The sequence below is a fragment of the Opitutus sp. GAS368 genome, from assembly GCF_900104925.1.
Classification (GTDB): Bacteria; Verrucomicrobiota; Verrucomicrobiia; order Opitutales; family Opitutaceae; genus Lacunisphaera.
In genome coordinates this window covers 3580881-3638198 of the sequence record NZ_LT629735.1, presented here as the reverse complement: position 1 = coordinate 3638198, position 57318 = coordinate 3580881, and the positions used below count along the sequence as shown (strand labels likewise).

Annotated in this window: 52 protein-coding genes and 1 tRNA gene (2 of these 53 running past the window's edge); 24 read left to right on the top strand and 29 right to left on the bottom strand. The window is 64.9% G+C overall.

All coding sequences use genetic code 11. The features are described from left to right. From lpxI to BLU29_RS15450, 3 genes are all read left to right on the top strand, one after another. Positions 1-640: the 3' portion of a UDP-2,3-diacylglucosamine diphosphatase LpxI gene (lpxI, locus tag BLU29_RS15460; RefSeq protein WP_091059783.1), read on the top strand. Its footprint begins 194 nt before the window's first position; only the last 640 of its 834 coding nucleotides appear in the window; its start codon lies beyond the left edge, outside the window; the stop codon is at positions 638-640. 123 nt (positions 641-763) lie between these two features. After that, on the top strand, positions 764-1234 hold the full coding sequence (locus tag BLU29_RS15455) for a bifunctional nuclease family protein (RefSeq protein WP_091059781.1): 471 nt from the start codon (positions 764-766) through the stop codon (positions 1232-1234). Positions 1235-1523: 289 nt separating this feature from the next. Next, positions 1524-2672 carry a tRNA-dihydrouridine synthase family protein gene (locus BLU29_RS15450; RefSeq protein ID WP_091059778.1) on the top strand — a complete coding sequence of 383 codons (1149 nt, stop codon included), beginning with the start codon at positions 1524-1526 and terminating at the stop codon, positions 2670-2672. A gap of 145 nt (positions 2673-2817) precedes the next feature. On the opposite strand, the gene plsY is transcribed toward BLU29_RS15450, so the two are convergent. From plsY to sppA, 13 genes are all read right to left on the bottom strand, one after another. Then, complete coding sequence (gene plsY / locus BLU29_RS15445; RefSeq protein WP_197677731.1) at positions 2818-3438, bottom strand: glycerol-3-phosphate 1-O-acyltransferase PlsY; 621 nt, start codon at positions 3436-3438, stop codon at positions 2818-2820. A gap of 140 nt (positions 3439-3578) precedes the next feature. Next, entirely contained in the window at positions 3579-3848 is a 270-nt protein-coding gene (locus BLU29_RS15440) for a hypothetical protein (protein WP_091059777.1), read from the bottom strand. 39 nt (positions 3849-3887) lie between these two features. Continuing rightward, positions 3888-4451, bottom strand: a complete 564-nt coding sequence (locus tag BLU29_RS18205) for a hypothetical protein (RefSeq protein ID WP_157693930.1) — start codon at positions 4449-4451, stop codon at positions 3888-3890. Next, positions 4409-4642: a hypothetical protein gene (locus tag BLU29_RS15435; RefSeq protein ID WP_091059774.1), complete on the bottom strand. Its 234-nt coding sequence runs from the start codon at positions 4640-4642 to the stop codon at positions 4409-4411. Before BLU29_RS15435 ends, BLU29_RS18205 begins: the two co-directional genes overlap by 43 nt. Before the next feature lie 16 nt (positions 4643-4658). Then, positions 4659-5177: a DUF4304 domain-containing protein gene (locus BLU29_RS15430; RefSeq protein ID WP_091059773.1), complete on the bottom strand. Its 519-nt coding sequence runs from the start codon at positions 5175-5177 to the stop codon at positions 4659-4661. An 82-nt stretch (positions 5178-5259) separates the two neighbouring features. Continuing rightward, complete coding sequence (locus BLU29_RS15425) at positions 5260-5589, bottom strand: hypothetical protein (RefSeq protein WP_157693929.1); 330 nt, start codon at positions 5587-5589, stop codon at positions 5260-5262. Between the two features lie 64 nt (positions 5590-5653). Then, a complete protein-coding gene (locus BLU29_RS15420) occupies positions 5654-6073 on the bottom strand; it encodes a hypothetical protein (RefSeq protein WP_091059767.1) in 420 nt (139 codons plus the stop codon). Between the two features lie 12 nt (positions 6074-6085). Continuing rightward, the gene (locus tag BLU29_RS15415) at positions 6086-6502 is read right to left on the bottom strand and encodes a hypothetical protein (RefSeq protein WP_091059766.1); all 417 of its coding nucleotides are present in this window, start codon (positions 6500-6502) and stop codon (positions 6086-6088) included. 61 nt (positions 6503-6563) lie between these two features. Beyond that, the gene (locus BLU29_RS18200) at positions 6564-6851 is read right to left on the bottom strand and encodes a hypothetical protein (RefSeq protein WP_157693928.1); all 288 of its coding nucleotides are present in this window, start codon (positions 6849-6851) and stop codon (positions 6564-6566) included. Between the two features lie 81 nt (positions 6852-6932). Next, positions 6933-7223: a hypothetical protein gene (locus tag BLU29_RS15410; RefSeq protein ID WP_091059763.1), complete on the bottom strand. Its 291-nt coding sequence runs from the start codon at positions 7221-7223 to the stop codon at positions 6933-6935. 233 nt (positions 7224-7456) lie between these two features. Beyond that, positions 7457-7903, bottom strand: coding sequence for a hypothetical protein (locus BLU29_RS15405; protein WP_091059762.1), 447 nt, complete (start codon positions 7901-7903; stop codon positions 7457-7459). Between the two features lie 1571 nt (positions 7904-9474). Then, entirely contained in the window at positions 9475-10011 is a 537-nt protein-coding gene (sufT, locus tag BLU29_RS15395; protein WP_091059757.1) for a putative Fe-S cluster assembly protein SufT, read from the bottom strand. A gap of 246 nt (positions 10012-10257) precedes the next feature. Then, positions 10258-12105: a signal peptide peptidase SppA gene (gene sppA, locus BLU29_RS15390; protein ID WP_091059755.1), complete on the bottom strand. Its 1848-nt coding sequence runs from the start codon at positions 12103-12105 to the stop codon at positions 10258-10260. 182 nt (positions 12106-12287) lie between these two features. On the opposite strand from sppA, the gene BLU29_RS15385 reads away from it, so the two are divergent. The 5 genes from BLU29_RS15385 (at position 12288) to rrtA (ending at position 17595) form a co-directional block, all read left to right on the top strand. Further along, positions 12288-13784, top strand: coding sequence for a nicotinate-nucleotide adenylyltransferase (locus tag BLU29_RS15385; protein ID WP_091059752.1), 1497 nt, complete (start codon positions 12288-12290; stop codon positions 13782-13784). A gap of 136 nt (positions 13785-13920) precedes the next feature. Further along, positions 13921-14772, top strand: coding sequence for a diaminopimelate epimerase (gene dapF / locus BLU29_RS15380; RefSeq protein ID WP_091059749.1), 852 nt, complete (start codon positions 13921-13923; stop codon positions 14770-14772). A gap of 103 nt (positions 14773-14875) precedes the next feature. Further along, on the top strand, positions 14876-15481 hold the full coding sequence (locus tag BLU29_RS15375) for a hypothetical protein (RefSeq protein WP_091059748.1): 606 nt from the start codon (positions 14876-14878) through the stop codon (positions 15479-15481). Beyond that, a complete protein-coding gene (locus BLU29_RS15370) occupies positions 15471-16913 on the top strand; it encodes a matrixin family metalloprotease (protein ID WP_091059745.1) in 1443 nt (480 codons plus the stop codon). Before BLU29_RS15375 ends, BLU29_RS15370 begins: the two co-directional genes overlap by 11 nt. A 10-nt stretch (positions 16914-16923) precedes the next feature. Continuing rightward, positions 16924-17595 carry a rhombosortase gene (rrtA, locus tag BLU29_RS15365; RefSeq protein WP_091059743.1) on the top strand — a complete coding sequence of 224 codons (672 nt, stop codon included), beginning with the start codon at positions 16924-16926 and terminating at the stop codon, positions 17593-17595. Between the two features lie 445 nt (positions 17596-18040). Here the strand turns inward: rrtA and BLU29_RS15360 are convergent, their stop codons facing one another. Further along, on the bottom strand, positions 18041-18661 hold the full coding sequence (locus BLU29_RS15360) for a thioredoxin family protein (RefSeq protein ID WP_091059740.1): 621 nt from the start codon (positions 18659-18661) through the stop codon (positions 18041-18043). 104 nt (positions 18662-18765) lie between these two features. On the opposite strand from BLU29_RS15360, the gene BLU29_RS15355 reads away from it, so the two are divergent. The 6 genes from BLU29_RS15355 to dtd all read left to right on the top strand — a co-directional run bounded on the left by BLU29_RS15355 (position 18766) and on the right by dtd (position 25420). Continuing rightward, entirely contained in the window at positions 18766-20250 is a 1485-nt protein-coding gene (locus BLU29_RS15355; protein ID WP_091059737.1) for a hypothetical protein, read from the top strand. Further along, entirely contained in the window at positions 20247-21857 is a 1611-nt protein-coding gene (locus BLU29_RS15350; RefSeq protein WP_091059735.1) for an exosortase/archaeosortase family protein, read from the top strand. Before BLU29_RS15355 ends, BLU29_RS15350 begins: the two co-directional genes overlap by 4 nt. 176 nt (positions 21858-22033) lie before the next feature. Continuing rightward, on the top strand, positions 22034-22708 hold the full coding sequence (locus BLU29_RS15345; RefSeq protein WP_091059732.1) for a sigma-70 family RNA polymerase sigma factor: 675 nt from the start codon (positions 22034-22036) through the stop codon (positions 22706-22708). Further along, positions 22705-23517, top strand: coding sequence for an anti-sigma factor (locus tag BLU29_RS15340; RefSeq protein WP_091059730.1), 813 nt, complete (start codon positions 22705-22707; stop codon positions 23515-23517). The genes BLU29_RS15345 and BLU29_RS15340 overlap by 4 nt, the downstream gene beginning before the upstream one ends. Positions 23518-23700: 183 nt before the next feature. Further along, positions 23701-24888, top strand: a complete 1188-nt coding sequence (gene fabV, locus BLU29_RS15335) for an enoyl-ACP reductase FabV (protein ID WP_091059728.1) — start codon at positions 23701-23703, stop codon at positions 24886-24888. Between the two features lie 79 nt (positions 24889-24967). Further along, on the top strand, positions 24968-25420 hold the full coding sequence (dtd, locus tag BLU29_RS15330; RefSeq protein ID WP_091059725.1) for a D-aminoacyl-tRNA deacylase: 453 nt from the start codon (positions 24968-24970) through the stop codon (positions 25418-25420). Between the two features lie 112 nt (positions 25421-25532). Here dtd and BLU29_RS15325 read toward each other — a convergent pair whose 3' ends face one another. The 9 genes from BLU29_RS15325 to ilvE form a co-directional block, all read right to left on the bottom strand. After that, a complete protein-coding gene (locus BLU29_RS15325; protein ID WP_091059723.1) occupies positions 25533-26642 on the bottom strand; it encodes an adenylyltransferase/cytidyltransferase family protein in 1110 nt (369 codons plus the stop codon). 149 nt (positions 26643-26791) lie between these two features. Next, positions 26792-27493, bottom strand: coding sequence for an SDR family NAD(P)-dependent oxidoreductase (locus tag BLU29_RS15320; RefSeq protein WP_091059721.1), 702 nt, complete (start codon positions 27491-27493; stop codon positions 26792-26794). Positions 27494-27573: 80 nt separating this feature from the next. Beyond that, positions 27574-27972 (bottom strand): biopolymer transporter ExbD, encoded by a 399-nt coding sequence (locus BLU29_RS15315; RefSeq protein ID WP_091059718.1) that lies wholly within the window; start codon positions 27970-27972, stop codon positions 27574-27576. Then, on the bottom strand, positions 27969-28532 hold the full coding sequence (locus BLU29_RS15310; RefSeq protein ID WP_091059716.1) for a MotA/TolQ/ExbB proton channel family protein: 564 nt from the start codon (positions 28530-28532) through the stop codon (positions 27969-27971). Before BLU29_RS15310 ends, BLU29_RS15315 begins: the two co-directional genes overlap by 4 nt. A gap of 193 nt (positions 28533-28725) precedes the next feature. Next, positions 28726-30525, bottom strand: a complete 1800-nt coding sequence (locus tag BLU29_RS15305; protein WP_091059713.1) for a hypothetical protein — start codon at positions 30523-30525, stop codon at positions 28726-28728. A 60-nt stretch (positions 30526-30585) separates the two neighbouring features. Then, complete coding sequence (locus tag BLU29_RS15300; protein WP_091059711.1) at positions 30586-33126, bottom strand: ATP-dependent Clp protease ATP-binding subunit; 2541 nt, start codon at positions 33124-33126, stop codon at positions 30586-30588. A 21-nt stretch (positions 33127-33147) separates the two neighbouring features. Beyond that, a complete protein-coding gene (locus BLU29_RS15295; RefSeq protein ID WP_091059708.1) occupies positions 33148-34230 on the bottom strand; it encodes a protein arginine kinase in 1083 nt (360 codons plus the stop codon). Next, positions 34220-34735 carry a UvrB/UvrC motif-containing protein gene (locus tag BLU29_RS15290; RefSeq protein WP_091059706.1) on the bottom strand — a complete coding sequence of 172 codons (516 nt, stop codon included), beginning with the start codon at positions 34733-34735 and terminating at the stop codon, positions 34220-34222. The genes BLU29_RS15295 and BLU29_RS15290 overlap by 11 nt, the downstream gene beginning before the upstream one ends. Positions 34736-34923: 188 nt before the next feature. Further along, the gene (ilvE, locus tag BLU29_RS15285; RefSeq protein ID WP_091059703.1) at positions 34924-35790 is read right to left on the bottom strand and encodes a branched-chain-amino-acid transaminase; all 867 of its coding nucleotides are present in this window, start codon (positions 35788-35790) and stop codon (positions 34924-34926) included. A gap of 115 nt (positions 35791-35905) precedes the next feature. Here ilvE and BLU29_RS15280 point away from each other — a divergent pair, with 115 nt between their 5' ends. The 4 genes from BLU29_RS15280 to glnS all read left to right on the top strand — a co-directional run bounded on the left by BLU29_RS15280 (position 35906) and on the right by glnS (position 42543). Further along, complete coding sequence (locus BLU29_RS15280; RefSeq protein ID WP_091061196.1) at positions 35906-36670, top strand: type II secretion system protein; 765 nt, start codon at positions 35906-35908, stop codon at positions 36668-36670. A 123-nt stretch (positions 36671-36793) separates the two neighbouring features. Next, positions 36794-38515, top strand: a complete 1722-nt coding sequence (locus BLU29_RS15275; RefSeq protein ID WP_091059701.1) for a putative manganese-dependent inorganic diphosphatase — start codon at positions 36794-36796, stop codon at positions 38513-38515. Positions 38516-38702: 187 nt separating this feature from the next. Further along, on the top strand, positions 38703-40481 hold the full coding sequence (locus BLU29_RS15270; protein ID WP_091059699.1) for a hypothetical protein: 1779 nt from the start codon (positions 38703-38705) through the stop codon (positions 40479-40481). A 238-nt stretch (positions 40482-40719) separates the two neighbouring features. Further along, on the top strand, positions 40720-42543 hold the full coding sequence (gene glnS, locus BLU29_RS15265; RefSeq protein ID WP_091059697.1) for a glutamine--tRNA ligase: 1824 nt from the start codon (positions 40720-40722) through the stop codon (positions 42541-42543). Between the two features lie 179 nt (positions 42544-42722). Here glnS and BLU29_RS15260 read toward each other — a convergent pair whose 3' ends face one another. After that, a complete protein-coding gene (locus tag BLU29_RS15260; protein WP_091059695.1) occupies positions 42723-42914 on the bottom strand; it encodes a hypothetical protein in 192 nt (63 codons plus the stop codon). A gap of 258 nt (positions 42915-43172) precedes the next feature. Continuing rightward, entirely contained in the window at positions 43173-44567 is a 1395-nt protein-coding gene (locus BLU29_RS15255; protein WP_091059692.1) for a glutamate--tRNA ligase family protein, read from the bottom strand. 246 nt (positions 44568-44813) lie between these two features. Between BLU29_RS15255 and BLU29_RS15250 the strand changes: the two genes are divergently transcribed. Further along, complete coding sequence (locus tag BLU29_RS15250) at positions 44814-45566, top strand: M14 family metallocarboxypeptidase (RefSeq protein ID WP_091059691.1); 753 nt, start codon at positions 44814-44816, stop codon at positions 45564-45566. 46 nt (positions 45567-45612) lie between these two features. On the opposite strand, the gene BLU29_RS15245 is transcribed toward BLU29_RS15250, so the two are convergent. After that, a complete protein-coding gene (locus BLU29_RS15245; RefSeq protein ID WP_091059688.1) occupies positions 45613-46452 on the bottom strand; it encodes a pseudouridine synthase in 840 nt (279 codons plus the stop codon). 210 nt (positions 46453-46662) lie between these two features. Here BLU29_RS15245 and raiA point away from each other — a divergent pair, with 210 nt between their 5' ends. From raiA to hutI, 5 genes are all read left to right on the top strand, one after another. After that, a complete protein-coding gene (raiA, locus tag BLU29_RS15240; RefSeq protein ID WP_091059685.1) occupies positions 46663-47040 on the top strand; it encodes a ribosome-associated translation inhibitor RaiA in 378 nt (125 codons plus the stop codon). Between the two features lie 206 nt (positions 47041-47246). Further along, positions 47247-48785, top strand: coding sequence for a histidine ammonia-lyase (gene hutH, locus BLU29_RS15235; RefSeq protein WP_091059682.1), 1539 nt, complete (start codon positions 47247-47249; stop codon positions 48783-48785). A 114-nt stretch (positions 48786-48899) separates the two neighbouring features. Next, positions 48900-50600, top strand: a complete 1701-nt coding sequence (gene hutU, locus BLU29_RS15230) for a urocanate hydratase (protein WP_091059679.1) — start codon at positions 48900-48902, stop codon at positions 50598-50600. Between the two features lie 177 nt (positions 50601-50777). Beyond that, positions 50778-51656 (top strand): formimidoylglutamase, encoded by an 879-nt coding sequence (locus BLU29_RS15225; RefSeq protein ID WP_091059676.1) that lies wholly within the window; start codon positions 50778-50780, stop codon positions 51654-51656. A gap of 141 nt (positions 51657-51797) precedes the next feature. Next, positions 51798-53003, top strand: a complete 1206-nt coding sequence (gene hutI / locus BLU29_RS15220; RefSeq protein ID WP_091059674.1) for an imidazolonepropionase — start codon at positions 51798-51800, stop codon at positions 53001-53003. A 114-nt stretch (positions 53004-53117) separates the two neighbouring features. Here the strand turns inward: hutI and BLU29_RS15215 are convergent. The 3 genes from BLU29_RS15215 to secD form a co-directional block, all read right to left on the bottom strand. Then, positions 53118-53194, bottom strand: a tRNA-Arg gene (locus BLU29_RS15215). Positions 53195-53323: 129 nt separating this feature from the next. Beyond that, a complete protein-coding gene (recJ, locus tag BLU29_RS15210) occupies positions 53324-55042 on the bottom strand; it encodes a single-stranded-DNA-specific exonuclease RecJ (protein ID WP_091059671.1) in 1719 nt (572 codons plus the stop codon). Between the two features lie 71 nt (positions 55043-55113). Then, positions 55114-57318: the 3' portion of a protein translocase subunit SecD gene (gene secD, locus BLU29_RS15205; protein ID WP_091059668.1), read on the bottom strand. Its footprint extends 342 nt past the window's final position; the window shows 2205 of its 2547 coding nt (coding positions 343-2547); the start codon falls outside the window, past its right edge — the gene reads right to left on this strand; the stop codon is at positions 55114-55116.

Below are 57318 nucleotides of genomic sequence, written 5' to 3'. Positions count from 1 at the left end.
CGTCGGCCAGGTTGGCAAGATGCTCGACACCCTGAAAGCCTTCGGTGCCGGCTATGCCCTCATGGCCGGCCAGGTGAAGCCCAAGAAACTCTTCCACGGCCTCGTGCCCGACCTCAAGGCGGCCTCCATCCTGTTTTCCCTCAAGCGCCGCAATGCCGAGACCATCTTCGGCGCCATCGCCGCCGAGATCGAGAAACTCGGCGTCACGCTGCTCGATGCCCGCGCCTTCATCGACGATCAGCTCGCCACCGCGGGCGCCATGACCGGCAAGCTCGGCATCGACGACGAATACGTTCAGCACGGCATCCACATCGCCCGAGAGATGGCCCGCCTCGACATCGGCCAGGGCTGCGTCGTCCGCAAGGGCACGGTCCTTGCCGTCGAGGCCTTTGAAGGCACTGACGAAATGTTGCGTCGCGCCGGCACCTTCAAGACCGACGAGACCCTCTTCGTGAAGACCGTGAAGGCCAGGCAGGACTTCCGCTTCGACGTGCCGGTCTTCGGCCTGCGCACCCTCGAGACCATGCACGCCGCCGGCCTCCACGCCGCCGCGCTTGAGGCCGGCAAGGTCATCGTCCTGGAAAAGCCCGCCGTGCTCGCGCAGGCCAGGGCCTGGGGCATCGCCTTACATGGCTTTTAGCCTTGCTGTAGCGGCGCTCTATGAGCGCCGTGTTTGGCGCCGGCGGTCATAGACCGCCGCTACAGACAGACGGCGCATTACCCCCTGACTTGCACTTTTCCCCGCCACCAGCACCTTTCCCGCATGCCCGCTGACATTGTCGAAGTCTCCATCAAAGGCCTGATGCCCACGGCCAACGGCTGCGCCGTGTTCCTCGGGAACGAGGACAAGACCTTCGTCATCTACGTGGACCCGAGCGTCGGCAGCGCCATCTCGATGACGATCAACGGCGTCAAGAAGGAGCGCCCGCTCACCCACGACCTCATCGGCCACCTGCTCCTGGGCTTCGAGATCGGCCTCGAGCGCATCATCATCAACGACGTCAACGACGGCACCTACTTCGCCCGCATCATCCTGCACATGCAGAACGAGCTCGGCCGCAAGTTCCTCGAACTCGACGCGCGCCCCAGCGACTCCATCGTCCTCGCCCTCCAGCAGAAGCGCCCGATTTTCGTCGCCCGCAAGGTCTTCGACCTCGTGGAGGACATGTCCGAAATCCTCGAGCGCGTCCTCAAGCAGCAGAAAGAAGAGCCCAAGGACGAGGGAGACCAGTGAGGCATTTAAGCTCCCCCATTGTTTGTCTCGTTCTCGTAATCTTAATCGTTCTCACCTATCAGGGGCCGAGAGAACGATTAAGAGTATGAGAACGAGAACGATTTTCTGATCCAAGCCCAACCCGAACCTCCTGCCTTGCCTCTGCGTCCTCCTGTAAGAAAATCGCCTGGGTATTTATCCGCGCCGATCCGTGAAATCTGTGGTCAATAATACCTCTCGCCCCTCGCCTCTGGCCTCTCGCCTGCCTGCAGGCATCCTCGCCGGCCAGCCGCTCACCGCGCTGGCGCCGATGCAGGACGTCACCGATCTGCCCTTCATGCGCGTCGCCGCGCATTACGGCGCGCCGGACTATTTCTTTACCGAGTTCTTCCGCGTCCACGGTCAGTCGCGCCCTGAGAAACACATCCTTCGCTCCATCGTCGAGAACAAGACCGGCCGCCCTGTCTTCGCCCAGCTGATCGGCGAGCATGTGCCGGACATGGTCCGCACCGTGAAGGAGCTGCTCCAGTATCCGATCGCCGGCATCGACCTCAACATGGGTTGCCCGGCGCCCAAGATCTACAAGAAGAACGTCGGCGGCGGCCTCCTGCGCGACCCGGCCAAGATCAACGATCTGATCGGCGCCCTGCGCGACGCCGTGCCCGGCCTGTTCACCGTCAAGATGCGCATCGGCTTCGACTCGACTGAAAACTACGAGCGCGTCCTCGGCCTCATCAACAAGCACGGCGTTGATCTGCTCAGTGTCCACGGCCGCACCGTGAAGGAAGGCTACCGCAGTGACGTCCACTACGACTTCATCGGCACCGCCGTCCGCACCGTGCGCTGTCCCGTGCTGGCGAACGGCAACGTGACCTCCGCCGATAAGGCCGCCGCCGTGCTCGCCGAGACGGGCGCCGCCGGCGTCATGATCGGCCGCCACGCCATCCGCAACCCGTGGATCTTCCGGCAATGCCGCGAACGGCTCGAGGTGGAGCGCGGTCTCCGGACGCGCTTAACTGGAGGGTCGGCCTCCCAGCCGACCGCAATTGATCCGGCAGGGCGGGTTGTCCCTAACCCGCCACCGTCCTCCGTCCTCTGCCCTCCGTCCTCTGTCCTCTGTGCTCCGTCCTCCGTCTTCGCCCCCACCCTCGCTGACGTCCGCGAATACATCACCCGCCTCTACCGCGAGACCCAGACCCCGGACATCCCCGAGAAGGCGCACGTCGCCAAGATGAAGAAATACCTGAACTTCGTCGGCCAGAGCGTGGATGCCGAGGGCAGGTTCCTGCACGAGATGCGCCGCGCCATGACCGAGGCCGAGCTCTTCGCCGTCTGTGACACCCACCTACTGACCGAACCGGCCAAGCTGTTCGCGACGGAACCCTACCCCGGCATCATCGCCCGCCCGAACTGCGAGACCCCCGTGGAGAGCTGCTCGCTCGACACGGTGACGGCCTGAGCCAGCGAGAATCTTCGGAGGGCTCGGCTCCTGCTGAGCCGCGACCCAGCAGGGCCGGGCGATCACACCATACGCGACCTGACCCGTTTTGTTCGGCTCTCCTTTTTTGCTTCGGCGATTGCACCCGCAGGAAAATCTATGTCCTCTACTTTCTGCCGATACGCGGTTCTGTTCCGCTCATCAATCTCTTCAAATTGGAGCGATGTCTGATGATGACATAGAGGGAGCCGACGACGGAAAAGCCGATGATCGCTGGCGGTGCTCCGCAGAAATAAGAGACGAACGGTGCCGCAGCAGATGCGCTAGTCGATGCCAGAGAGACAGTCTTCGAGGCGGCTAAAACAATAATCCATACCGCAAATATTATGCCTGCTGCCAGAGGATTGAGAGCCAGGAATGTTCCCAGCCCTGTTGCCGCGCTTTTACCGCCCGTAAATTTTAGAAAGATAGAGCGACTGTGACCGACGACAGGCATGAGTGCTATCACGACTGGTATCGTGTAAGGAGGCAGACCGAGGCTCGACCATAGTGATGGTTCCAACGTCATCGCCCACCAGACGGGAAGATATCCCTTGGCGATATCAACCATGAATACAACGAGTGCTTCTTTCTTGCCGACGCTGCGAAGGACATTGGTCGCTCCAGTCGAGCCACTGCCGACGGTGCGAATATCTATGCCTTTGGTCAGCCCCATCCAGTAGCCGGTAGGAATGGAACCAGCCAAATATGCCAAAAGAATCAGCCCGACAGCCCAAAGAATCGTCACCGGATTATCTCCTTCCTCTAAGGCACTTACCTTTCGGTCGTGCGGTAATCCTTATCGGTTTCATTTTCGTTGGGGAGAATTTTTGCGCTTAACTATGAATACGCCAAACTCCATGGTAATACTGCAGCGCAACGTTGAGTTCAGTCAAGCGGACCGGAGGCTCGAGGCGGCTGTGCTGATTGGTTAGGCGCTTTCTTGTTCTTACGGGAACGGCAATCTTTGATTCCTTGTCTCACCGCGGCGAATCCAGTGCCAATCACGAGGATTCCCAAAATAATCCTGTCTGTGGCTTTAGCCGAATCGCTTAGCTCTTGCCCCAACAAACCACGCACATTCTCCGGATATTTGATGGTCATGAACGCCATCATCAGCGCCAACAGAAAGGCTACGTAGTTCACGATCGTCTTCACGGGTGGCTCCTTAAAGTATTTCCTTGCCGAACGTTTTGATCAGCCACCCGTCGGCCGGGTTGGCTGCGCCGATTGGTTCGGCTCCGGAAAGCTTCTGCGTTGTTCGTAGGCGATCTTAACGACGCCATCATCAGCCGGGAACAAGATCACATAGACCTCCAATGTTTCGTTCCCTCGCGTCCCTGTTGAAAAAAAGAATTTCGGATTTGCACTTTCGGATGCGGACTCGGGACGCAGTGATGTCTTCCACCGATCATTCCCGAGCACTTGTGCCAATCGAAGTTGTAGAAGGGAAAGTGTGGCTGGAAGGTTCGCCGGCTCCATTTTCCGCATAAAATATCCAAAGAAGACCCGGACTCCTTTGTCCCCGTATGAGCCGGTGGATGAAGTCAAATTCGGTGCATACGGACTACCAACATCAGCCACAGCCGTCGCGACATAGTCGGTCTCGCCACCCAGTTTAATTGGCGCGGAACTCGCGAACAGCCAGCCTGGCCCAAGAAGCAAAATAGCGATTAAAGTGTTCTTCATATGGATGCCTGTCGTCGATTTGCCGAAAGTTACGATGAACCGCCGAGGCTTGGCGAGGAAGGTTTCGCCCACGGCATCAGATGGCCAAAGACCGAAGCGAACTTCGGATCGTATGCACCGAAGACAAGCGTGAGAGAGCCCGCGTCGTCGTAGAGAAACCCTTGGTCGGAGAAGCCCGCGTGGTAGGCGTATGGCTGATCGAACACGGTCTCCGTTTTGCAGGCGGAGCAGCGCATCGAGAAACGCTTGGGTGTGGCGTTCATCTTTCTTTGCCCAACGTTACGATGAACCACCTCGGCTTGGCGAGAGTGGCTCTGTCGAGTGGTTCGGCTCTCTCACTTGTGCGCAGCCCCCCTGATTTAGGGAATGCCGAAGAGCTACGGTCGTTTTTGGGGAGTCGCTTGCTCGCGCACGTAGCTTCTCGGCCGAGTCATGGCGCGAAAACCATGCAACAGCAGAAGCCGGGATCATATCCGCCAACCGTTCAATTCGCTCTGCGGCGCTGGGTCGCTCGCCACTGAAGTCGGCAAGATCGCCATAAACCTCGACCTCGTCTCCCTGCGGAATGCGCTCGCCAAAATGGCAGTCGTAAAAACTCGGCTTTGCTCCCGTGAAGAGCGCCTTAACCGATACGCCAACATTGAAATAATATAGCTCGCTCCACTGCGAGGTCTGGACGTTCAGAACGCAAAAAACTTCTTCGCAGTCTCGCACCCAGGTCGCGCCAAGCTTCTTGAACTGCTGCGCTCGCAGCGCCGGGCTTAGTGCCGCGAGGAGAGCTTTCTTGTAGATAGCCATGTTTTGCCGAACGCTTCGGGTCAGCCACGAAGGGAAGCGTCAGCTCCCCGGAGTTGGCTGTGAGGACTGGTTGGGTTCGTCTTCATTCTTCGAAAATCTTCGATTCGCACTTCCAGCATCTTCCGGTGCTAATTGCCTTCTCGCCAAGCTCGCCCATTAGGCGCGCTCCGCAATGAGAGCATACGAGCCCCTTCATCCAGATCCGCAGGAGACTGTAAACAATCATCACTGGAAAGAGGCCGAATCCGACTGGGTAGAAAGTATGAGAGAAAATGCGCGCGGCGAGAGAATCCTGAGGAGCAACCGCGTCACCAACCAACACACCGAACAGCAGAGTGAAGAACACGAGGGCATTCCAGCGCCCTTCTTTGCGATAGTCTGCAATACGCCGTTGTAGGTCGTCTCGTGTCATCGTTCTTGCCCAACGTTGAGGTCAGCCACATGGGCCATCGGCACTCGTTGGCTGTGGCGATTGGTTAGCCATTTTTTGGCTCTATGTCGAAGTGTGGCTTCTGCTTGCGCCACCGGAAGCCCCAATAGAGGGCGACGGGCAAGGACACTACCGTGAGCAACAAGGCGAAGAGCAAAGTATCGCGACTGGATGCCTGAGGATACTCTCTTCCAACCGTGAGTGACCCTCCAACGACAAAACTCGCCCAGGCTGCTCCCTGGGCGAAAAACATCAAGCGCCAGGCCATGATATGCCGGCGAGAAACGAGCCACGCGAGATAGAGCAGCGCGCATCCAAACAACGTGACATATCCTCGCGACAGATAGCTCTGGTGATACGTGACCGTGTAACCACTGTTCGAGGTAACGAATGACGAAATGCCCGAGACCGCGGAAAGCAAACAAAGGGCTCCGCCAACATTCAGGGAGACGATGAGTGATTTCATTTCTTGCTAACGTTACGATGAACCACCTCGGCTTGGCGAGAGTGGTTCCGTCGGGTGGTTCGGCTCGCCGGCAAAGCACCAGTAAAGCACCACAAAGAATACACCCGCCAGAAAAAGCGGAATCTCGGATGCCGCAAAAACACGCACGGCGGGCTCACCTGATCCGATACTAGCGCGGGTGTTTAGTCTTTGGCTAAACACCAACACCTGAACGCCGACCCAAAGCAATGGACCCAGGGCCACGAATTTTTGCCAGCGTCGATCAACGGCGCTGGTGTTCATCATCCACAAATAATACACGGCGGCCGCCAAATTGAAAACCATCGCAACGCCGTCTCTGCCGGACTGAAGGCCACTCCAAAGCACCTGCGCAATGAACGTAATGAAAAACAGATTGGCCAACCAACGGGTAATACTGCGCGGATTCATGTTCAAGCCGAACGTTTCAGCTCAGCCACGACGGCTCGGCGGGGTTGGCTGTGACGGTTGGTTAGGCATTTTTCAGTTTCTCGACTTCTATCTTGAGCCTCGGCCGACCAAGAGTCTCCCAGATGCTGACGCCGAGAATCAGCGCAAACACGACTACAACAGCCAAGCGGGATAGAAACGGCCCATTACTGGGCACAATGTAGTTGGCAAGAAGGCCGGAAAAAAGAACCGGAAGAAAGACCGCAGCAAACCGCACAGTGCGTAGCCTCGGTGTCCGATGAATCGCCTCGGACTCAAGGCGCTTTCTTTCTTCTTTCGGAATGTCCCGGTAGTTTACGTGTGTTGTCATGGGGTAGTGTCTTTGCCTAACGTTAAGATGAACCACCGAGGCTTGGCGAGAGTGGTTCCGTCGGGTGGTTGGGCTCGTTCTTCATTTCGATTTCGTGATGCGGATCTCATCCACTGACATGCTCGCGACCCCGGGTAGTTTCTCGTCGCATCGATCAATACGGCCAGCAACTTCGAGCGCTCCGCATCTAATGGTGACAGACGCCTTGCTCGCGAAACACTTCTTTAGAGCCGCAGCACTGGTCTTGTCCGACGCGAGCACCTGCGCGCTCAACGAAGAAAAACCGTTCTGGCCGTAAGGATCCTCATCCGAAGCGACGGCGCGTATCGTTACTTCACCCAGAATGACCAACTTTTCGGTAGCTTCGCTCATTTTCTTTTGCCCAACGTTAGCGGTGAGCCGCGCGCGGGCGAGCGCGCTGTGAACCTGAAATTAGGCGAAATGTGGAGCGAAGGTAATTCATGAGAATTACGGTCCCTTTCCGCGCATTGGCTCTGGCGGCTTGTTCGGCGCTTCTCTCATGGGACAACCAGTGGGAGCAGGCCGATAATAAAGATGAGCAGGCCGTAGCATGGTGATGGGCTTCATATTTCTTGCCTAACGTTTCAGTGAACCGCGCTTGGCGGCGGTTCTGGAGAGTGGTTCGGCTCCTTTGTGCCAAAACGCTCGTCCGGGCCAGCGAGCAGGATCAAATCTTTCAACAGACACACAGTCTTGTCGCCCGCTAGAAACCGGACACCGGCCATCTGCAGGCCTCCCGCGACTTCCTCCGCTTGAATCACAACGACCGGGATGTCTTTTTTCACTGCGCGATTATGCCAAATTGCGCAGCGGGGCAGACCAACGTCCACTGGCTTCGATGGAGTCGGACCATCGACGAGGAACACCGCACGTCCCGCATCGATATCAGCCTGAGTGGCGGGCCGGCCGGTCACAACGTCAACGCTTTTCCAATCGCGGATATCAAATGGACCGAACGGCACCTTCTTTTGTGCTGCGCCTGCAAGCCCGACCAACGCAACCAGCATGAGAATGGATAGTGCGATTCGCATGAGTCTTGCCGAACGTTGTATATGCCGACGCGTGTCGGCTGATTCAAATGGGGATGGCGTTGCAGTGGAGCGGGATCACAAAAGCGATCTCCGCGAAATAACCGACATGAGACGCTTCGTCGCCATTTGATTCAGCCGATCGGCATATTCAAAGTCACGACTCGTTCCACCGGGCGTGGTTAAAGAAAGCGGGGCCCCAGAAATGGCATCATCCCCGATGAAAACGTCAGAAAGTGAACCAAGCCGGGTCGCTCGAAAAACATTCATCATGTTCCAGAAGTTTCGCCATCGGTCGCTGGCCCGTAACACGACGAATGGACAATCCCTAGGATGGCTTCCACCGACCTTGGGGCAACAAGAATTCTCCGACGCACTCCGGCTGACTATTAAGACTCGCCTGTCAGCCTGACGGTAATCCGTCTCGATCTGGCGCGCGCTCCAACACACCCCGCCCTGCCGGGCACCCCACTCCAGAGGGGATTCCCTTGCGCCTTGGCTTGGGTCCCCTCTGGAGAGGGGTGGCGCACTGCGCCGGGGTGTGTCAGGCTAGCTTGCGAACCTCAGTAAAGATCCCCGGGGCAAGCCCCGGGGCATTCGGAAAATGGAGGCGGGGCTATTAGCCCCGCGAGGCATGCATCGCGTGACCGCAACCCGCGGGACTGATAGTCCCGCCTCCATCCAAGCCGGAGCAAGCTCCGGGGTATTGAACCCACAGGGAATAAACATCCGATGGGTTTGGTTTCTGCGCCTTTTGAGCCTTTTGTGGCCACCTCCTGAATCTGTGCCATCCGTGGCATTCGTGGTAAATATCGTGTCTCCCCCTTTGGGTATTGTGAGTCCCCTTTCGGGTATGGCGCTCCCCGGCTTGGGTATCGCGTCTCCCTCTTTGGGTATTGCGTGTCCCGCGTCGGGTATCGCGTTACCCGGTTCGGGTATCGAGTAACCCGCTTTGGGTTGTGTGTCTCCCCCCTTGGGTATCGCGTGACCTTCGTCGGGAGACGCGTCTCCCGCTTCGGGTTGCTCGTCTCCCGCTTCGGGTCGAGCGTGACTTTCTTCGGGTATGGCGTTCCCCTCTTGGGGTATCGCGTGACCTTCTTTGGGAGACGCGTCTCCCAAAGGTCAGCACGCCTTCCCGAAAGGTCGGAAGACGATACCCGAGCCTTCCTGGGCGAGAAGAAGCTCACCCGACGCATCCTGAACGGTCTTTCCTGCATCGGAATCATGGCGCGGCATGTTGCCGCAGCCGTAACCCGGGAGGAATTGAGAGATTTGGAGGCGGGGCTATCAGTCCCGCGGGTTCGCAGTTTCGCTACCTATGCCTCGCGGGACTGATAGTCCCGCCTCCAGTGAATGCCTGACTTCGCACCGTCGCAGTTCCGGTGGTAGGGCGCACCGGCCAGGTGCGCCGAGACTTGGTTGGCCCACGCACGGCGGAGCGGGCCGCTCCGCCCTACCCTTTTGCGGCCACGCTATTGCTTAAACCGCTGTAGCGCCTCGCGGGCGGGGTCGCCCGCGCTCCAGTTGGAGGGCAATCCTCCTGTTGGAGCCACGGCGACCTCGCCGTGGAATTGCTATTCCAGCCCCAGCACCTTGCGACCGGTGTCGGAGATCATCTGCGGGGTCCACTGCGGGTCCCACACAATGTGCACCTTGGCGGACTCGACGTCCGGCAGCTGCGCGATCTTCGCCCGCGCATCCTCGGCAATGACCGGGCCCATGCCGCAACCGGGCGCCGTCAGCGTCATCTTCACCTCGAGGATGTGTTTGCCCGCCGGTGTCTTGTCGACGGCGAGGTCATAGACGAGGCCAAGATCGACGATGTTGACCGGAATCTCCGGATCGAAACAGGTCTTGAGCGCGTCCCACACCGCTTGCTCGCTGAATTCCGTGGCCGTGGCGGCGGCCTGTTCGGACTTGGCGGTGTAGCCGCCGATGGCGCCGGTGTCCGCCACGGCGATCTGGAACAGGCCCAGGTCGGTGCGCACCGTGACGTTGCCGCCGAGCGTCTGCGTGATGAAGACGTTCGTGCCGGTCTTGAGTGTGACCTTGTCGCCCGCCGGGATGACGGTCGCGGGGCAGTCCTTGGTGAGAGTGTAGTCCTGAGCCATGGTTTGAACAATGTGGGTCGCGCCCTTGGGCGCAACTGTTGCGTTCGGAGCAGGCCGCCATCAACACACCCCGGCGCGTTGCGCCACCCCTCTCCAGAGGGGATTTGCGAAAACGCCGGCTTGGATCCCTCTGGAGAGGGGTGCGGCATGATGTAGGGGCGTCCCTTGTGGACGCCCAGGGCGGCGACAAGCGCCGCCCCTACAGGCAGCCCGCGGGACTGATAGTCCCGCCTCCATGAGGGAAAATCAATTCAGGCGCAGCTCGAAGGGCAGCCGGGCATAGAGCCCGCGCGGGTCGTTCAGCCGGCTGAGCGACTTCACCTCGGCGGTCATCTCGCGGACAAACTGTCCGACCGGCCCGCTGAAGGACTCCTCGTGGCGGCGGCCCTCAAGCGCCTCGGTGAATTGCTCGGCGAACTGCTTCTTGTGCGGATACTCCGTCACGCGGAAATTCTCCCCGAGCCCGGCCTTGGTGGCGGTGTATTTGACCGCATCGGCCAGGCCGCCGATCTCGTCGACGAGCTTGAGCTTTAGCGCCTCGCGGCCGGACCAGACGCGACCCTGGGCGATTTCCTCGACCACCTTGCGGTCGAGCTTGCGGGCATCGCTGACCTTGCCGATGAACTGGTCGTAGACCCAGTCCACGGAGGACTGGAAGATGGCGAGCTCGGCCTCGGTCTTGGGCCGGATGACGGTGGCGGCATCGGCGAAGCGGCCGGTTTTCACCGTGTCGAAGGTCAGCCCGAGCTTGTCGGTGGCCAGGCCCTGGAAGTTGACGAACATGCCGAAGACGCCGATCGAGCCGGTGATGGTGGCCGGCTCGGCGAAGACCCGGTCGGAGGCGGTGGAGATCCAGTAGCCGCCCGAGGCCGCGACGGTGCCCATCGAAACGATGACGGGCTTGTCCTTATGGATGAGCCGCAACTCGCGCAGGATGGCCTCGGAGGCCGTGACGCTGCCGCCCGGACTGTTCACGCGGAGCACGACGGCGCTGATGCTGTCGTCCTGGCGGATCTGCCGGAGCATGCGGGCGGTTTTTTCCCCGTAAAGATAGCCGTCGTCGTTGCCCGTGCCGTCCACGATCTCGCCCTCGGCGTAGACGATGGCGATCTTGCCGTTGCCGCCCGCGCCGAGCTCGATCCGGCCCTCGCCCGACCGCTTGGCGGCCACGCCCCCCGTCGAGACGAGGCGCGCATAATCCTTGATCGCGATCTGCTTGAACGGCTGGCTGCTGCCCTTCCGGCCGGTCGCGGCCTTCAATTCATCGAGCATCTCGTCGAGGTAGGCGGTGCGGTCCACGAGCTTGAGCTTCTTGGCGTCGTCGGCCCGGATCAGGCCCTTCTCGTCGACCGCCTTCTGCAGGGCGCCGGCGGGGAGCTTGCGCGCCGTCTCGATGCTGGCGGTCAGGGTGCCCCACACGTCGTCGAGCAGCTTCTGGATCTGCTCGCGGTTTTCAGGGCTCATCTGCTTGAGGAGGTAGGGTTCGACGGCGCTCTTGTATTTGCCGACGCGCGTGACCTGCACGCCGATGCCGAACTTCTCAAACGCCCCGGTGAAGAACATCGGCTGCGAGGCCAGGCCGGGCATCTCGATGGCACCGTAGGGGTCGAGCACAAGGTCATCCGCCACCGAGGCCACGTAATACTCGCGCGTGCCGGCGAAATCGAGGTGGGCCTTCACGGGCTTGCCCGCGGCCTTGAACGACTCGATCGCCTCGCGCACTTCCTTCAGCGCGGCAAACCCGGAACCGTAGCCCTCGGACCGGAAGGAACCGGTCAGGTAAAGGCCCTTGATGGCGTCGTCCTTCGCCGCGGCCTGGAGGGCGCGGGTGACCTCACGCAGCTGCAGGTGGCGGGGGGCCCGGCTGCCGAAGGCCTCCATGAACTGGTCGAGGCCCTCGACCTGCGACGGTGCGTCCTGGATGTTCGCCGCCAGGTCGAACACAAGGTAGGAGCCGTTTTGCACCGCCACCGGTTTCTTCTCGCCGAGGGCCGCCAGAAAACCGATCAGGAGAAAGAAGCATAATAAACCACCGATGAGGAAAACGACCATGGCCGACAGGGTGGCAAAGAAAGAAGTGAAGAAGTTCTTCATGGGGGCGAACCTAGGCAAGCCCCCCGCTTCCGCCAGCGAAAAGCGACCGGCCGGTCGCGGGGCAAACCGGCATAAGATCGTGATAAATAATCCGCCCGGGAGCTTAATTTTCCCTGCTAGCATCCGATTGTGACATACCTAGCCTTCCCTTGGGCGGGCAAACCCGCCTATATAGTCCGACCATGAGTGAGAAAAAGGAACTGCTCACGACCAACCGCAAGGCGCTGACCATCAATCTCGATGGCACGCGCTACGGCACCATCGCGGAGATCGGCGCCGGGCAGGAGGTCTCCCGCATCTTCTTCCAGGTCGGCGGCGCCTCCGGCGCCATCGCCAAGACCATGTCGGCCTACGACATGACCTTCAGCGACGCCATCTACGGCAAGGCCCCGCGCTACGTCTCCCGCGAGCGCCTGCTGACGATGCTCGACCACGAATACCGGCTGCTCATCGAACGCCTCGCGGAGAAACGCGCCGACCGCACCAAGTTCTTCGTGTTCGCCGACACCGTCGTCGCCAAGAGCTTCAAGGGCCCCAATGACGGCCACGGCTGGCTGGGCGTCCGCTTCCAGCACGAGGTCGGCGCCGAGCCGAGCGACATCATCATCCATGTCCGCATGTGGGACAAGGAGAACGTCCTCCAGCAGCAGACCCTCGGCATCGTCGGCACCAACCTCATCTACGGCGCCTTCAACTACGCCCATGATCCGTCCCAGTTGATCCAGTCGCTCGCCGACAACATCGGCACCGACCGCGTCGAGATCGACATGCTGCGCGTCAGCGGCCCGGCCTTCGGCGCCGTCGACAACCGCCTGCTCTCGCTCCGCCTCGTCCAATACGGCCTGACCAACGCCGTGATGTTCGCCCCCGACGGCGAGGTGCTGCAACCCTCCGAGGCGCTGCACCACCAGGCCGTGCTCGTCGAGCGCGGCAGCTTCCGGCCCGTCACGCACGTCAACGTCGACATGCTCACCTGCGCCACCGCGCAGTTCATGCAGGAGCCCATGGTCAAGGGGAAGGACATGATCGTCCTCATGGAGATCACGATGAACAACCTCCTCTCCGAGGGCGACCTGGACGCCGCCGACTTTCTCGCCCGCGTCGACATGCTGGGCCACATCGGCTTCACCACGCTCATCTCGAACTACTCGGAGTTCTACCGTCTCGTGTCCTACTTCCGCCGCTACACGAAGGAGATGATCGGCGTGGCGATGGGCATCAACAACCTCCTCGAGATCTTCAACGAGAAGTATTATGAGAACCTGGAGGGCGGCATTCTCGAGTCGATGGGCCGCATGTTCCGCCATGCGGTGAAACTCTATGTCTACCCGATGCGGCAGGCCGCCTACGACAGCTACCTCGCCAGCGGCAATCCCGCCAGCGCCGCAAGCCACGGCGGCACCAGCCACGCGTTCTCGTCCGGCGTCATGATCACGGCCCGGAACCTGCAGGTGAACGACCGCCTCCGCAACCTCTACGCCCACCTGCTCGAGAACCACAATCTCGACTGCATCGTCGGCTACAATCCGGACCACCTGAGCATCTTCTCGCGCGACGTCCTCCAACGCATCAAGGCCGGGGACGATTCCTGGGAGAAGATGGTGCCGGCCAAGGTCGCCGAGTTCATCAAGGAGCGCAAACTGCTCGGCTACGGCGTCAAGGCCCGCGCCGCCAGCTGAGCCGGATTTGTTGGAGGCGGGACCATCAGTCCCGCGAGGCATAGGCGTCGTGGCCAATAACCCGCGAGACTGATGGTCCCGCCTCCATTTCGCACTTCCGTCCTCTCACTGTTTATCCCTAGCCTTTGCTCTTCCCATGCGCTTTTTCAAATACCACGCCCTCGGCAACGATTACCTGGTGATGAACCCGGCCGACTACCCCGGCTGGGAGCAGCCCACCCCCGAGCAGATCCGCGCCATCTGCCACCGCAACTTCGGCGCCGGTTCCGACGGCATCCTCTGGGGGCCGCTCCGCGCCTCGCAGGCCCGGTTCGGCCTCCGTATCTTCAACCCGGACGGCTCCGAGGCGGAGAAATCCGGCAACGGCCTGCGCATCTTCTCCCGCTACCTTTACGACCAGAAGCTCGCCGGCGACCAGCCCTTCACCATCGAGACCCCCGGCGGGGTCGTCGAGTCCCGCGTCCTGCAGCACGGCCAGTTGATCACGGTAGAGATGGGCCGCGTCACTTTTCAGAGCGACCGCATCCCCGTCGCCGGCCCGGTGCGCGAGGTGCTCGGGGAAAAATTCACGATCCAGGGCCGCGAGTTCACGTTCAACGCCGCCGGCATCGGCAATCCGCACTGCGTGATCGTGCTGCCGGAGATCTCGGCCGCGCTGGCGAAGCAATACGGCCCGGACATCGAAGTGCACAAAAACTTCCCCAACCGCATCAACGTGCAGTTCCTCCGGGTGCTCGACCGGCAGAACGTCCGGATCGAGATCTGGGAGCGCGGCGCCGGCTACACGCTGGCCTCGGGCAGCAGCTCCAGCGCCTCCGCCGCCGTGGCGCACAAGCTCGGCCTCGTCGACGCCAAGCTGACCGTGCACATGCCCGGCGGGCGCATCGGCATCGAGATCGCCCCCGATTTTGCCATCCGGATGACCGGCCCCACCACCCGCGTGGCGGAGGGCCGGCTGGACGTGGAGCTTTTCTCAATCACGGTCTAAACTGTTACCAATTAGACTTTGACCTCCCGCCGGCCGTTTTACTAGGAATGCCGGCACACAAGTGCGGAACCTTGGGCCCGTTCCGCCGTCTTGATATCTACCCATGACCGCTCGCCGATCCCTCTTTCTCGGTCTGGCCTTCCTGCTGTCGCTGCGCCTTTCGGCCACGACCGTCGAGGCGCCTGACATCGACTCGCTCATCACCCAGTCCGACTACATCGTGCGCGCCGTGGTCACGTCCGCCACCCCCGAGTGGCATCAAACCACCGACGGCCGTCGCTACATCAGCACCAGGGTGGAGCTGGAGATCCGCGACGTCATCAAGGGCGCACCGCCCTCACCGCTGGTGCTCGACCTGATTGGCGGCCGCATCGGCCAGGACGAACTGGTGCTGGAGGGCATGCCCCAGTTCCACGCGGGTGACGAGCAGGTGCTCTTTGTCCACGGCGAGCAGCGGAAAATGTTTCCCCTCGTCGCCTTGATGCACGGGGTCTACCCCGTCATGCACGAGGCCAAGTCCGGTCAGGATTATGTCATGCGCAGCAACGGCCGGCTGCTTTACAGCCTGCAGGATGTCGCGCAGCCCATGGAGCCGGCCATGACGGTGCGGCAGGATCCGTCCGCCCGGCCGCTCACTGCGGCCGTCTTCATCTCGCAAATCCGGGCCCGGGCCGCCGCACTCGCTTCCTCTTCCTCCCGTGAAAATTAATCCTTTCCGGACCGCGCTTGTCCTCGCGACCGGCCTGCTGGGCGCCGCCTCCGCCTGGGGCTTCGCCTACATCACCAACAAGGACACCGGCCTGCCCATCAAGTGGCCCGCCGGTTCGATCGCGATCCAGATCAAGCTGGATGCGGCCGGGAGCACCACCGCCTTCAACGCCGCCGCCCAGGCCTCCGCCCAGAAGTGGAATGCCCAGCTCGGCGACCTGCAGATCACCTCCACAACCGCCGCCGCCGGCGCGGCCACCGACCACAACCATGTCAACGAGCTGGTCTTCGCCGCCGACGTATTCGGCCAGGCCTTTGACACCAACGTCCTGGCCGTCACCACCACCTGGGCCCTCGGCAACCAGCGCACTGAAGGGGACATCCTGTTTAATTCGGCCCGGACCTGGGGCATCTACGATGGCCCCCGCCAAGGCAACACGGTCGACCTGAAGCGCGTCTCGCTGCACGAGATGGGCCATCTGCTCGGCCTGGACCACCCGGATGATGCCGGCCAGACCGTCATCGCCATCATGAACAGCAAAATCAGCGATCTCGATACCCTGGCGACGGACGACATCACCGGCGTACAGAATCTCTACGGACCGCCCGGCATACCCGCCAACGACAACTTCGCCAACGCCATCAACCTTACTCCCACCAACAACGCCGTCACCGTCACCGGCTTCAACACCAACGCCACCAAGGAGGCCGGCGAGCCCAACCACGCGGGCAATAGTGGCGGCCGCTCCGTCTGGTGGAAATGGACCGCCGCGGCCTCCGGTCCCGTCACGCTAGACACCCGCGGCAGCTATTTCGACACCACCCTCGGGGTCTATACCGGCAGCGCTCTCAACAACCTGACCACCGTCGCGAGCAATGATGACATCAACCCCGGCATCGTGCAGGCCAGTTCCGTGGCCTTCACCGCGACCGGCGGCACCACCTATTTCATCGCCGTCGACGGCTTCAACAACAACGACGGCAACGGGGCCGACTCGGCGGGGATCACCGTCAATCTCAGCCTCACGTCCTCCGGGCCGACGTTGCCCGTCATCACCGCCCAGCCGGTCGGCGTGACCGTCACCGTGGGCGGCACGGCCAGTTTCACGGTCACCGCCACCGGTGCGACCGCCTACCAGTGGCAGTTCAACGGCAACAATATCAGCGGCGCCACCAGCGCCACCTATACCATCAACAGCGCCCAGACCGCCAACGCCGGCACTTATAGCGTAACGGTCAGCAACAACGCCGGCTCGGTCACCAGTAACAACGCCGCTCTCACGGTAACCACACCGCCGCCCCCACCACCGCCTATGACCAGCGGCGGCGGCGGGGGTGGCGGCGCGCCCAGCCTGTGGTTCTATGGCGCCCTGAGCTTGCTCGGTTTTGCCCGTTTCCTTCGCCGTCATCGGGCGCTCGGCGCACAGGGCTGAGACCTGAAACTTGAAACCTGAAAAGGGAATCAAGCCGCCGACCGGCTCGTCCGGCCTTCAGGTCTCAGGTCTCGGGTTTCAGGTTTCTCCTCCTTGGACTTTCCTTGCCGCCGCCGCGGTCGCCTTGGTCATCCAGCTCAACCCGGCTTGGCGCCCGGCCCTGCTCTATGACCGCGCGGCGGTGGCCGCTGGCGAATGGTGGCGGGTCTGGACGGGACATTTCGTGCATTTCGGCTGGCCCCACTTCGTGGCCGACACCGGCCTCCTAGTGATCCTTGGCTGGCTGCTCGAGGCCCGGCATCCCGTGTTCAGTCGCGTGGGCCTTGTCGCACTGCCCGCATTCATCACGGCAGCGCTTTACTGGTTCGATCCAGCCATGCTCCTCTATGGTGGGCTGAGCGCCGTCAACCTGGGCCTGCTCCTGTTTCTCGCGCTGCAGGGCTGGCAGCGGAACTGGACGGACTGGTTCTGGCCCGCCGTGCTCGTGATTTATGTCGGCGAGGTCATCTTCGAGAGCGCCCAGGGCGGACGCGGCGGTGGCATGATCCGGTTCGACGACCCGGCGGTCCGGGTTGCCACGAGCGCCCATCTGGCCAGCGCCGCCTACGCCCTTATCGCCTGGCTGCTTGGCATGTCGCGGCCGACAAAAAAGCCGGGACCTGCAGGCTCCGCGCCCCATTAAAAGGCGGAGCGAGTTGATCCCAATGCGCTTCAGCGTGTCCGCTCCCAAACCAGGGTGTGTCAGACAAGTTCGGTTCATATTGTAGGAGCCTGCTTGCAGGCGATTCAGACGTGGGGATTGGCTTCGCGGGTCAAAATCGCCTGCAAGCAGGCTCCTACATTCGGAAATTGGTCTCTTGAGATTAGGCAGCGAACTGATCTGACGGGACATTAGCACTACTCCGTCAGGTATAGAATACCCCGAGCACATACCCCGCCCTGCCGGGCACCCCTCTCCAGAGGGGACCCAAACCAACGCCGGCGATAATTCCCGCTGGAGAGGGGCCTGTCGGCCATAGGCCCGGCGACGGCTGATGGCGCGAAGCGACGGGGTGGGTCGGAACCCAACGGAGTAGTGCCAGCGTGTTGAGGTCAACCCGCTCCACCTCGAGCCGCACGATCCCGGCTCAGTTGGAATACTTGATCGAGCAGCCGTAGGGCTGGGAATTCTTCGTGCGTACCGGCCGGCCCGCCTTCAGGTCGGCGAGGGCCGCGTTCACGTAGTTGGTGGCCTTGGCAATGTCCTCGACCTTGCTGGAGCGGATGCTGTCGATGCCGCCGGCATAGACCAGCGTGCCCGCCGGATCGATGACATACAGGTGCGGCGTGGTGCGGGCGTCGTAGAGTTTGCCCACCCTGCCGTCCGGGTCGCGGAAATAGGCGGTGGCGGCGGAATGCACGCGCGCCTGCCAGGCCTTCACCTGCGCGGGGTCATAGTCGCCCTCCTTGCCTGCCGCGGTGGAATTGATGGAAAGCCATACGACGCCGTCAGCGATCGCCGCCTGCTGGGTCTTGGGCATGTTGCCGCTGTGGTCGTAGTGTTTCTGCACGAACGGACAGTCCGGGTTGACCCATTCGAGCACCACGGTCCTGCCCTTGAATTCCGCCAGGGAGCGGGCTTTGCCGTTGATGTCGGTCAGGGTGAAGTCAGGCGCGGCCTGGCCCACTTCAGCGGTGGCGGCTTGCCCGAGGCCCAGCACCGCGAGCGAGGCGGCACCGGCGAGGAGGATTTGGGTCAGTGATTTCATGGGAGGATGCGGTTCGGAACATACTCCCCGGAACGTCGCCGTCAAAAACTTCCACGGTTACAATTGCCCATTGCGGCCCGACGACGCCCCCCTAGCTTGAGGGTGTGACCGGATGGCTCGGAGATTTTTTTCGCTTCTGGTGGGCGCTCTTCTACTGGAACACCCGCAAGACCTGGTTCCGAATGCGCGGGGCGCACCGGGATGACTGCCCCTGCCAGACTTACAGCGATTCGGGCCAGGCCCTCGATTCACGCTGCGAAGCCATCATCTATTGGCGGCAGCCCGCGCGCTTCCGCCGGGTCTGCCCGCTGCTGACCCAGACGCCGCAGGGCTGGCGTTGCGGGGTCAACGCAGAGAGCGTCCGCCCTTTCTGGGGCCGGGCCGTGCTGCTGGCATTGGCGCTGGGCCTGGTCCTCTACCTGGCGGGCACCTTCGCCGTATACGCGGCCCTCCGCGCCGCCCGCTACGATACCAGTTACCTGACCGTGGTATGGCCCCCGCGCTGGGGCGAACTGCGGGCCGCGCAGGAAAAACTTTACGCCGCCCGCGCCCAGCAGGCGCTGCAGGCCGGCAAATACCAGGAAGCCTTGCTGTCCTTGGAAATGGTCAACCAGCTCGACCCGCACAACTACGAGGCCGGCCTGGCGCTCGCCGCCCTCAGCCAGGCCGCCGCGCAGCCGACGGTGGCGGACCACATTTACGAACGGCTGATGCATGACGTGCCGGAACAGCGCCGTCCGACCGCCCAGATCTGGTTCCGCACCCTGCTGGCCCGCGCCGCCTACACCCCGATCAAGGGCCTCGCCACGACCATGCTGAACGAGGACCCGGCGGACCGCACCGCCTGGCTCAACGCCCTGCTGTTTTCCTGCCGCCAGACCGGCGACGCCGACTGCCTCGGCACCGTGCTGGCGAGAAATCCCGACCTGCCCGTGTGGTGCACCGAGCTGATCGGCATTGAGCAGCTCCTGTTGCAACAACACCTCGACCGCGCCCTGCCGCGACTCACGCGGGTCCAGCGGCAGCCGGCGGCGGGCTATATTCCCTATTACCAGGTGGACCGCCTCCTCCGGCACGACCAGCCCGACGCGGCCAGCAGCATGCTTCGCGCCTACGGCAGCGTCCTGCAGCCCGACGAGGCGGCCTTTCTCCGGCTGCGCGTGTATCAAGCCAAGGAGTGGCCGGCGCTGGCCGGTCCCGAAGTTGAGGCGCTGCTCCACTACGAGATGATCCCGCGGATCGTGGCCCAATTCTGCGCCAACCTGATCAACCACCCGGACCCGGCCCTTTTCGCCCGCTTCTTCGCGCGCTTCACCGCGGCGAACCTGCCCGTGGACGCCAACACCGTGCCACTCTATCAGGCCACCTACCTCGCGGCCACGCTGTCCGGCGACACCGAGCACGCCCGGCAGATCGCGGCCCGGATCGGTAAGTTCACCGGCTCCGATGCCCGGGCCCTGCGCGGACTGGGCGAATTGCTCAAGACCCCGGCCGCCGATTCGCGCCTCACCCGCAGCCTGCCTTTGGTCCCCTTGCCGACCGAAGTCATCTACGCCATCTTGGAGCGCCCGGCCCCTTCCGCGAAATGACCTCGGCTGCCCCCGCCCAACCTCCTGCCTCCGCCCGCCCGCCGGCGGACGCCGTCGCCGTGATCGCCCTGCTGTTCGGCCTGATGGCCGCCTATAGCTGGCTGCTGTGGCCCGAATGGCGCACCAATCCCGATCTCTCGCACGCTTTTTTTGTCCCGGTCATCTTCCTGCTGCTGGTCTGGGAAAGCCGCCGCCACGGCACCCCGCGCTGGGTGCCTCCCGGCCGCCTGTCCGTCCTGGCGGTCGCGGCCGCCGGTGCCGCTGGTTTCATTTTTTTCGCCCTCGCCGGCCTCTTTGCCGCCACCCTCGCGTGGACGCATGCCGTGGTCTGTCAGCTGCTGGCCCTCGCCCTCGCCAGCTTCCTGCTGGCCGGCGTGCTTCTCCTGGCGGACACGCGGATGCGGCTGGTGCCGTTCAACTGGATCAGCCTCACCGCCGTCTTCCTCTGGGTGCTGGCCTCGCCGTTGCCGGATGGCACCTATGCCCGCCTCACCCTCGCTCTCCAGCACTGGGTAACCGGCAGCGTGCTCCAGACCCTGCACCTGCTCGGTGTGCCGGCCCGCCAGCATGGCAACCTCATCGAGCTGGCCACGACGACAGTGGGGGTCGAGGAAGCCTGCAGCGGTATCCGCAGCCTCCTTTCGTGCGTCTTCGCCGGATTCTTCTTTGCCGGGTGGCTGGTGCGCCGGCCGGCCGGCCGGCTCGTGCTGATCATCGTCGCGCCGCTGCTGGCCCTGGGCATGAATTTCCTGCGCTCGCTTACCCTCACGCTCATGGCCAACGCGGGCAAGGACATCAGCGGCTTCTGGCATGACGCCACGGGCTTTGCCATCCTCGGGGTCACTGCCGCCATTCTCGCCGGCCTGGCAATCCTGCTCGAGACGAAGGAAACCACCACCGTCCCTCTCGCGCCGCCCGTGGCCCCCGCCCTGCCGCGCTGGTCGCTGGGCTTCTTCTGGACCGCCGCGTCCGCCACGCTGGCGCTCGGGGTGTTTTATGTCAGCAGCGCGCGCCCGGCCAACCACGAGGGCGTGATCCCGCCCGACCTCGGCACCCTGCTGCCGATCCAGGCAGATGACTGGGAAGTGCGAACCCCGAATGACCTCTACCAGTTCGCGGACGTCCTGCAGACATCGCACCTGATGGAGCGGACTTACCTCCGGCCGGCCGGCTCGGGGCAGTTCACACAGTTCACCGTTTATGTCGCTTACTGGGCACCCGGCCAGACCTCCGTCAGCCGGGTCGCCTCGCACACGCCCGACGCCTGCTGGCCGGGATCAGGCTGGGCCGCCCAGCCGGTGGCCGACGCCCACGAGATACCCGCCGTGCCGGGCTTGATCATCTCTCCCGGCGAGCACCGGATTTTCAAAAACAACGCCGGGTTCTCGCAGAACGTCTGGTTCTGGCACATCTACGACGGTCGCGTCATCAGCTACCGCGATCCCTATTCGATTCCCGCCTTGTTCCGGATCGCGCTGCAATACGGCTTCCGCCGGCCCGGCGACCAGTTCTTCGTCCGCATCTCCAGCAACCGGCCGTGGGCCGAGCTGCAGGATGAACCGCTGGTGCGGGAGATCCTCACCAACCTGACCCGCATCGGCCTCTGATATGCCCTTCGCCGTCACCCGCAACGAACGGTTCATGCTCGCCGCCTTGGCGGGCCTGCTGGCGCTCGGGCTGCTTCTCACCCTGCTCTGAGCGGGCCGCGCATTGCAGTTGCCAAGCCCGGCCAAATCAAAACCGTAGGCATCTTCCCGCTCAACCCGCGCGTAACTGTCATGCAATGCTTCTGGCCCGTCCCTGTGCGCTTACGCTGTTCGCGGTCGCGCCTTTCCGGCGCGGGCCGGTCGCGTCCGGCCGCATGACGGGAGGTGCCACCAGCCCGACGACCGGCGACGACCGCAGCCGCGAGCAGGCCGCTTTGCTGGCCGCCATGGCCCGCGGTGACAAGGCCGCCCTGGCGCGGCTCTACGACCTGCTGGCCAAGCCGCTTTATTCCCTCGCCTTCCGGGTGCTCAACGACGCCGGCGAGTCCCAGGATGTCGCCCAGGATGTCTTCCTCCAGCTGTGGCACAAGGCCGCCACCTACGACACCGGCCGCGGCTCCGTCTTTGCCTGGGCCGCCACGCTGACCCGCAACCGCGCCATCGACCGCCTCCGCATGCGGCAGCGCCGCGCCGAGCTCCTGGCGGAATCCGCACCCGATCTCCAGCCCGCCGCCATCGGGGGCGACACCGATTCGGCCGGCGCCCTCTGGGTCCGCGAAAAGGCCGGCGCCGTGCGTGCCGCACTCACGCAGCTCGCCCCCGAGCAGCAAAAGGCCATCGAGCTGGCCTTCTTCGGCGGCCTGACCCAGCAGGAAATCGCCGCCCGGCTCAAGGAGCCGCTCGGCACCATCAAGGCCCGCATCCGCCGCGGCCTGCTGAAGCTCCGCGACACCCTTCCCGCCCGGCTATGATCACCGAACGCCACGAAGAACTCGCCGCGTTGCACGCCCTCGGACTCCTCGAGGGCGCGGAGCGGAGCGCGTTCGAGTCCGAGCTGGCGGGCAACACCGATCTGCGCGCCTTGGCGGATTCCCTGGCCGAGAGCACCGCCGCCCTCGCGCTGGCCGCGCCGCCCGTCGAGCCGCCCGCCGGGTTGAAGGACCGCATCCTCGCGGCCGCGGGCGAGCCCGCCGGCGGCCAGGTCATCGCTTTCCCGCTGCTCCGGTTCGCCCCGTGGGCCGTGGCCGCCGCGCTGGCGGTGGCCGCCACGTGGCTGTTCACCCAGAACCTGGCCCTGCGCGACGAGAACACCGCCCTCACCACCGAGCGCCAGCTCGCCGAGGTCGCTTACAAACTGGCGCAAACCCAGCTCAGCCAGCGCTCGCTGCTCGCCGAGACCATGATCACGGAGCTCGGCAACAGGCTGCGCCGCGCCGAGGACCTTTCCCGCCTCAAGATCTCCGCTCTCGCCTCGCTCGCCGGCAACACCAAGGAAGCCCAGGTCATCGCCGTGTGGGACCCCGGCCAGCAGGCGGGCCTGCTCACGATGGAGAAGCTGCCGGCCATCGCCGACACGCAGGACTACCAGATCTGGATCGTCGACCCCGCCTACAAGGATCCCGTCAATGGCGGCGTCTTCCACGTGGCGGCCGACGGCAAGGTGACGCTCGCCTTCAAGCCCGACCAGCCCGTCGCGCAGGCCGCGGCCTTCGCCATCAGTCTGGAGAAGAAGGGCGGCGTGCCCAAGGCCGAGGGCACGATCGTGCTGCTCGGGAAATAGACCCAAGGTGGAACCCGGCCTCCGGACAGGTTGGATGACGCACGCCAAGCAACCCGTCCGGAGGCCGGGTTCCACCATTCAAGCCTTGGCTGCGGGCAAGTGCCGCGGGTGTGGCGAGCATAATTTTCGGGACCGTAACTTGACTCTTGTCTCTGACGGGCGGGCCGAAAAACTGGCCGTCGCATGATAATCAAACCGAAGGTCCGCGGCTTCGTCTGCGTGACCGCCCACCCCACGGGTTGCACCGCGCACATCCAGCAGCAGATCGACCATGTGAAGGCCAAGGGCCCGATCAAGAACGGCCCGAAGCGGGTCCTGGTCATCGGCGCCTCCACCGGCTACGGCCTGGCTTCGCGCATCACCGCGGCCTTCGGCTCCGGCGCCGCCACGCTCGGCATCTTCTTCGAGCGCCCGTCCGAGGAGGGCCGTCCCGCCACCCCGGGCTGGTATAACTCCATCGCCTTCACCCGCGCCGCCCAGGCCGCCGGCCTCTACGCGGGCAACATCAACGGCGACGCCTTTTCGGACGACATCAAGCAGCAGGCCATCGCCACGATCGCCCGCGACATGGGCGGCCCGATCGACCTCGTCGTCTACTCTCTCGCCTCTCCCCGCCGCACGCACCCGAAGACCGGCGCCGTCCACAAGTCCGTCCTCAAACCCCTTGGCGCCCCCTATACCAACAAGACTGTCGACCCCGACAAGGGCATCGTCAGCGAGGTCACCATCGAGCCTGCCAACGAGGCCGAGGCCGCCGACACGGTGGCCGTCATGGGCGGCGAGGACTGGGAGATGTGGATCCAGGCCCTGGCTGACGCCAGGCTGCTGGCGCCCGGCGCGACCGCCGTCGCCTATTCCTACATCGGGCCGGTGCACACCTGGCCCATCTACAAGGACGGCACCATCGGCCGCGCCAAGGTCGACCTCGAGCGCGCCGCCCGCGCCATCGACGCGAAGCTCAAGGCCCACGGCAACGGCCGCGCCTTCATCTCCGTCAACAAGGCGCTGGTCACGCAGGCCAGCTCGGCCATCCCGGTCGTGCCGCTCTACATTTCCATCCTCTACAAGGTCATGAAGGCCGCGGGCACGCACGAGGGCTGCATCGAGCAGATGCAGCGGCTCTTTGCCACCCAGCTCTACAACGGCAGCACGCTTAAGTTCGACAGCGAGGGCCGCGTCCGCGTGGACGACTGGGAGATGCGCCCCGAGATCCAGAACCCCGTCTCGGAAATCTGGCCGAAGGTCACGACCGAGAACCTCGCCGCGCTCACCGACATCGCCGGCTACCGCACCGAGTTCCTCAAGCTCTTCGGCTTCGGCCTGCCGGGCGTGAACTACGACGCCGAGGTCGAGCCGCACCAGGAATTCTAAACTAATCATCCTACCTTGTAGGGGCGCCGCTTGCCGGCGCCCGCGGGCGTCCACAAGGGACGCCCTTACAGAAGAAAGCATGCGCGTCGTCGTCCAACGTGTCTCGTCGGCCAGTGTGACCATCGCCGGCCGCGTCGCCGGCCGGATCGGCCGCGGCCTGCTCGTGTTCGTCGGCATCGAGGCCGCCGATGCCAGCGCTGATGGCGAATGGCTGGCGCAGAAAATCGTCCGGTTGCGTCTCTTTGACGACCCGGAAGGCCACGTGCATCTTTCCGTGGCCGACATCAGCGGCGGCATTCTGCTCATCAGCCAGTTCACCTTGCACGCCAGCACGGCCAAGGGCACGCGCCCCTCGTTCACCGCCGCCGCCCGGCCCGAACTCGCGAAGCCGCTCTACGAGCAGTTCATCGCCCAGCTCACGGCCGCGCTCGACCGGCCGGTGCAAACGGGCGAGTTCGGCGCCATGATGGAAGTCGCCCTCGTCAACGATGGTCCGGTGACCCTCGTCATCGACTCGAAGCAGCGGGAGTGACGGCGAGCTGCGGCCCGGCGGCGCTCAGCCCGCTCTGCAGGTTCGGCGGAATGTGGCTGGCATCGCCCACCGCGAGCACCTTGAAGCTGTCGTCCGCAGTCAACGTTCGCCTCTAGCGCTGGACGGCGACGTAGGGCTCGATGACGCGGAAACCGGGCAGCCGGCAGGCGGCATCGCGGTGGACCGGCTCGCCGAAGAGATACACGGCATAGCCGCCAAACCCGCCGCCGCAGTATTTCCACGCGAGCGGGCGGCAGGCGGCCACCTCGGCCACGGGCGAATCGCCCGGCAGCGGCTCCATCCCCTCGGCCCGTTGCACCGCGTAGGAGGCGCGCACCCCGGCGGCGATCTGCTCGATGCTGCCGGCCCATACCCCGTCCCGGGCCAGGGCCCCGGCCCAGGCGATGCCGGCGTAATCCCGCGGGCGGTTCACCACGCCGGGCGTCGAGTGCTGCTTGCCCGACCAGTAGAGGGCCATGCGGCCGCGCAGGAAATCCCCGCTGCACTTCACCTCGAGTCCAGGCCGCGGGCCGCTGCGCCAGACGCAGAGGCCCGTCTCGGTGATCACCGCCGGGTCCTGCCAGCCGACCCCGAGGTCGGACTCCGAGACGAAGCAATCCTGGCCGTTCAGCAACGCCCACGCCGCGCTGCCGCCGAGGCCGGCGTTCTGCTCATAGCCCCATTCGCGCAGCGACACGGTGGGCGAGATCGTGCAGTTGACGATGTAGGCCCCGGCCCGGGCGAAGCGCGGCACGTCCAGCCACCCGCCGCCGAAATCGACCCGCAGCGGCGCCTCATCCGGCGCGCGAATGAAGCGCACGATGCCGGTGGTCGAGACCGGCTCGCACTTGGGCGGGGTCTTCGGCAGCACCACGTATTCCGCGCCGACCTGGGCGCAAAGCTCGCGCTTGAGCGCCGCATACTTGTCGTCCTCCGTCACCGCCAGGATGTCGGGCCGCAGGCGCAGGAAGTGCTCCCGGAAATCGATGCCGGGCTCCAGCCCCTCCCCCACCACCACCTCATCCACCATCCGCAGCGCGGCAAGCACCGCCCGCTTGTGGTCATCCGGCAGCGAGCTGCGGCGCTGCTTGTGCCGCCAGAGCACATCGGACGAGGCAAAGCACACCGTCAGGTGGCCGCCGAGCGCGCGGGCCTCCTCGAAAAACTGCGCATGCCCGGCGTGGATGATGTCGTAGCAGCCGGAGACGAAAACACGTTTCATGGGGTGCCTGTTTATGCCGGCTTTTTTCGGCCCGGCACAAGCCCCCATTTGCCCAACGGCTGGCCAAGGTGGAACCCGGCCTCCGGACGGGTTTGGTGGACTCACACCAAGAAAACCCGTCCGGAGGCCGGGTTCCACCTTCAGGCAACTCAGTCCTCGAAAGCCGTGACGCTGGCCGACTGGCCGTTGTCCTTGGGGCCCAGTTTGAGGATATAAGGCGCCGCGACCTTCGCCCAAGCCCCGGCCTTGGGGTAACTGGAGGCACCATCGCTCCACGCCTGCCGGAGCATGTCGGTGTCGATCACGCCGGGGTTGAGCGGCACGGCCGCCATGCCGGCTGGCAGTTCCTGGGCCAGCGCCTTGGTCAGGCCCTCGATCGCATATTTCGACGCACAATAGGGCGCCACCTCCGGCGCGGTGCTGCGCCCCCAGCCGGAGCTCAAATTGACGATCACGCCGGACTTCCGGGCCACCATCGCGGGCACGAAGTGGCGGAGGACGTTCGCCACCCCCTTGATGTTCACGTCGATCAGCTGGTTGAACTCCCGCGCCGGCACCGCCCACAGCGGGGCCGGGGTGTTCATGAGGGCGGCATTGTTGATGAGCAGGTCGGGCGCGCCGTGCACCGCCAGCACCTTCTCGGCCCACAGCGCCACCCGGTTTTCCTCCACCACGTCGAGCGCGGTGAAATCGTGCGGCGCCGGAAAAGTGAAGCGCAGGTTGAGCACCTCGGCGCTGCGGCCGCACCCGATGACGGTGTGGCCGTTCGCAATATACCACTCGGCCAGCGCGCGGCCGAGCCCGCGGGTGACGCCGGTGATGAGGATTTTCTTCGAGACAGATTTAACCACGGATTACACGGATAGACACGGATGGAGACACGGGCAATCCGTGATAATCCGTGTTATCCGTGGTCAAAAACCGACCAATCTTACCGCGACTGCAGCCGGATCTTGTTCAGGCCCTGCTTGCGGCAGACATCCATCGCCTGGGTCACAAAGCGCAGCGGCGTGTTTTCATCCGAGCGGATGACGACCGTGATGTCCTTCGTGATGGTGCCCAGCTGCCGGACCAGCTCGTCCAGCTTCTCCATGGTCGCCGCGTGACCGTTGACGTCGACCCCGCCGTCCTTGGTGATGCTGATGGTCAGCGATTCCTTTAGCTCGCTTTTGCCGGCCGTCTCCACCTTGGGCAGGGTCAGGTTCATCGTCGTGATGGACCGGAACTGCATCGTGACGAAGGCAAAGAAGACCAGCATCACGAGCACATCGATCAGCGGCAGCAGGTTGAGTTCCTTCCGCCGCGACCGTTTCCTGTAAAGCCCGCTCATGACTTGGTGATCCGCGCGAGGATGCGCTCCAGCAGCAGGTCGATCTTGACCGCGTGGTTCTCCACTTTCCGCTGCAGGTAACCGGCGGGCACCACCGCGATGATCGCGACGAGCAGGCCGATCAGGGTGGCGGACAGGGCCAGCGACACGCCCTTGGTGAAGGCCACCGGATCGGGCAGGCCGGTCTCGGGGGAAATCTGGGAGAACACGCGGAGCAGGCCGAACACCGTGCCGGTCAGCCCGAGCATCGGTGACACCACATAGATGACATCGAGGTAAGGCACGCCCCGTTCCATGCGATTGATCTCCAGCCGGGCAAATGCCTTGACCGCCTCGGGGTCGTCCTTGTGGCGTTCGGAGAATTCCACGATGCGCGCGAGCACCGAATTCTTCCCGATCTGGGTCACCCGGCCTTCGACGATGGCGTCAACCAGTTCGTCGGGCAGGACGGCGTCCTTGCGCAGGGCATAGAGCCGTTCGGCGATGATATAGACGGCGATGACGGAGCAGAGTGCGAGCGGATAGATGAGCAGGCCGGCGCCCTTGATGATGTCGAGCATGGGAGAGAGTGTGAGTGAAGTCGGCTGTATGACGCTCACAAGCCGGAAAGGTTCAACCGGGAAGCATTTTTCTCACTTTTTCCTGTAGGAGGAGCTTTACGCCCCGATGGCTGCTAATTCGCCGACGCAATCGGGGCATAAAGCCCCTCCTACAATGGCCGAAACCGGCAAGGGGGTTTCTTGTTCTCGCGCCCTATTTCCGTCCCGTTTTCAGCCGGACGGCCATGTCCGCCATCTCCAGATCCAGCTGTTTGCCGGCCTCCACCCGCAGGGTGCGCCGGGCCCGGTCGAGGGACTGGAGCGCCGCCGGCACCTGGTTGACCGAGGCCAGGTGCAGGACAAAGGGCGCCACCACCTTGTCATAGAAATCGATCGCCTGCCCCTGCCCGGCCGTGTCGAGCACCCGGTTGTAGACCTTGATCTGCGTCGCCACGTCGTCCGCCTTCATGCTGCGGTCCACCGTGGCCGCCGCCTGCTCGATGCTGAGGTCACCCCGGGTCGCCTGGTATTTCGTGCCCAGCCGTTGCTCCTCAAAGGCCGCCAGACTGGTCTCCCCGCGCTGTCGCAGCACCTCCACCAGCTGGCGGGAAAACGCGATCTCCAGGTCGGGGTATTTCTGGAATGCCAGCACGGCGTCGCGCAGGATGGCCTCGCGGGCCCGCAGGTCGGGGCTGGCGGCGGCCTGCGCCTCGAGGAGCACGTTCCAGCCGGCCAGGTTGCGCCGGTCGCGGTTGACCGCCTCGTGCGCCGCCTTGAGCGCCAGGGCCGGCTCGCCGGCGAACAGGTATTCCGTGGCGAAGGCCGCGTGTATGTCGGAGAGCTTGTAGGTCGGCAGCGCCCGGAAGCGCTCGGTGATGAAAAGCAGTTCGTGATCGTTCATGTTGCCCCAAGTCTGCGGATCGTAGGCGATGCCGCTGATGAATTTCTGTTCGGCATAACGCCCGCAATCCAGCTGCCAGTGCTGGTTGCCGTCGAGATAACCGAACCAGGCGTGGCGCCCGTCGAGCCCCGCACCGAGAAACATGATCGTGGGGATCCCCTTCGCCTTGCCGGCCGTGCTGGCGAAAAATGCCTGATCCACGCAGATGCCACCCTGCGCGAGGATGCTCGCCAGCCGGTAATCCGCGCCCGGCCAGGCATCGACATTCTGCTCCAGCCGGTCCTTCCGGTATTTGACCATGAGGTAGGCCTTTTCAAAGTCGCCCAACCCCGACGGCACGTTCAGGCGCGCCCAGTCGAGCTCACTAAGGGGCACCGCGATATCCACGAGGAATTTGAGTTCGCTGGCCGGCAGCCGGCGCAGATGCTGCAGCGTGGCGCCGGTCCGGTCGAGTTTCGCCCAGTAGGCGAACGCCTGCTCGGGTGCCGGCAACTTGCGCGGCAGCACAGTGGCACTGACCTGGCCGTGCGGCCAGTTGGGCGGTGGCGGCACGTCGTAGACGACCGCAATGGCCAGGGCCAGACTGCCGTAGTCGGCAAAGAGCGCGGGGTCCTGCTGGTAGATCTTCTGGAGGATCGCCAGCACCTCCCACGGGCAATCGACCGGCGACAACAGCGTGAAGAACTCCTCCGACAGGGCCACATTGCCCAACAGCGCCAGCTGGGCTTCGCGCGACAACTGCGCCGAGAGCGCCCCGGGGTGATAGGCGTAGGTCGACGACATGTTCGGATGCGCCACGCCCGCTTTCTCGACCGCGGCGATCCAGTCAGTGAGCGCCTGGTTGTAGGGCGTGGCCAGCATCTCGGCCCAGCGATACAGGTAATACCACGCCGGCACGTAGCCGGAATTGGTCTCATAGGCCTGCCGGGCCGCGGTGCGCAATGCCGGCACCACACTGCCCCAGCCCTGCGTCGCCGCCCGGTTCACCAGCGTCGTGATCCGCGCCGGCGACGGCCCCCGGGCTATTTCCGCGGCGGGAATGACCGCATCCTCCTGCGCCCAGGCGACGCGCGTTCCCAGCAACAGCGCAAGAAGGGCGAGTCGCTTCAGCATCACCGGAGCAAAACAAAACGCCGCCGGCACGCAAGGCGCCGGCGGCGTGAAATGGCTAACTCAGGACGACACGCCGCTCTCGGCCGTGGGTGACTTGGTCTTGAACTCCAGCTTGTCGCCGTTGCGGACGACGAGGATGGGCTCGTGCTCCTTCACCTCGCCGCGGAGCAGGGCCTCGGCGAGCGGATCCTCGAGGTAGTGCTCGACGGCCCGGCGCAGCGGGCGCGCGCCGTATTTCTCGTCGTAGCCCTTCTCGATGAGCAGGGTCTTCGACTCGGGCGTGAACTCCAGGAGGATATTGCGCGCGGAGAGGCGCTTGATGACCTTGGACGCCTCGATCTCGACGATCTTGAGCAGGTCTTCCTTGTTGAGCGGCTTGAACACCACGAGGTCGTTGATGCGGTTCAGGAACTCGGGCTTGAAGATGCGCTTGGCCTCCTCGAGCACCTTTTCCTTCAGCTTGTCCATGTCGTGGAAGTCCGACGCGTTGGCCGCGGCGAAGCCCATCGTGGTCTGGCGCTGGATGAGCTGCGCGCCGACGTTGGTCGTCATGATGATGATGGTGTTCCGGAAATCCACGGTGCGGCCGAGCGAATCGGTCAGGCGGCCGTCCTCGAGAATCTGCAGCAGGAGCTGCACGACGTCGGGATGCGCCTTCTCGATCTCGTCGAAGAGCACGACGGAATACGGGCGGCGGCGGACGGCCTCGGTGAGCTGGCCGCCCTCCTCGTAGCCGACGTAGCCCGGAGGCGAACCGACGAGGCGCGAGACGGCGAACTTCTCCATGTATTCCGACATGTCGATCTGGATGATCGCGTCCTGGGACCCGAACATCTGGGCGGCGAGCTGCTTGGCGAGCTCAGTCTTGCCGACGCCGGTCGGACCCATGAACATGAACGAGCCGATCGGGCGGCGCGGGTCCTTGAGGTCGGCGCGCGAGCGGCGCAGGGCGCGGGCGATGGCGATGGTCGCGGGATTCTGGCCGACGATGGCGGTCTGCAACTCGACCTCGAGGTTGAGCAGGCGCTCGCTCTCCTTCTTTTCCATGCGGCTGAGCGGAATGCCCGTCCACTCGGCAACGACGATGGTCATCTGCTCCTCGTCGACGACGATGCGGTGCTCGTCGCGGGTCTTCTTCCAGTTCTCAATCTGCTCCTCCTGCTTGATCCGGAGCTGCTTTTCCTGATCGCGAAACTTCGCGGCCTCCTCGAAGTGCTGGGCGGCGATGGCCTGCTCCTTCTTGGTGCAGACGGCCTCGATCTCCTTGCCGAGCGCCTCGATCTCGGGCGGGCGGTTCAGGGTCGTGATGCGGGCGCGTGAGCCGGCCTCGTCCATGACATCGATGGCCTTGTCGGGCAGGAAGCGGCCGGTGATGTAGCGGTCGGACAGCTTGGCGGCGGTCTCGAGCGCCTTGTCGGTGAAGGTGGCCTTGTGGTGCTCCTCGTATTTGCCGCGGATGCCCTTGAGGATAAGGATGGTGTCCTCCACGGACGGGGCCTCGACCTTCACGCTCTGGAAGCGGCGGTCGAGCGCGCTGTCCTTCTCGATATACTTGCGGTATTCGTTGAGCGTGGTCGCGCCGATGCACTGCAGCTCGCCGCGGGACAGGGCGGGCTTGAAGATGTTGGAGGCGTCCATCGCGCCCTCGGCGGCGCCGGCACCGACGATGGTGTGGAGCTCGTCGATGAAGATGATGACGTTCTTCGAGCGCTTGATCTCGTCCATGACGGCCTTGATGCGCTCCTCAAACTGGCCGCGGTATTTCGTGCCGGCGACCATCAGCGCGAGGTCGAGGGTGATGACCTTCTTGTCGGCGAGGATCTCGGGCACGTTGCCCTTGGCAATCTCCTGCGCGAGGCCCTCGACGATGGCGGTCTTGCCCACGCCGGCCTCGCCCACGAGCACCGGGTTGTTCTTGGTGCGGCGGCAGAGGATCTGGATGACGCGGGAAATTTCCTTCTGGCGGCCCACGACGGGGTCCATCTCGCCCTTGCGGGCCAGCTCGGTGAGATCGCGGCCGAACGCCTTGAGGGCGGGCGTCTTGACTTCCTTCTTGTCGCCGGAGCCCTCGCTGCGCGGGGCGACTTCCTCGCCGCCGCCGCCGGAACCGCCGGCGCTGGCCGACGGGGCGTCGCCGCCCTGGCCGGAGGAGAACTGGGGATCGAGCTCGCGGAGAATCTCGTTGCGGGTGCGCTCGATGTCGACCTCGAGAGTCTTGAGCACGCGGGCGGCCACGCCCTCGCCCTCGCGGAGCAGGCCGAGCAGGATGTGCTCGGTGCCGACGTAGGAATGGTTGAGGGCCTTGGCCTCCTTGCCGGCCAGCGCGAGCACCTTCTTCACGCGGGGCGTGTAGGGGATGCTGCCGACGGGGGTCTTGGACTCCTGGCCGATGCCGACCTGCTTCTCGACCTCGCCGCGCACGGTCTCGAGGTCGAGGCCCATCTTCTGGAGGACGCTCACGGCCACGCCCTGCCCCAGCTTGATCAGCCCGAGCAGGAGGTGCTCGGTGCCGACATAGTTATGGTGGAAGCGGTCCGCTTCCTTGCGGGCGAGCGCCAGCACCTGCTGGGCGCGCGGCGTGAAGTTGTTCATTGGTTCCATGGAGTGGTATTGGTAAAGCGGTTACTTGGCGGCGTGACTGAAGTCAGGAGCGGTCACTTTGGCAAATTCGGCGCGCAGGCGCTCGCCGCGCAGGACGTCGCGCTGGCTGGGCTCGAAGGCGCCCTTGGCCGCGTGCTGCACGTGGCCGGGCTGGCACTCGATGAAGAGGCGGTCCACCACGGCGCGCTGGGCGTCGGGGAAGATGCCAAGGTCGATGCCGAGCCGGATGAGCGAGAGCAGGTTCATGGCCTCGCCGGAATTGAGGAGATAGCCGTTCTGCAGGATGCCAAAGGCGCGACCGATCTTGTCGAACAGCTTGTTCGGGTCGGTCTCGAGCAGTCTCTCGCGGGCGTTGAGCTCCTGGTCGACGATGGTCGTAAGGACGCCGTGCAGGTGCTTGATGATGCCTTCCTCGCTCTCGCCGAGCGTGGTCTGGTTGGAAATCTGGAAGATGCTGCCGCTCGCGTCCGAGCCCTCGCCGAACAGGCCGCGCACGGCCATGCCGAGCTGGTTGACGGCGCGGACGACCTTTTCCATCTGGCTGGAGATGACCAGCGCCGGCAGGTGCATCATGGCCGAGGCGCGGATGCCCGTGCCGAGATTGGTCGGGCACGCCGACAGGTAGCCGAGCTTGGGCGAGAAGGCGTAGTCCATGTGCTCCTCGAGGTCGGTGTCGAGCTGGTTGATCGTCGCCCAGACTTTCTTGAACTGGAAGCCGGCGCGCAAAACCTGGATGCGCAGGTGGTCCTCCTCGTTCACCATCACGACACAGGACTGGTCCTTGCTGATGACGATGCCCGAGCCGGACTTGGCGTGGCAGAGCTCGCGGCTGATGAGGTGGCGCTCGACCAGGATCTGCTTCTGCAGCTCGTCGAGGGTCTCGACCGGGATGGCGAGGCCGCGCTTCATCTGCGGCAGCGCGGCGACGGCCTGCATGCACTGGTCGCGGATCTCGCGCTTTTGCGCGTCCTTCGCCCAGCCGGGGAACGGCTGCGCGGCGAGGTTCCGCGCCAGGCGGATGCGCGTCATGAGCACGACGGCACTCTTGCTGGCGGCGGTGTCCGTCAGCTCGGAGTGGGACTCGATGAGTTCGTTAATCTTCATGTTTCGCGCCGGCCTTGCGGTCGGACGTCGAACGGACTTGGGAGATTTCATCACGGTAGCGCGCCGCATCCTCATAACGCTCGGCCTTGATGGCCTGGTCGAGCTCGGTTTCGAGTTGGGTGAGGCGCTCGTAGAGGGATTTGCGGGCCAGGGCGCGCTGCGGGACCTTGCCGGTGTGCGTGCTGCCCTTGTGCATGGTGTCGAGCATGGGCTCGAGCAACGCGCTGAAGTGGCTGTAGCAGGCCGGGCAGCCGAAGCGGCCGGTCTTCTTGAAATCCTGCTGGGTGAACCCGCAGGACTCGCACTTGGTGTCGCCGGCGGGCTCGGGATTGAGGGAGGCCTTGAGCAGCAGGTCGGCCAGGGAGAAGCCGCTGGGGTCAGTCACGCCCTTGGCCTGCGCACAGGCCTCGCACAGATCGACTTTGTGTATCTTGCTGTTGACGATCTGCGTGAGGTGGACGGTGGCGGGCTTCGCACAGAGGTCGCACTTGAGAGGGTTGGCCATGGAGGTGATTTAAGCGTGAGGATAACGCCCCGCCCCGGAAACGCAAATGCGTCGGGCGCAGGCCCTTTCTTCCCTGCAAAACGTGTGCCAAGGCCGCCCGCGCAAAGCAAGCGCGGAGGCGGGGAATTCCACGGCGGGGTCGCCGTGGCTCCAAGGTGGATGGAGCGCGGGCGACCTCGCCCGCGACCTCAGGTCCGGGTGCCCTCGACCAGCACCCGCTGGCGGAAGCTGCCGCGCACCCGGTCGGTGACCGGGCCGGGCTTGCCGGTGCCAATGACGCGACCATCGAGCTTCACCACGGGGATGACCTCGGCGCCGGTGCCCGTCAGGAAGCACTCGTCGGCGCACCAGACGTCGTAGCGCGTCAGGTCGGCCTCGCGCATCGGGATGGCGAGCTCCTTGGCGATGTCGAAGACGGTGGCGCGGGTGATGCCCTTGAGGGCGCCCTGCGAGGCGGCCGGCGTGAAGATCTCGCCCTTATACACGGTGAAGATGTTGTCCGCGGTGCACTCGGCGACGTAGCCCTGCTGGTTGAGCATGATGGCCTCGAGGGCGCCGGCCTGCTTGGCCTCGATCTTGGCCAGGATGTTGTTCAGGTAATTGAGCGACTTGACCGTCGACGGCAGCGCATCCGGCGCGATCCGGCGCGTCGGCACGGTGACGATGGCGAGGCCGTTGTCGTAGTATTCCTGCGGGTAGAGGGAGATCTTGCTTGCGATGATGAAGAGCGACGGCTTTTCGCACAGCCACGGGGCCAGGCCGAGGTCGCCCACGCCGCGCGTGATGACGAGACGGATGTAACCGTCCTTGAGATTGTTCCTACGGCAGGTCTCGCAGACCGCCTCGGACATCGCGGCGCGATCGAGCGGGACGGAGAGCATGATGGCCTTGGCGGACATCTCGAGGCGCTCCAAGTGGTCGTCGAGCCGGTAGACATTGCCGCCGTAAATGCGGATGCCCTCGAACACGCCGTCGCCGTAAAGCAGGCCGTGGTCAAAGACCGAGACTTTCGCCTCGGCGGAATCGACATACTTGCCATCAAGATAAATGACCATGATGGCGACATTCCAGCAAAGGCCCCGCGGTTGTCCAGCCCCGTCACGAGAATGGACTTGTGTTCGTTCCTTCGGGGTATGCACTGTGCCGGTGCGGGCCGCCTTTTGCATCATCATGAAAACGCGTCCTCCTTCCGACCCAAAGGGCTTCACACTCATCGAGCTGCTCACGGTCATTGCCATCATCGGCATCCTCGCCGCCCTGATCTTCCCCACCGTCGGCAAGGTCCGCGAAACCGCCCAGCGCACGGTCGACGCCAACAACCTGCGCGAGATCGTCAAGGCCGCCACGATCTACGCCGCGGACAACAACGACCGCCTGCCCGACCCCGCCGCGATCATCGCCCAAAGCCCCGCGCCCGTCACCGGCGGCCAGGGCCCGTTCCTCTGGGCCGGCATCCTCGCCCAGCGCGGCATCCTGACCGATCCGACCTTCTATTTCGCGAAAAACGACCCGGCCTTCAACGGCACCTTCCCGGTGGCCATCGTCAGCCCGTCCAACCGCGCGGTGCTCGACCCGAGCTTCGTCACCAACCGCATCCTCAGCTTCGAGTTCGTCGGCGGCCTGCGGATGAGCGATCCGCCGTCGACCCCTGTGGCCTTCACCCGCGGCCTGCTCGCCACCGGCACCTGGAGCCCCGACACCGGCACCTACAAGGACACCGGCGGCCACATCGCCTTTCTCGGTGGCAACATCCAGTTCTACCCCAACCTCACCGAGGCGGCCACCCAGCTCACGCTCAACAACGGCCGCAAGGGCAGCTCCCTCCTCCAGGCCCTGCCCTTCAACAGCAACGCGGCCATCAATCCCCGCGTCTACGCCACGCCGCCCGCGGGAATCGGCAGCCTGGCAGGCACGCCGGCGGAGAAGGCTCCTTGAGCTGAATCTGGAGCTCTGGCGCCGCAGCGACCCCGCTGCGATATCCCACGGCGAGGTCGCCGTGGCTCCATAATTGCGCTTCACCTCGGCGCACGCCGCGCCGTAGGCTGCGCGACCTAAACCATGGCCTCCGCCACGCCCACTTTTGTCATCGGTCACAAGAATCCCGACGCCGACTCGATCTGCTCGGCCATCGCCTATGCCGCCTTCAAGGAGGCGCGCGGCGAAACGGGCTATGTCGCCGCCCGCTGCGGCAATTCCAACGCCCGCATCGACGCGATCCTCGAGCGCTTCCGCACCCCGCTGCCGCTTTACCTGAGCGACGTCTCCCCCCGCGTCCACGACCTCATGACGGTCAACCCCATCGCCGTCAGCCTGGGAACCACTTGCGCCGAGGCCTTGCGGCTGATCGACCGGCACCAGCTGAGCGTCCTGCCGATCGTGTCCTCCGACAACCGGGCGACCGGCACCATCGCCCTGACCCAGCTGGGGCACTTCTTCATTCCCCGCCTCGACGAACCGCGCGCCCTGCGCCAGGTCCGCACCAGCCTCGCCCGCATCGTGCAGTCACTCGGCGCCTCCGTGCTCCACCTCGTCGAGGGCGACCGGCTCGAGGAACTGTTTGTGCGCATCGGCGCGATGGACGTGGGCACGTTCTGGAAAATCTCCGAGAAGGACCACATCCCGCCCGGCCGCTCCATCATCATCGTTGGCGACCGGCGCGACATCCAGCAGCGCGCCATCGAGCTCGGCATCCGCGCGATCATCGTCAGCGGCAATCTGCCGGTCGATCCCTCGATCGTCACCCTGGCGAAGACCCATGGTGTCAGCATCCTCGTCAGCCAGCACGACACGGCGACCACCGCCTGGTTCGTCCGCACCGCTTCCACGATCGAGCAGCTGGCCGACCGCGAGTTCGCCATGCTCAATCCCGACAGCCGCATCACCGAGGTCCGCCGGAAATTCGCCCAAGGCGGGCCGAACGCCATGATGGTGACCAGCGAGGACGGCACGTTGCTGGGCATCCTCACGAAGAGCGACCTCCTCAAGCCCGTGCCCACCCGCCTCGTGCTGGTGGACCACAACGAGCTGACCCAGGCCGTGCCCGGCGCCGACGAGGTTACGATCACCGAGATCATCGACCACCACCGCCTCGGGCCGATGGCCACCCCGCAGCCCATCCTGTTCATCAACGAGCCCGTCGGCTCCACCTGCACCATCATCGCCGACCTTTTCCGCCGCCAGCAGCTCACCCCCACGCCCAACCTCGCGGGCATCATGATGGCCGGGCTCATCTCCGACACGCTGCTGCTCCAGAGCCCGACCTCCACCGCCAAGGATGCCGAGGTGCTCAGCTGGCTCCAATCCCTCGCCGACCTCAAGGCCCAGGAACTCGCCCAGCTCATCTTCAGCTCCGGCTCGGTCATCCTGGCCAGCCCGCCCGACAAGGTCGTCCGCTCCGACTTCAAGGTCTACGACGAGGAGGGCGTGCGCTTCGCCGTCTCGCAGGTCGAGGAACTCGGCTTCGACAACTTCTGGCAGCACGCCAAGGTCCTGGCCGGCGCACTGGCCGACGTGCGCACCGCGGAGAAACTCGCGTTTGCCGCCCTGCTCGTCACCGACATCAACACCCAGAATTCCCTCATGCTGGTCAAGGGCGACCCCGAGCTGATCCGCCGCATTTCTTACTCGCATGTGGAGCAGGACGAGATCTTCGACCTGCCCGGCGTGGTCAGCCGCAAGAAACAGCTCATCCCCTATTTCACCAGCCTCATCAAGGAAATGGGTTCCGACGGCCTGACTCCCGGCAGGGGCCGGACCGCCCCGCCCTACGGCCGCGGATGAGACTTCGGTGGTCTGAGCGTAACTCTCCCACTCGCCCGACACCAGCCGCCGGCCGCCAGACAACCTTCCATCCCTCGAAAGAGGAGTTGTCCATCGCCCGCGCCAATTTATCGATATGACTTCGGACCCGCTGGCTACCGCCGCGGCGCCGGCCAGTCTTTGACTCTGCAGTCAGTCTTTTTACCCCATGCGCTTCCCCTTCCTCGGTTCCGGGCTCTGTGGCCCATTGGCGGTTGTTTCACTTGCCCTGTCCGGGCTCGCGCTTTCCGCCCCGTCGGCCAGCCCCGAAACCGCGGGCGAAGTCGTCAAGCTGCCGGATGTGTCGGTCACCGACGTGCGCCTCCCGCCACCGCCCGAATCCTGGCAATACGTCCGGCTGGAAGACGGCACCGAGGTGCTGTCCAACGCCGCCGAGGGCGCGAGCAAGCGCCTGCTGCGCGATTTTCAGATTTTCCAACAGGCCCTGGAGGTGGTCTGGCCGCAGCCCCAGCGCGCCGGTGCGCCGGCCCGCACCCTCATCCTGTGCGGCCGACGGAACAAATTTTCCGACTTTGCCGCCCCCGCCGACGCTTCCGCCGACACCGGCTCCACCAGCTTGTTTCTGCGCAACCGCGAGCAGGCCACCATCATCGTCGATTTGCAGGCCTCGGTCATCACGCTGAACGGACAGACCGATGACGCCGGCAACTCCACCACCAACTTCGAGGTCGACCCCTACAAGCAACTCTACCGCGAATATGTCCGCTACCTGCTCAGCCAGGGCGACGTTCCTCCCCCCGCCTGGGTGCAGGAAGGCATGGCGCAAATCGTCATGGCCATGGAGTTCACGCCGAAATGGATCATCTTCGGCCGGGTCGATTCCAGCGCCTACCAACCCGCGCAACCCGCCGCGATCCCCGATGGCGCGGCCCCCGATGACGGCTCTGCGGCCGAGGACGTCCCGGCGCTGACCTCGGTTGGCGACCGCCCCTTCAACGTCGCGCTGCAGCGCCGCGCCCTGATTCCCCTGGACCAGTTCTTTGCGATAACCGCCGATTCCAACGAGGCCAGGAATCCCCTGGGCAACAATCGCTGGGCCAAGCAGGCCTACGCCTTCGTGCACCTCTGCCTCTTCGGCGAGAACGGCCGCTTCAAGGAGGCCTACACGAATTTCACGCAGCGGCTGGCCAAGGAACCCGTCAGCGAGGCGTTGTTCAGGGAGTGCTTCAAGATGAGCTACAAGCAAATGCTGAACGAGCTGCGCGGCTACATCGATTTCACCAACCACACCTCCACCACCTACACGCTCAAGGCCGGCGCACCTCCGCTCGGCGGCGGCCCCATCGTCATGCGCGAGGCGACCGATGCCGAGGTCGGTCGCATCAAGGGCGACGCCCAGCGCCTGGCCGGCCGCGCCAACGACGCGCTCGCCACCTACACCGGCAGCTATGCCCGCGGAGCCCGCGAACCGGCCTTCCTCGCGGCCTACGGCGTGGCGGCAAGCCAGGCCGGGGAAAACGACCGGGCCCGCGCCGCGCTGGAAGCGGCGGTGAAGGCGGGTGTCCGCCGCCCCGCCGCCTATGTCGAGCTGGCGCGCCTGCGCCTCGCGGCGGCCAAGGCCAGGCCCGCGGCGGCTGGCGGGCGGCTGGATGCTCCCCAGATCAACAGCGTCCTCGAGGCCCTCATGCCCGCCCGGCGGCTGGGTCCGCCGCTCCCGGAAACCTATGAAACCGCCGGCGAGACCTGGCTGGCCTGCGTCAGCCTTCCGCCCAAGGACCACCTCGCCGTCCTGATGGAAGGCGTGAAGCTGTTTCCGCGCGACGCCGCGCTCTACTATGCACTCGCGGAGATCTACCACCGCGCCGGCGACAGCCCCACGGCCGCCAAGGTCGCGCAGGCCGGCCTCGCCCTTGGGACCGACGCCGCCGGGAAAGCCCGGCTGGAGCAGCTGCTCGCCTCCCTGCCTCCGGCCGGCGCGGCCAAGTAAAGATCCCCGGGGCAAGCCCCGGGGCATTTGATCAAACCCACCATGCCCGTTTCCTTTCATTTTTGTAGGAGCCTGCTTGTAGGCGATTCCGCGGTTGGTCCGGGGGGCGGGCGTTCCGAATCGCCTGCAAGCAGGCTCCTACATTCCGATCAAGCCGGAGCAAGCTCCGAGGTATTGGACCCACGGGGAATAACTGCGTCATTGCCTTGCGCCGGCCGATTCCCCTTCTTGGGGAGGAATGTCCGTCGACCACACCACACCCGCGCCTGCGCCCAGTGACTTCATCCGCGATATCGTCGCGGGCCATGTCGCCGAGAAGCGCTACGCGAAGATCGTCACGCGCTTTCCGCCGGAGCCCAACGGTTACCTGCACATCGGCCACGCCAAGTCCATCTGCCTGAACTTCGGCATCGCCCGCGAGCACGGCGGCATGTGCAACCTGCGCTTCGACGACACCAACCCGGCCAAGGAGGAGGTCGAATATGTCGAGTCCATCACCCGCGACGTGCGCTGGCTGATCGAGGGCTGGGCCGACCACTGCCTCGGTTTCAAACCCAAGGGCGCACATCCCGCCCAGGTCACCAGCAACGGCCAGCCGGATTACTATCTCGGACCGGTCGATCCCTCAACTCTCAGCTCTCAGCTCTCAACTGGCTCGGCGTCTGCCGAGCCGTTCTTCGCCAGTGATTACTTCGACACGCTTTACGAATACGCCCTCGAACTCATCCGGCGCGGCAAGGCCTACGTATGCGACCTGAGCGCCGAGGATACGGAAAAATACCGCGGCGCGCCCGACAAGCCCGGCCGCGACTCGCCTTTCCGCCACCGAAGCGTCGCGGAGAACCTCGACCTGTTCCAGCGCATGAAGGCCGGCGAGTTTCCCGACGGCGCGCGCTCGCTGCGCAGCAAGATCGACATGGCATCGCCCAACATGTGGCTGCGCGACCCACTGCTCTACCGCATCCGTCACATCGCGCACTACCACGCGGGCAACCATTGCCTCTATCCGCTCTACGACTACGCCCACTGCCTCAGCGATTACCTCGAGGGTGTCAGCCACAGCCTATGCTCGCTGGAGTTCGTCCCGCATCGCGCGCTCTACGACTGGATCCTCGAGAACCTCGGCCTGCCGCGCCCGCTGCCGCACCAATACGAATTCGCCAAGCTGGTACCCACCTACACCCTCCTGAGCAAACGGAACATCCTGCGCCTCGTGCAGGAAAAGGTGGTCACCGGCTGGGACGACCCGCGCCTGCCCACGATCTCGGGTCTTCGGCGTCGCGGCATCCCGGCCAGCGCCCTGCGCAAGTTTGTCATCGGCGTCGGCGTCACGACCTTCAACAGCGTCACCGAGATCGCCGTGTTCGAGCACGCCGTCCGTGAGGAACTCAACGCCGCAGCGGCCCGCCGCCTCGCCGTCCTCAAGCCGCTCAAGCTTGTGCTCACCAACCTGGCCGCCGGTGAAGTCATCGAGTGCACGGCAACGAACAACCCACAGGACGAGAATCCCACGACGCGCCCCCTCGCCCTCACCCGCGAGGTGTTCATCGAGACCGATGACTTTGCCGAGGTGCCGCCGCCGAAATATTTCCGCCTGAAGCCGGGCGGTGAGGTGCGTCTCAAATACGCCTGCATCATCAAGTGCGACGAACTCGTGAAGGACGCCACCGGCGTGATTACCGAGATCCGCTGCACGGCCCAGCTCGACACGCGGCACGGCCAGCCCAACGCCGACAAGAAGGTCAAGGGCACCATCCATTGGGTCAGCGCCAGCCACTGCCTCGAGGCCGAGGTGCGACTCTACGACCGCCTTTTCACCGTGTCTGAACCCGCGGCCGAGGAGGACTTCCTGAAGGTCGTGAACCCGAAGTCACTCGAGGTTGTCACCGCCAAACTCGAGGCCTCGCTCGCCACGGCGCAGCTGGAGGACCGCTACCAGTTCGAGCGCCTCGGCTACTTCGCGCTCGATCCAAAGGATAGCAATGTAGGGTCGCCGCTCGCCGGCGGACCGCGCCTCGTCTTCAACCGGACCATCTCGCTCAAGGACACCTGGGCAAAATGATCTGGAGGGCCCGCGTCCGGCGGGCCGCTTCATGGTTTGCAGACGGAGGGCTGGTCTCCGGACCAGCCGCGGCCGGTGCGGAGACCGGCCCTCCCCCGGAGTATTGCGAGACTGATGCTCGCGCCTCCAAAATAAAAAGCCCGCGCGGATCGCGCGGGCTGGATGAGCGAAGGGCCCGGTTACTTGGCGGCCTTCTTCTTGTGCTTTTTGTGCTTCTTGTGGGCCCCTTTCTTGCCGCCCTTCTTGGCGACCTTGAGGGTCTTGTGGTGGCCGGTGGCGGGAGCCGTGACCGGCTCGGTGGCGGCCTCGGCGAACAGGCCGGTGGTGGCCAGGGCGAGGAGGACAAAGCAATAGCGCAGGGTGTGTTTCATGGCTTGCAAAATGGATGAAAACAAAGACGGTTCGGCGCCGGCGCGGTTACAAGGCTATTCGCGCCCAAGGCCAGCCAAGCCGCCCGCGGCTGGCAGCTCCCGAAGCCACGCGCCAGGATAGGGCAAGGAGAGCCGAAGGATAGCCATTGGAGAGCCGAAGAGCAGCCCTAGTGGAGCCGAAGGCTCTACGGCGGATCTGAAGCGGAAGTGTGGCCAGAGTGCGGCCAAAGCACGGGGCCAAGCGCCGGCAGCCGGCACTCAGACGGAAGCCAGGAATCGCTGCAGGCGGGCTGTCACGCGCTCCTTGCCCAGCACGCGGAACATGGCGGTGATGCTCGGGCCGGCGTTGGTGCCGGACACCGCCAGTCGTGCCCCGGCCTGGTAGTCGCCGAAGCCGAGGCCCTTGCCTTCGGCGAGAGACTTGATGCCGGCCTCGACCGTCGCATCCGTGGAGAAGTCCATCGCCGGCAGGGCGGCGATCAACTCGGCCAACCGGGCCTTGGGGTCGCCCTTGGCCATGACCTTCTCCTTCACCTTGGCGTCGATCGGGAAATCCTCCGTGAAGAAATAGCCCGTGTAGGCGCCGAGTTCGTCGATCGATTTGATCTTCGGCTGGGCCAGCAACATGATCTCCCGGAAATAGGCCTCGTTGGCCATCACCGCCGCTCCGTTGGGCTGCTGGGCGAAAAAGTTTTTCGCGAGAGCCACGAACCGGTCCGCCGGTTGCTCCAGCAGGTAGGTCATGTTCATGTTCGCGAGCTTCCTGCCGTCGAACTTGGCGTTGGACTGATTCACGGCCGGCAGGTCGAAGAGTTTCACGATCTCCGCAACCGGCATTTTCTCGCGGTCGTCGCCCGGGTTCCAGCCGAGCAGCGACAGGTAGTTCACCAGCGCCTCGGGCAGGAAATGACGCTGCTGGTATTCCTCGATCAGGGCGCCCTTGTCGCGCTTGCTCATTTTCCCCTGCCCCATCTCGGGCGACTTCAGGATGAGCGGGATGTGGGCGAACACCGGCGCCGTGACGCCGAAGCCCTCGTAGAGCCGCACGTGCTTGCTCGTGTTGGACAGGTGGTCCTCGCCGCGGATGATGTGCGAGACCTTCATCTCGATGTCGTCGACGACGTTCACGAAGTGAAACACGGGGTTGCCGTCCGAGCGGAAGATGACGAAATCCTCGTCCTCCTGGCGCTCGACCTTGCCCCGGATCTGGTCGTCGATGACGACCGGCGCGGACTTGACCTTCTCGACCTCTTTCTTGCGGTGGTCGTCGAAGACCTTGTAGCGCTCGCCCAGCAGCTTGAACCAGATGGCGCCGTCCTTCTCGTAGGCCCGGCCGGAATCGAGCAGCTTCTGCTTGTAGCGTTGGTAGATTTCGCCGCGTTGGCTCTGGCGATACGGGCCATAGTTGCCGCGTTCGCCGACGCCGTTCGCGTTCGGGCCCTCGTCCCAGTCCAGGCCCAGCCAGGTCAGGCTGTCGTAGATGAGCTTGAGAAACTGTTCGCTGTTGCGGGCCTGGTCCGTGTCCTCGATCCGCAGGATGAACGTGCCCCCGGTATGCCGGGCGTAGAGCCAGTTGAACAGCGCCGTGCGGGCGCTGCCGATGTGGAAGAAGCCCGTGGGACTGGGCGCGAAACGGACACGAACATTGGACATGAGAGAAACGGCAGCTAGAAGAAAGCCGTGGACCCTGTCAAAGCCTGACCCGGAAGGGAATCCAAGGCAGGTTTAGCCACGAAAAGGCCCAAAAATCGACGGCAGATGCATCGCCCAAGGCGCCTATAGGCGCACGGAAAATCCAGGCAGGCAGGACCAATCAATTTTTGTGCCTCTTTGTGGCAATAAATAACCTGGGCTGGACTTGTTATCCGCCAACATCCGCGCAATCTGCGAAAAATTCCCATGAGTCCTCCCGCCCTGCCGCTCGACCCGGCCGAATTCAGTCCGCGTTTTGCCGCCGCGGCCAAGACCACCGGCTTCGCGGCGCACCAGTATGGGGAGATCAACGGTTACCCGCTTCTCGCCTACACCAAGCGAACGCCGGGCCGCCACCCGCGGGTCTATCTCTCCACCGGCATGCATGGCGACGAGCCCGCACCACCTTGGGCCCTGCTGCGTTTGCTGGAAGCGGGTTTCTTCGACACGCGCTGCACGTGGTTCCTCTGCCCGTTGCTCAATCCCACCGGCTTCACCCGGCGCACGCGCGAAAACTTCGCCGGCGTCGACCTCAACCGCGACTACAAGTCGCTGCGCGCCACCGAGGTCCAGGCCCACGTGACCTGGCTGCAGCGCCAGCCGCGCTTTGACCTCGTCATCTGTGCCCACGAGGATTGGGAGGCGCAGGGTTTTTATCTTTACGAGCTGAACCTCGGCCAGCACCCGACGCTTGCGCCCGCCATGCTCGCCGCCGCGCGGGCGCACAGTCCCATCGAAGCCGCCGCGGTGATCGACGGCCGCGAAATCGCCGAGCCGGGCATCCTCCGGCCGGTGAGCGACCCGCTGCTGCGCGACACGTGGCCCGAGGCCCTTTACCTCGCCTACAAGCACAGCACGCTCGACTACACCATCGAGACCGCCTCGGCCCAACCGCTTGAGCAGCGCATCACGACGCAGGCGGCGGTGCTGCGGGCGGCGATTGAAGAGTTCCTAAGGTAGGGCGGTGACTCCGCTCACCGCCGAGGCGCGGAACGGAGTCCGCGCCCTACCTTGCGACCGGCATCTTCTCCGCCACGAACGCGTCGATCAGGCGCTGCGCCTCGTCGGCCGGCAGGTGCATCCGGCGCTCGCCGAATTTCGCCAGGTCCTCCGGCCACGGCGCCCGCAGCAGGTAATCCAGCCCCGTCGGCCGCAGGTCGATGGCCGCGCAATGCAGCGCCTGGCGCGTGAGCGGCAGCAGTGCCGAGTGGCGCTCGGTCCAGCCCTGCGTCGCAAACTCCAGGTAGAGACCGGGATCGGGCCCGTAGAGCTTGTCCCCCACGACCCGGTGCTGCAGCCACTCCGCATGCGCCCGGATCTGGTGCTTGCGGCCCGTGAGCAATTCCACGCCGGCCAGCGTGAAACCGCCGCGCGCGACCAGCGGATGGAATACGGTCTCGGCTTCCTGCGCGCCCGGCGAACCGGCCGGGACGACCCGCGATTTCACCGTGACGCTGGCCGTCGGGTCCGGCCCGAGCGGCTGGTTGACGGTGACCGGCCCGGCGAGTTCGCCCTCGAGCAGCGTCACGTAAAGTTTGCCGATTTTCCGCTGCAGGACGGCCTTCCCCAGCCGCCCGCCCATGGCCTCCGTCTTCGCCAGGATGATCACCCCGGAAGTCTCCCGATCCAGCCGGTAGATGAAGCGGATGGCATCGGGCTTGAACGCCTCGCGCACCGCCCCGGCCAGGCTCGACCACGGGCCGTTCTTCGATGGATGCACCACGAGCCAGCCGGGCTTGTCGATCACCAGCAGCCGCTCGTCGTCCAGCAGCACCCACCCGGGCAGGGCCCCCGGGTCGACCAAGGGCGGCGTGGCCGGAGGAAATTCGTCGTAGGCACGGGTCATGCTGTTCCGTTCAAAGATTTATTACCGTCATTTATGGCAAGAAGCATTGCAAACCCGGGCAACCCGCGTAGTGATTTGGGCTGTCGAATGAAGCGGTTGTTCCCAGTCAGGCACGCGCCGGTCCCATGGACGGCAGCGACGACAAAAGGAAAACATCGGAAGGCAGATCATTCGCAGCGCATTTTGTATCGTTAACCCATAAGGAGAACCATGAACAAAGCCAACAATCCGCACGAAATCATCGTCTCGGGCATCCATCTCGAACTCACCGCCGGCCTCAAAGCCCACGTCCGGGAGAAGATGGAGCGATTGTTCCGGCACGAGGGACACATTGTGCGGCTGAAGGTCGAGCTGGAGTGCGACGCGAAGCATGATCACGCGCACAAATTCATCGCCAAGGGGCACGTTGTCATCCACGGCCCCGACATCAACGCGACCGTCGAGGCCGACGAGTGCTACAAGGCCATCGACCTGCTCGTCGACAAGCTCGACCAGGGTCTGCGCAAGCGTCACGGCCTGCACAAGGACAAGCGCAACCATCCGCACGCGGTCGAATTTGACGGCGTCGCGCTGCCGAAGGCGATCTGAGCCTCCGCCGGCAATTTTTGTAGGTCGGGCTTTACGCCCGGCATCCAGCCCGCCGCACCGGCGGGCTTTTTCTTTGTAGGGCGAATCCGCCGGATGAGCCGTGCGCGCGGCTCGTCGAGACGACTCGCCCTACCCCGTCCGGCCTAAACTGCCGGAATACAGTTTTCAAATCTCGCCCGGCTGCTTTGCTGGTCCGCAGCCTACCCATGCCCGGAACCCTTCCCCTTTCTGGCCGCAACCTCACGTTAGGGCGCCTCCGCACCGCCCTCGCCGGCGACCAGCGCCTGACCCTCACGCCCGCCGCCCGCACCCGCATCCGCGCCTCGCGCCGGCGGGTGGACCAGCTCCGGCACGACCCGGCGCCGCACTACGGCATCAACACCGGTTTCGGCATTCTCGCCCACCAGCGCGTGCCCGCGGCCGACATCGAGCAGCTCCAGGAAAACCTGATCCTCAGCCACGCCGTTGGCGTCGGCGACGAGGTGCCGGCCGAGATCGTGCGCCTGATGCTGCTCCTCAAGGTCAACGGCCTCGCCGTCGGCCTCTCGGGGGTCACGGAACGTGTCGTTGATTATCTCATCCGCTTCTACAACGCCGACGCCCTGCCCATCGTCTACACCAAGGGCTCGCTCGGCGCCTCGGGCGACCTCGCGCCGCTGGCCCACATGGTCCTGCCTCTGCTCGGCCTCGGCGAGATGGATTACCGGGGCAAGCGCTTGCCCGCGACCAAGGTCCTCAAGCTGCTCGGCCTGAAACCGCTCCGGCTCCAGTCCAAGGAAGGCCTCGGCCTCATCAACGGCACACAGTTCATGTCGGCCTACGCCGTCCACTGCCTGCTGCGCATCCAGAACATCGCCCGCACCGCCGACATCGCCGCGGCGATGACCCTCGAGGCCGCCCGCGGCAGCGCCGCCCCCTATGACGCCCGCATCCACGCCGCGCGGCCGCACCAAGGCCAGATCGACGTGGCGAAGAACCTCCGCCAGCTGCTCAAGGGCTCGAAGATCCTCCCCTCCCACGCCGACTGCGCGAAGGTCCAGGATCCCTACTCGCTCCGCTGTGTGCCGCAGGTCCACGGCGCCGTCCGCCTCGCGATCGAACACGCCCGCGCCGTCGTCGAGACCGAGATCAATTCCGCCACGGACAACCCGCTCGTGTTCGAGAACGGCGACGTCGTCAGCGGCGGCAACTTCCACGGCGAGCCGCTGGCCTTCATCCTCGACTACCTCGCCATCGCCACCGCCGAGATCGCCTCCATCGCCGAGCGGCGCATCTACATGCTGCTCCACGGCGACACCATCGGCGACCTCAAGGTGCCGCGCCTGCTCATGAAGGACACCGGCCTCAACTCCGGCTTCATGATCCCGCAATACACCGCCGCCGCGCTCGTTTCGGAGAACAAGGTCTTCGCCCACCCCGCCTCGGTCGACTCCATCCCCTCCTCGCTCGGTCAGGAGGACCACGTCTCGATGGGCTCGATCAGCGCCACCAAGCTGCTTGAGGTCGTCAAGAACACCGAGACCGTGCTCGCCATCGAGTTCATGTGCTCGGCGCAGGGCCTCGAGTTCCTGCGCCCGCTCCGGTCCGGCCCGGGCGTCGAGGCCGCCTTCGCCGAGGTGCGCCGCTACATCCCCTTCGCCCAGGCCGACCGGCTCTTTCACAACGATGTCCAGACCGCGCTGGCCCTCGTCCGCGGCGAACAGATCGCCGCCGCCGTGCAACGCGCGGCGGGGAAACTTTTCTGATCCTCGACTTTGTCATTCTGAGCGCAGCGAAGAATCCAACATCATGACCGTCTCGCACATCACGCTGGATCCTTCGCTGCGCTCAGGATGACTGGCATCGGGTAAATTCTGCGCATGGCCAAATCCACAATCCGCAATCCGAAGTCCACAATTCCTGTGGTCCGCGCCCCGCGCGGCAATCAACGCACTTGCAGTTCCTGGGCCGCCGAGGCCGCCATGCGGATGCTGATGAACAACCTCGACCCCGAGGTCGCCGAGCGTCCCGCCGATCTCGTGGTCTACGGCGGCCGCGGCAAGGCCGCCCGCAACTGGCCGGCCTTCCACGCCATCATCGCCTCGCTGCAGCAACTGGCGCCCGACGAAACGCTGCTCGTCCAGTCGGGCAAGCCGGTCGGCATCGTCCGCACGCACCCCGACGCCCCACGTGTGCTGCTGGCCAACAGCAATATCGTGCCGCACTGGGCCACGCAGGAGAACTTCGACGACCTGGAAAAACGCGGCCTGATGATGTTCGGCCAGATGACGGCCGGCTCGTGGATCTACATCGGCACACAGGGCATTTTGCAGGGCACCTACGAGACCTTCGCGGAGGCCGGCCGCCAGCATTTCGGCGGCACGCTGGCCGGCCGGCTGTGCGTCACCGCCGGCTGCGGCGGCATGGGCGGCGCCCAGCCGCTCGCCATCACCATGGCCGGCGGCACCTGCCTCATCGCCGACGTCGACCGGTCCCGCCTGCAAAAGCGCGTCCACGACCGCTACCTCGATGAGATCGCGCCCAACCTCGACGCCGCGATCGACCGCGCCGTTGAGTATGCCGCCGAAAAGAAGGCCCTCAGCGTCGGCGTCGTGGCCAACGCCATCGACCTGCTCGAGCGCCTGCTCGTCCGTAAGATCTACGTCGACTCGCTCACCGACCAGACGAGTGCCCACGACCCGCTCGTCGGCTACGTGCCGGCCGGTTACGAGCTCAAGGCCGCCGCCGCGCTGCGCAAGAAGGACCCGAAGAAATACCAGAAGCTCTCGCTCGCCTCGATGGCCCGGCACGTGAAGGCCATGCTCGCGCTCAAGCAGCGCGGCGCGAAGACCTTCGATTACGGCAACAATCTCCGCCAGCACGCCTTCAACCAGGGCGTGAAGCGCGCGTTCGACTTCCCCGGTTTCGTGCCGGCCTACATCCGGCCGCAGTTCTGCCTCGGCCGCGGCCCGTTCCGCTGGGTGGCGCTCTCGGGCGATCCCGCGGACATCGCCGCCACCGACCGTGCTCTGCTGGAGTTGTTTCCCAAGGATGAGGGCCTGCACCGCTGGTTGAAGATGGCCGGCGAACGCGTGGCCTTCCAGGGCCTGCCGGCGCGCATCTGCTGGCTCGGCCTGGGCGAGCGCCATCAGGCGGGCCTGCTTTTCAACCGCATGGTGGCCGACGGCCGCGTGAAGGCGCCGATCGTCATCGGCCGCGACCACCTCGACTGCGGCTCCGTCGCCAGTCCGAACCGCGAGACCGAGGCGATGAAGGACGGCTCCGACGCCATCAGCGACTGGGCGATCCTGAACGCCATGGTCAACATCGCCAGCGGCGCCTCGTGGGTCAGCTTTCACCACGGCGGCGGCGTGGGCATCGGCTACAGCCAGCACGCCGGCCAGGTCATCGTCGCTGACGGCACACCGGAGGCCGCGGTGCGGCTCGAGCGCGTGCTGACCAACGATCCGATGATGGGTGTCTTCCGTCACGCCGACGCCGGCTACGAACTTGCGCAGGACTGCGCCGACCGGCTGAATGTGCCCGTGCCCATGCGCGGGTGGAAAACCCGAAAGAGTTGACCACGGATTACACGGATTAACACGGATGGATATCCCAACCTGTCATTCTGAACGCAGTGAAGAATCCAGAACCGTTTACTCTGGCGGTCATGTCGCTGGATTCCTCGCTGCGCTCAGAATGACTGGGAAAAGAATTTATCCGTGTGAATCCGTGAAATCCGTGGTTAAAAAGCCCCAGTGATTATCCCCAACACCTCCGCCCCGCCCTGGCCCGGTGACACCGCCGCGGGGCGTTTTGCGTCCACCATCCGCACCGACTCATCCGACGGCTGCGCCATCGCCCTGCTCGGCCTGCCCGACGACACCGGCGTCCGCATGAACAACGGCCGGACCGGCGCCGCCGGCGGCCCCAAGGCTTTCCGCGCCGCCTTGGCGAACTTCGGCGCGGCGGATTCCGCCACGGGCCCGCTGCCGCTGGTCTTCGACGCCGGCGACGTCATGCCGACGGGTTCGCTCGAGAAAACCCACGAGCGGGTCACTGAGGTGACTGCTTCCCTGCTTGAGCGCGGGCTGCTGCCCATCGCCATCGGCGGCGGGCACGATCTGACCTTCCCGTTTGTCCGCGCTGTCGCCGCCAAGCACCCGAAGCTCGTGGGCGTCTACTTCGACGCCCACCTCGACGTGCGTGAAACCGCTGGCTCCGGCATGCCCTTCCGCAGACTGGTCGAGGACTGCGGAGTCAGCGCCCTGCACCTGCATGGCTTCCGGCCGCTGGTGAATTCGCGCGAACACCTCGAGTGGTTCCGCGCCCACGGCGGGCGCACGCATCCCGAGAACGCCAAGGTCGCCTTGCCGAAGGCGAAGGACCTGTTTGTCAGTTTCGACCTCGATGTCCTCGACGCCGCCCACGCCCCGGGCGTCAGTGCCATGAACCCCGCCGGCTGGGCCGTCCGCGAGGCCGAGGCCTGGGTGCGCGCTTGCGGCGCCGACCCGCGCGTGCGTTGCTTCGACCTCATGGAGTTGAACCCCGCCCACGATCCCGACGGACGCACCGCCCGCGTCGCCGCCCACCTATTTCTCACCTTCCTCGCAGGGTTCACTCAACGGAAACCCTGAAGCAGGATTTATGGCCGCAAAGAGGCGCAAAAAAACAATCTCGCAGCGTTGCCTTTCTGTGGCGCCTATAGGCGCGCTAACCACATGACCGAAGCGGACAAATCCCTTGCGCCTTTTTGCGGCTAACCCTGCCTTTCTCTGATGTCTCTTCTCATCCGCAACGCCCGCATCCTGACCCTCGGCAACGGCAGCCGCCCGCGTCGCGGCAAGGAACTGGGCGACCTGGGCCTCATTCCCGCCGGCGAGGTGCTCGTGGCCGATGGCAAGATCGCCGCGGTCGGCGCCAAGGTGGAGGCCCCGGCCGATGCCGAGATCATCGACGCCCTCGGCCGCGTAGTGATGCCGGGTTTCGTGGACTGTCACACCCATGCCTGCTGGGCCGGCGACCGGCTCGACGAATGGGAGATGAAACTCCGCGGCGTGCCTTACCTGGAGATTCTCAAGAAGGGCGGCGGCATCCACGCCACCGTCAAGGCCGTGCGCGAGGCGACGCAGAAGCAGCTGGCCGCCAGCCTGCGCGACCGGCTCGGGGCCATGCTGCGCGAGGGCACGACCACCGTGGAGGTGAAGAGCGGCTATGGCCTGAACACCGAGAACGAGATGAAGATGCTGCGCGCCATCCGCCGGGCCGCCGCCGAGTGGCCGGGCACCGTCGTCGCGACCGCGCTTATCGGCCACGCCTTCGAGGGCGACCTCGATGAATACGCCCGGATGGTCGTGAAGGACATGCTGCCCGAGGTGTCGCGCGAATTTCCCGACATCGCGGTGGACGCCTATTGCGAGGAAGGCGCGTGGTCGGTCGACGCCTGCGTGAAACTCTTCGAGAAGGCCCGCAAGCATCACCCGATCCGCGTCCACGCCGACCAGTTCAATTCCCTCGGCATGATCCCCGAGGCCATCCGCCTCCATGCCCGCAGCGTCGACCACCTCGAGGCCTCGACGAAGAAAGACCTGATCGCGCTCGCCCAGTCGCCGACCTGCGGCGTCATCCTGCCCTGCACCGGCCTGCACACCGACCAGCGCTTCATGCGTTCGCGCGTGTTTGTTGATCAAGGCGGCGCGCTGGCGCTGGCCACAAATTGCAATCCCGGCACCTCACCGAGTCTCTCCATCCCGCTGGCCATCGCGCTGGCGGTCCGCTTCTGCGGCCTGACCCCCGCCGAGGCCATCGTGGCCGCAACCGTCAACGCCGCCGCGGTGCTGGGTTTCACGGACCGCGGCAACATCGCCGCCGGCCAGCGCGCCGACCTGCTCCTGCTCCGCCACAAGGACGAGCGCGCCCTGGCCTACGAACTCGGCGGTAACCCGGTGGACATGGTCATCTGCAACGGGCAGGTTGTCCGCTAGTAGTCCTGTGCTTGCGGTAGGGCGCACCGGCCCGGTGCGCCGCGGCGGAGCGGACCGCTCCGCCCTACCCAAAACAAAACCGCCGAACCCGTTTAGGATCCGGCGGTTGGAAAGTGGTGCGGGCATAGGGAGTCGAACCCCAAACCTCCAGATTCGTAGTCTGGCGCTCTATCCAGTTGAGCTATGCCCGCACAAAGGAAGGGCGAATAAGTGAACTTCCGGCAGCGACTTCAAGCAGAATTTTGTTCGCACTAAACCGCGGGCGGGGTCGCCCGCGCTCCAGTTTCTGGAGCCACAGCGACCTCGCTGTGGATGGGTTGTCACCCTCCGGCCAGCCGCCAGTCCAGCAGTTCCATCTGCAGGATCTTGCGGCCATTGTAGTGATTCCAGTTCAGCTGCACGGCCATCTCCAGCGGCACCCCCACCGGCGGCAGGCGGTCGGCCAGTTTCCACGCCACGCCGCTGACCCGGCGGCCGGCCGCGTCCTCGCCGGCGAAGCGGAAATGCTGCTCCTTGAAGACATCCGGCCGGTTGCGCAGCCGCACGCCGCGCACGCCGAAAACCGGTTCGGGGTTGCCCATGCCGAAGGGCTGCATCTGCTCCAGCTCGCCCATCAGCTGTTCGTTCAGCTCCGTCGCGTCGATCCAGCCGGAAAGTTCCAGACCGGGCTCGATGGCGTCGCCGTCCCGGCCTTTCCGGATGACCTCGTCAAACATCGCGCGAAATTCGTCCAGGCGGGGCTTCTTCAGGGAGACACCGACGGCCATCGGGTGACCGCCCCAGCTCTCGAGGCAGGCCGAGCAGGCCCCGAGGATCTCGACCAGGTTGAAACCGTTGAGCCCGCGCCCGGAACCCTTGGCCAGCTCGCCCTCGTTGCCGAGCACGATGGTCGGCCGGTTGTATTTCCGCGAGATGCGGCCGGCCACGATGCCGACCACGCCGGGGTGCCACGCCTCGTCGAACAGCACGAGTCCGTTTGCGGCGGAGAAATGTTCCTCGACATAACGCTCGGCGCGCTCGGTGATCTCGCGCTCGATGTCCTGCCGCTCGCGGTTGAGGTCGTCGAGCCGGCGGGCGGTGTTGTCGGAGAAAACCCGGTCCTCGCTGAGCAACAGGTCGACGGACAGCGCCGCGTCGGCGAGCCGGCCGCTGGCGTTGATGCGCGGCCCGAGGCGGAAGGAAATGTCGCTCGGCACGAGGCCCTGCTCGCGCTTGAGGCCGGAGACCTGCATGAGGGCCAGCAGCCCGGGGCGGCGGGTCTCGGCGAGCACGCGCAGGCCGTGGCGGGCAAAGACGCGGTTCTCGCCCTGCAGCGTCACGAGATCGGCGATCGTGCCCATCGCCACGAGGTCGAGGTAGTCCTTGAGCACGATGGTCAGCGCCACGGGGTGGTTCTCGGCCCGGAGCTTCTTCAGGAGGCCGTGCGCCAGCTTGAACACCAGGCCGACGGTGCAGAGGTAGCGCCAGCCATCGTCGCCGGCGGTGGGGTTGACGTGCGGGTTGACCAGCAGCGCCCCGGTGGCGGCGGGCTCGGTCGAGCGGTGATGGTCGACGATGATGACGTCGATGCCCCGGGCGCGCAGGTGGGCGACCTCCTCGTGCGAGTTGGTGCCGCAATCCAGCGCGATGAACAGGTCGGGCTTGCCCCGCTCCAGCGCGCGCTCGATCGAGATGCGGGAGAGACCGTAGCCCTCCTCCAGCCGGCGCGGCACGACGTAGGTGGGCTCGAGGCCGAGCCGGCGCAGCAGGCTGACCAGGATCGTGGTGCTGCACACGCCGTCCACATCGTAGTCGCCGAGCACGATGACGCGCTCCCTGCCGCGCAGGGCGCGCAGCAGGCGGTCCACCGCGGCCTCGAGGTTCACCAGCTGGAAGGGATCGCCCAGGGTCGCCAGCGCCGGCTGCAGGAAACGCGCGGCGGCGGCGGGCTCCGCCTGGCCGGCGCGCAGCAGGAGCTCCGCGACCACGGGCGTCGTGCCCGCGGCGTGCGCGAGGTCAGCCACGCTCTCCGCATGGACCGGCGTGTAATTCCAGCGCATGGAAGTTTGTCTTTTAGGTGGAGCCGGCTGACCTCAGCCGGCTGAACGCGTCGGGGGCAACGCGTTCCACCTTATTCCGAGGCGCGGGAGGAGCCGGCCCACTCGTATTTGGGCGCGATGTCCTGGTGGGCCTCGACGTGCTTCCGGTCGCCCTTGTGCCAGAGGTAGAAGATCTGGGCGGCGATGAAGATGGCCGAGAAGGTCGAGGTGACGATGCCGACGAGGAAGGTGAAGGCGATGTCGTGCAGCTGGCCGCCGCCGAAGATGAAGAGGGCCAGCGCTGCGAGGAAGGTGGTCGTCGCCGTCATGATCGTGCGGGCAAAGACCTTCCGGATGGCGTTGTTGATGACGTCGCGCAGCTTGCCGGCGGGGTCGAGCTTGAGCTCCTCCCGGATGCGGTCGAAGACGACGACGGTCTCGTTGATGGAATAGCCGGCGACGCAGAGGATGGCCGCGACCATGGGCGCGGAGAACTGGTGGCCGAACATCACGAAGATGCCGATGTTCATCAGGATGTCGTGCAGCGTGGCCGCCATGGCGCCGACGCCGAAGCCGAACTCGAAGCGGAACGCGATGTAGACCAGGATGGCCAGCATGGAGAGGCCGACGGCCAGCACGGCGTTCCACTTGATCTCCTTGCCGATGGTGGCGCCAATCTGACTGGTGCCGACCTTGACCAGGCCCGCGCCCGGGTAGGCCTGCTGCAACGCGGTGAAGAGGGTCCCGGACTTGCCGTAGGCGGTCTCGAGCTTGAGCTGCTCCTTGCCGCTGCCCAGGTCGCTGACGTAGGTCGGGTTGACCTCGCCCGCCCCGCTGCTCTGGGCGATCTCGCGGATCTTCGCGCTGTCGATCTTGGTCGTGAAGGTGGCCGTGACCTGGTCGCCGCCGGCGAAGTCGATGCCGTAGATCTTGTCACCCTGGAAAAGCACATAGCCGAAGCTGATGATCACGAGCGCCACCGAGGCGTAGGCGCAGGGCTTGCCGAGCTTGACGAAGTCGACGTTGAGGTCGCCCAGCATGCGGCGCATCGTCATCTTCTTCAGCCAGCCGGACTCCGTCAGCATCTCCATGAGCATGTGACCGGTGATGAGCACCGAGATCAGGGTGGAGATGACGCCGATGAGGAGGGTGAAGCCGAAGCCCTTGATCGGGCCCTGGCCCTTCCAGATCATGATGCCGCAGATGATGAGCTGCACCAGGTGGGCGTCGAGGATGGTGGTGAGCGCCTTGGTGAAGCCGCCCTGGTTGGCGCTGACGAGGTTCTTGCCGAGGGCGATCTCCTCGCGCATGCGCTCGAAGATGAGGATGTTCGCGTCCACCGCCATGCCGATGGTCAGCACGATGCCCGCGAGGCCGGGCAGCGTCATGGTGGCGCCGATGCTGGCCATGACGCCGAGGATGATGGTGATGTTGACCACGAGCGAGGCGACGGCCACGAGGCCGCCGGTGGCGTAGAAGGTGATCATGAACGCGGCCACCGCGGCGGTGCCGATGATGGTGGCGCGCACGCCGCTCGAGATGGCGTCGGTGGCGAGGGACGGCCCGACCTCATACTGCTCCTTGATCTGGAGCGGCAGGTCGAGCGGGTTGTTCAGCACCGTGGAGAGGTCCTGCGCCTCCAGCCGGGTGAACGAGCCGGAAATCTCGGCGCTGCCGCCGGAGATTTCCTTTTCCACGCCGGGCGCCGAGTAGAGCTTGCCGTCCAGCACGATGGCGAGACGGGCCCGGCGGCCGGTGCGCTGGCCTTCCTCGGCGATGGCGCGGGTGACGTCGGCGAACTGCTTGCTGCCGGCGCTGGTGAACTTGAGGATGATGCGGAAGCGGCCGAACTCATCCATGGTCGGATAGGAGTCGGCGATCCCCTCGCCCGTCATCTCCGGGCGGGTCTTGACGTAGAGCTCCTCGGTGTAGCCCGGCATGCCGGGACGGCTTTCCTGCACGAGGGTCAGGCGATCGTAGCCCGGGGGCGCCTCCGCCGGCGGGGCGATGGTGGCATGCACCATGCGGAAATCGAGGCGGGCCGGCCGCACGAGCGTGGTGGCCATCTCGGGGTTGTCCTTGGTCGACACGCCGGGCAGCTGGATCTCGATGCGGTTGTCGCCGATCGGGCGGATGATGGGTTCGGTGACGCCCAGGCTGTTGATGCGGCCGCCGATGATCTCCACGGCCTTGCTCAGCTTCTGCCCGCGGCTTTGCTCGCTTTCCGCGTTCATGACCTTGGGGTCCGCCTCGAGGGTGAACGCCACGCCGCCCTTCAGGTCGAGGCCGAGCTGCAG

Coding starts and splice junctions, on each gene's coding strand:
- BLU29_RS15310 (WP_091059716.1), bottom strand. CDS start 28,532: ATGCTCGACATCATCAAGGGCGCCGGCCTGCTCATCTATCCGCTCGCA.
- BLU29_RS15350 (WP_091059735.1), top strand. CDS start 20,247: ATGACCTCGGCTGCCCCCGCCCAACCTCCTGCCTCCGCCCGCCCGCCG.
- sppA (WP_091059755.1), bottom strand. CDS start 12,105: ATGAAGAACTTCTTCACTTCTTTCTTTGCCACCCTGTCGGCCATGGTC.
- BLU29_RS15315 (WP_091059718.1), bottom strand. CDS start 27,972: ATGAGCGGGCTTTACAGGAAACGGTCGCGGCGGAAGGAACTCAACCTG.
- fabV (WP_091059728.1), top strand. CDS start 23,701: ATGATAATCAAACCGAAGGTCCGCGGCTTCGTCTGCGTGACCGCCCAC.
- BLU29_RS15435 (WP_091059774.1), bottom strand. CDS start 4,642: ATGAACGCCACACCCAAGCGTTTCTCGATGCGCTGCTCCGCCTGCAAA.
- BLU29_RS15260 (WP_091059695.1), bottom strand. CDS start 42,914: ATGAAACACACCCTGCGCTATTGCTTTGTCCTCCTCGCCCTGGCCACC.
- BLU29_RS15410 (WP_091059763.1), bottom strand. CDS start 7,223: ATGAGCGAAGCTACCGAAAAGTTGGTCATTCTGGGTGAAGTAACGATA.
- BLU29_RS15375 (WP_091059748.1), top strand. CDS start 14,876: ATGACCGCTCGCCGATCCCTCTTTCTCGGTCTGGCCTTCCTGCTGTCG.
- BLU29_RS15300 (WP_091059711.1), bottom strand. CDS start 33,126: ATGGAACCAATGAACAACTTCACGCCGCGCGCCCAGCAGGTGCTGGCG.
- BLU29_RS15420 (WP_091059767.1), bottom strand. CDS start 6,073: ATGAAATCACTCATCGTCTCCCTGAATGTTGGCGGAGCCCTTTGTTTG.
- hutH (WP_091059682.1), top strand. CDS start 47,247: ATGCCCGGAACCCTTCCCCTTTCTGGCCGCAACCTCACGTTAGGGCGC.
- BLU29_RS15450 (WP_091059778.1), top strand. CDS start 1,524: ATGCAGGACGTCACCGATCTGCCCTTCATGCGCGTCGCCGCGCATTAC.
- BLU29_RS15325 (WP_091059723.1), bottom strand. CDS start 26,642: ATGAAACGTGTTTTCGTCTCCGGCTGCTACGACATCATCCACGCCGGG.
- hutI (WP_091059674.1), top strand. CDS start 51,798: ATGTCTCTTCTCATCCGCAACGCCCGCATCCTGACCCTCGGCAACGGC.
- BLU29_RS15295 (WP_091059708.1), bottom strand. CDS start 34,230: ATGAAGATTAACGAACTCATCGAGTCCCACTCCGAGCTGACGGACACC.
- BLU29_RS15255 (WP_091059692.1), bottom strand. CDS start 44,567: ATGTCCAATGTTCGTGTCCGTTTCGCGCCCAGTCCCACGGGCTTCTTC.
- BLU29_RS18200 (WP_157693928.1), bottom strand. CDS start 6,851: ATGACAACACACGTAAACTACCGGGACATTCCGAAAGAAGAAAGAAAG.
- BLU29_RS15455 (WP_091059781.1), top strand. CDS start 764: ATGCCCGCTGACATTGTCGAAGTCTCCATCAAAGGCCTGATGCCCACG.
- BLU29_RS15425 (WP_157693929.1), bottom strand. CDS start 5,589: ATGACACGAGACGACCTACAACGGCGTATTGCAGACTATCGCAAAGAA.
- BLU29_RS15430 (WP_091059773.1), bottom strand. CDS start 5,177: ATGGCTATCTACAAGAAAGCTCTCCTCGCGGCACTAAGCCCGGCGCTG.
- BLU29_RS15280 (WP_091061196.1), top strand. CDS start 35,906: ATGAAAACGCGTCCTCCTTCCGACCCAAAGGGCTTCACACTCATCGAG.
- glnS (WP_091059697.1), top strand. CDS start 40,720: ATGTCCGTCGACCACACCACACCCGCGCCTGCGCCCAGTGACTTCATC.
- BLU29_RS15290 (WP_091059706.1), bottom strand. CDS start 34,735: ATGGCCAACCCTCTCAAGTGCGACCTCTGTGCGAAGCCCGCCACCGTC.
- BLU29_RS15345 (WP_091059732.1), top strand. CDS start 22,034: ATGCTTCTGGCCCGTCCCTGTGCGCTTACGCTGTTCGCGGTCGCGCCT.
- BLU29_RS15270 (WP_091059699.1), top strand. CDS start 38,703: ATGCGCTTCCCCTTCCTCGGTTCCGGGCTCTGTGGCCCATTGGCGGTT.
- dapF (WP_091059749.1), top strand. CDS start 13,921: ATGCGCTTTTTCAAATACCACGCCCTCGGCAACGATTACCTGGTGATG.
- hutU (WP_091059679.1), top strand. CDS start 48,900: ATGGCCAAATCCACAATCCGCAATCCGAAGTCCACAATTCCTGTGGTC.
- sufT (WP_091059757.1), bottom strand. CDS start 10,011: ATGGCTCAGGACTACACTCTCACCAAGGACTGCCCCGCGACCGTCATC.
- BLU29_RS15245 (WP_091059688.1), bottom strand. CDS start 46,452: ATGACCCGTGCCTACGACGAATTTCCTCCGGCCACGCCGCCCTTGGTC.
- ilvE (WP_091059703.1), bottom strand. CDS start 35,790: ATGGTCATTTATCTTGATGGCAAGTATGTCGATTCCGCCGAGGCGAAA.
- BLU29_RS15405 (WP_091059762.1), bottom strand. CDS start 7,903: ATGCGAATCGCACTATCCATTCTCATGCTGGTTGCGTTGGTCGGGCTT.
- BLU29_RS15360 (WP_091059740.1), bottom strand. CDS start 18,661: ATGAAATCACTGACCCAAATCCTCCTCGCCGGTGCCGCCTCGCTCGCG.
- BLU29_RS15275 (WP_091059701.1), top strand. CDS start 36,794: ATGGCCTCCGCCACGCCCACTTTTGTCATCGGTCACAAGAATCCCGAC.
- dtd (WP_091059725.1), top strand. CDS start 24,968: ATGCGCGTCGTCGTCCAACGTGTCTCGTCGGCCAGTGTGACCATCGCC.
- recJ (WP_091059671.1), bottom strand. CDS start 55,042: ATGCGCTGGAATTACACGCCGGTCCATGCGGAGAGCGTGGCTGACCTC.
- BLU29_RS15250 (WP_091059691.1), top strand. CDS start 44,814: ATGAGTCCTCCCGCCCTGCCGCTCGACCCGGCCGAATTCAGTCCGCGT.
- BLU29_RS15340 (WP_091059730.1), top strand. CDS start 22,705: ATGATCACCGAACGCCACGAAGAACTCGCCGCGTTGCACGCCCTCGGA.
- raiA (WP_091059685.1), top strand. CDS start 46,663: ATGAACAAAGCCAACAATCCGCACGAAATCATCGTCTCGGGCATCCAT.
- BLU29_RS15385 (WP_091059752.1), top strand. CDS start 12,288: ATGAGTGAGAAAAAGGAACTGCTCACGACCAACCGCAAGGCGCTGACC.
- BLU29_RS15415 (WP_091059766.1), bottom strand. CDS start 6,502: ATGAATCCGCGCAGTATTACCCGTTGGTTGGCCAATCTGTTTTTCATT.
- BLU29_RS15305 (WP_091059713.1), bottom strand. CDS start 30,525: ATGCTGAAGCGACTCGCCCTTCTTGCGCTGTTGCTGGGAACGCGCGTC.